This is a genomic window from Psychrosphaera algicola (genome assembly GCF_028401425.1).
Classification (GTDB): domain Bacteria; phylum Pseudomonadota; class Gammaproteobacteria; order Enterobacterales; family Alteromonadaceae; genus Psychrosphaera; species Psychrosphaera algicola.
The window spans coordinates 4,324,926-4,382,596 of record NZ_JAQOMS010000002.1; the positions used below are offsets into that span (position 1 = coordinate 4,324,926).

General features: G+C 41.3%; 53 protein-coding genes and 9 pseudogenes (2 of these 62 cut by a window edge). 41 read left to right on the top strand and 21 right to left on the bottom strand.

Going from position 1 to position 57,671, the window contains the following annotated elements; translation table 11 throughout:
• From PN838_RS27690 to PN838_RS23870, 5 genes and pseudogenes are all read right to left on the bottom strand, one after another.
• On the bottom strand, positions 1–47 hold the 5' portion of the coding sequence (locus tag PN838_RS27690) for a glycoside hydrolase family 127 protein (RefSeq protein WP_370661130.1). Its footprint begins 562 nt before the window's first position; only the first 47 of its 609 coding nucleotides appear in the window; its start codon is at positions 45–47; the stop codon falls past the left edge of the window.
• Between the two features lie 132 nt (positions 48–179).
• Positions 180–814 (bottom strand): annotated as a pseudogene (locus PN838_RS27695) (beta-L-arabinofuranosidase domain-containing protein); the annotation flags it as partial.
• Positions 766–1,422, bottom strand: a complete 657-nt coding sequence (locus PN838_RS23860) for a beta-L-arabinofuranosidase domain-containing protein (RefSeq protein ID WP_272182249.1) — start codon at positions 1,420–1,422, stop codon at positions 766–768. The pseudogene PN838_RS27695 and the gene PN838_RS23860, both read right to left, overlap by 49 nt.
• Before the next feature lie 93 nt (positions 1,423–1,515).
• Complete coding sequence (locus PN838_RS23865; protein WP_441295808.1) at positions 1,516–2,313, bottom strand: SMP-30/gluconolactonase/LRE family protein; 798 nt, start codon at positions 2,311–2,313, stop codon at positions 1,516–1,518.
• Positions 2,301–2,567, bottom strand: a complete 267-nt coding sequence (locus PN838_RS23870) for a hypothetical protein (RefSeq protein ID WP_272182251.1) — start codon at positions 2,565–2,567, stop codon at positions 2,301–2,303. The genes PN838_RS23865 and PN838_RS23870 overlap by 13 nt, the downstream gene beginning before the upstream one ends.
• 190 nt (positions 2,568–2,757) lie before the next feature.
• On the opposite strand from PN838_RS23870, the gene PN838_RS23875 reads away from it, so the two are divergent.
• The 13 genes and pseudogenes from PN838_RS23875 (at position 2,758) to PN838_RS23935 (ending at position 14,459) form a co-directional block, all read left to right on the top strand.
• Positions 2,758–3,372, top strand: coding sequence for an MFS transporter (locus PN838_RS23875; RefSeq protein WP_272182697.1), 615 nt, complete (start codon positions 2,758–2,760; stop codon positions 3,370–3,372).
• A gap of 41 nt (positions 3,373–3,413) precedes the next feature.
• Positions 3,414–4,238 carry an MFS transporter gene (locus PN838_RS23880; RefSeq protein WP_272182252.1) on the top strand — a complete coding sequence of 275 codons (825 nt, stop codon included), beginning with the start codon at positions 3,414–3,416 and terminating at the stop codon, positions 4,236–4,238.
• 11 nt (positions 4,239–4,249) lie between these two features.
• Positions 4,250–4,585, top strand: coding sequence for a 2-dehydro-3-deoxygalactonokinase (locus PN838_RS23885; protein ID WP_272182253.1), 336 nt, complete (start codon positions 4,250–4,252; stop codon positions 4,583–4,585).
• Positions 4,582–5,169, top strand: coding sequence for a 2-dehydro-3-deoxygalactonokinase (locus PN838_RS23890; protein WP_272182254.1), 588 nt, complete (start codon positions 4,582–4,584; stop codon positions 5,167–5,169). Before PN838_RS23885 ends, PN838_RS23890 begins: the two co-directional genes overlap by 4 nt.
• A 31-nt stretch (positions 5,170–5,200) precedes the next feature.
• The gene (locus tag PN838_RS23895) at positions 5,201–5,854 is read left to right on the top strand and encodes a 2-dehydro-3-deoxy-6-phosphogalactonate aldolase (protein WP_272182255.1); all 654 of its coding nucleotides are present in this window, start codon (positions 5,201–5,203) and stop codon (positions 5,852–5,854) included.
• Positions 5,855–5,994: 140 nt separating this feature from the next.
• Positions 5,995–6,753 (top strand): FadR/GntR family transcriptional regulator, encoded by a 759-nt coding sequence (locus PN838_RS23900; RefSeq protein ID WP_215964019.1) that lies wholly within the window; start codon positions 5,995–5,997, stop codon positions 6,751–6,753.
• Between the two features lie 1,474 nt (positions 6,754–8,227).
• Complete coding sequence (locus tag PN838_RS23905) at positions 8,228–8,758, top strand: hypothetical protein (protein WP_272182256.1); 531 nt, start codon at positions 8,228–8,230, stop codon at positions 8,756–8,758.
• A gap of 251 nt (positions 8,759–9,009) precedes the next feature.
• The gene (locus tag PN838_RS23910) at positions 9,010–9,606 is read left to right on the top strand and encodes a hypothetical protein (RefSeq protein WP_272182257.1); all 597 of its coding nucleotides are present in this window, start codon (positions 9,010–9,012) and stop codon (positions 9,604–9,606) included.
• A 1,041-nt stretch (positions 9,607–10,647) separates the two neighbouring features.
• Complete coding sequence (locus tag PN838_RS23915) at positions 10,648–10,992, top strand: energy transducer TonB (protein WP_272182258.1); 345 nt, start codon at positions 10,648–10,650, stop codon at positions 10,990–10,992.
• Positions 10,993–11,109: 117 nt separating this feature from the next.
• Positions 11,110–11,442 carry a hypothetical protein gene (locus PN838_RS23920; RefSeq protein WP_215964076.1) on the top strand — a complete coding sequence of 111 codons (333 nt, stop codon included), beginning with the start codon at positions 11,110–11,112 and terminating at the stop codon, positions 11,440–11,442.
• A gap of 287 nt (positions 11,443–11,729) precedes the next feature.
• Positions 11,730–12,200: a sialate O-acetylesterase gene (locus tag PN838_RS23925; RefSeq protein ID WP_272182259.1), complete on the top strand. Its 471-nt coding sequence runs from the start codon at positions 11,730–11,732 to the stop codon at positions 12,198–12,200.
• Positions 12,201–12,774: 574 nt separating this feature from the next.
• A pseudogene (locus tag PN838_RS23930) lies at positions 12,775–14,046 on the top strand (O-acetylhomoserine aminocarboxypropyltransferase/cysteine synthase family protein).
• A gap of 116 nt (positions 14,047–14,162) precedes the next feature.
• Complete coding sequence (locus PN838_RS23935; protein ID WP_272182260.1) at positions 14,163–14,459, top strand: hypothetical protein; 297 nt, start codon at positions 14,163–14,165, stop codon at positions 14,457–14,459.
• 312 nt (positions 14,460–14,771) lie between these two features.
• On the opposite strand, the gene PN838_RS23940 is transcribed toward PN838_RS23935, so the two are convergent.
• The 8 genes from PN838_RS23940 to PN838_RS23975 form a co-directional block, all read right to left on the bottom strand.
• On the bottom strand, positions 14,772–16,217 hold the full coding sequence (locus tag PN838_RS23940; RefSeq protein ID WP_272182261.1) for a dockerin type I repeat-containing protein: 1,446 nt from the start codon (positions 16,215–16,217) through the stop codon (positions 14,772–14,774).
• The gene (locus tag PN838_RS23945) at positions 16,208–16,420 is read right to left on the bottom strand and encodes a hypothetical protein (protein WP_272182262.1); all 213 of its coding nucleotides are present in this window, start codon (positions 16,418–16,420) and stop codon (positions 16,208–16,210) included. Before PN838_RS23945 ends, PN838_RS23940 begins: the two co-directional genes overlap by 10 nt.
• Positions 16,421–16,663: 243 nt before the next feature.
• On the bottom strand, positions 16,664–17,320 hold the full coding sequence (locus tag PN838_RS23950; RefSeq protein WP_272182263.1) for a hypothetical protein: 657 nt from the start codon (positions 17,318–17,320) through the stop codon (positions 16,664–16,666).
• Between the two features lie 177 nt (positions 17,321–17,497).
• On the bottom strand, positions 17,498–17,671 hold the full coding sequence (locus PN838_RS23955) for a hypothetical protein (protein WP_215964080.1): 174 nt from the start codon (positions 17,669–17,671) through the stop codon (positions 17,498–17,500).
• A gap of 459 nt (positions 17,672–18,130) precedes the next feature.
• Positions 18,131–19,414 carry an FtsX-like permease family protein gene (locus PN838_RS23960; RefSeq protein ID WP_272182264.1) on the bottom strand — a complete coding sequence of 428 codons (1,284 nt, stop codon included), beginning with the start codon at positions 19,412–19,414 and terminating at the stop codon, positions 18,131–18,133.
• A gap of 20 nt (positions 19,415–19,434) precedes the next feature.
• Positions 19,435–20,571 carry an ABC transporter permease gene (locus PN838_RS23965; protein ID WP_272182265.1) on the bottom strand — a complete coding sequence of 379 codons (1,137 nt, stop codon included), beginning with the start codon at positions 20,569–20,571 and terminating at the stop codon, positions 19,435–19,437.
• Positions 20,572–20,614: 43 nt separating this feature from the next.
• The gene (locus PN838_RS23970; RefSeq protein ID WP_272182266.1) at positions 20,615–21,298 is read right to left on the bottom strand and encodes an ABC transporter ATP-binding protein; all 684 of its coding nucleotides are present in this window, start codon (positions 21,296–21,298) and stop codon (positions 20,615–20,617) included.
• 83 nt (positions 21,299–21,381) lie between these two features.
• Positions 21,382–22,680, bottom strand: a complete 1,299-nt coding sequence (locus tag PN838_RS23975) for an efflux RND transporter periplasmic adaptor subunit (RefSeq protein WP_272182267.1) — start codon at positions 22,678–22,680, stop codon at positions 21,382–21,384.
• Positions 22,681–22,874: 194 nt separating this feature from the next.
• Between PN838_RS23975 and PN838_RS23980 the strand changes: the two genes are divergently transcribed.
• The 4 genes and pseudogenes from PN838_RS23980 to PN838_RS26735 all read left to right on the top strand — a co-directional run bounded on the left by PN838_RS23980 (position 22,875) and on the right by PN838_RS26735 (position 25,737).
• Positions 22,875–23,081: a response regulator gene (locus tag PN838_RS23980; RefSeq protein ID WP_272182268.1), complete on the top strand. Its 207-nt coding sequence runs from the start codon at positions 22,875–22,877 to the stop codon at positions 23,079–23,081.
• 1 nt (position 23,082) lies between these two features.
• A pseudogene (locus tag PN838_RS23985) lies at positions 23,083–24,033 on the top strand (sigma-54-dependent transcriptional regulator); the annotation flags it as partial.
• A 144-nt stretch (positions 24,034–24,177) separates the two neighbouring features.
• Positions 24,178–24,396: a helix-turn-helix domain-containing protein gene (locus PN838_RS23990; RefSeq protein ID WP_272182698.1), complete on the top strand. Its 219-nt coding sequence runs from the start codon at positions 24,178–24,180 to the stop codon at positions 24,394–24,396.
• Between the two features lie 1,033 nt (positions 24,397–25,429).
• Positions 25,430–25,737 (top strand): annotated as a pseudogene (locus tag PN838_RS26735) (ATP-binding protein).
• Positions 25,738–25,804: 67 nt separating this feature from the next.
• Here PN838_RS26735 and PN838_RS26740 read toward each other — a convergent pair.
• The 3 genes from PN838_RS26740 to PN838_RS26750 are packed head-to-tail and all read right to left on the bottom strand — an operon-like array spanning position 25,805 to position 27,526.
• Positions 25,805–26,533 (bottom strand): amidohydrolase, encoded by a 729-nt coding sequence (locus PN838_RS26740; protein WP_334313439.1) that lies wholly within the window; start codon positions 26,531–26,533, stop codon positions 25,805–25,807.
• Positions 26,502–27,203 (bottom strand): amidohydrolase, encoded by a 702-nt coding sequence (locus PN838_RS26745; RefSeq protein ID WP_334313440.1) that lies wholly within the window; start codon positions 27,201–27,203, stop codon positions 26,502–26,504. The genes PN838_RS26740 and PN838_RS26745 overlap by 32 nt, the downstream gene beginning before the upstream one ends.
• Before the next feature lie 17 nt (positions 27,204–27,220).
• Entirely contained in the window at positions 27,221–27,526 is a 306-nt protein-coding gene (locus tag PN838_RS26750; RefSeq protein ID WP_334313441.1) for a hypothetical protein, read from the bottom strand.
• 266 nt (positions 27,527–27,792) lie between these two features.
• Between PN838_RS26750 and nrtS the strand changes: the two genes are divergently transcribed.
• The 13 genes and pseudogenes from nrtS (at position 27,793) to PN838_RS24070 (ending at position 36,977) form a co-directional block, all read left to right on the top strand.
• Positions 27,793–27,987, top strand: coding sequence for a nitrate/nitrite transporter NrtS (gene nrtS / locus PN838_RS24005; protein ID WP_272182270.1), 195 nt, complete (start codon positions 27,793–27,795; stop codon positions 27,985–27,987).
• Between the two features lie 97 nt (positions 27,988–28,084).
• The gene (locus PN838_RS24010; RefSeq protein WP_272182271.1) at positions 28,085–28,453 is read left to right on the top strand and encodes a sulfite exporter TauE/SafE family protein; all 369 of its coding nucleotides are present in this window, start codon (positions 28,085–28,087) and stop codon (positions 28,451–28,453) included.
• Positions 28,454–28,494: 41 nt separating this feature from the next.
• Positions 28,495–28,851 (top strand): sulfite exporter TauE/SafE family protein, encoded by a 357-nt coding sequence (locus PN838_RS24015; RefSeq protein ID WP_272182272.1) that lies wholly within the window; start codon positions 28,495–28,497, stop codon positions 28,849–28,851.
• A 491-nt stretch (positions 28,852–29,342) separates the two neighbouring features.
• A pseudogene (locus PN838_RS24020) lies at positions 29,343–30,914 on the top strand (sulfatase family protein).
• Positions 30,915–30,954: 40 nt separating this feature from the next.
• Positions 30,955–31,500, top strand: a complete 546-nt coding sequence (locus PN838_RS24030; RefSeq protein WP_272182273.1) for a sulfatase-like hydrolase/transferase — start codon at positions 30,955–30,957, stop codon at positions 31,498–31,500.
• 11 nt (positions 31,501–31,511) lie between these two features.
• The gene (locus PN838_RS24035) at positions 31,512–32,435 is read left to right on the top strand and encodes a sulfatase-like hydrolase/transferase (protein WP_272182274.1); all 924 of its coding nucleotides are present in this window, start codon (positions 31,512–31,514) and stop codon (positions 32,433–32,435) included.
• Positions 32,436–32,580: 145 nt separating this feature from the next.
• Complete coding sequence (locus tag PN838_RS24040; RefSeq protein WP_215964088.1) at positions 32,581–33,603, top strand: XdhC family protein; 1,023 nt, start codon at positions 32,581–32,583, stop codon at positions 33,601–33,603.
• Between the two features lies 1 nt (position 33,604).
• A complete protein-coding gene (locus tag PN838_RS24045) occupies positions 33,605–34,285 on the top strand; it encodes a nucleotidyltransferase family protein (RefSeq protein ID WP_272182275.1) in 681 nt (226 codons plus the stop codon).
• A pseudogene (locus tag PN838_RS24050) lies at positions 34,279–34,741 on the top strand ((2Fe-2S)-binding protein). Before PN838_RS24045 ends, PN838_RS24050 begins: the two are co-directional and overlap by 7 nt.
• Positions 34,742–34,750: 9 nt before the next feature.
• The gene (locus PN838_RS24055) at positions 34,751–34,939 is read left to right on the top strand and encodes a twin-arginine translocation signal domain-containing protein (RefSeq protein WP_272182276.1); all 189 of its coding nucleotides are present in this window, start codon (positions 34,751–34,753) and stop codon (positions 34,937–34,939) included.
• Complete coding sequence (locus tag PN838_RS24060) at positions 34,900–35,652, top strand: molybdopterin cofactor-binding domain-containing protein (RefSeq protein WP_272182277.1); 753 nt, start codon at positions 34,900–34,902, stop codon at positions 35,650–35,652. The genes PN838_RS24055 and PN838_RS24060 overlap by 40 nt, the downstream gene beginning before the upstream one ends.
• A gap of 174 nt (positions 35,653–35,826) precedes the next feature.
• Positions 35,827–36,738, top strand: a complete 912-nt coding sequence (locus PN838_RS24065; RefSeq protein ID WP_272182700.1) for a molybdopterin cofactor-binding domain-containing protein — start codon at positions 35,827–35,829, stop codon at positions 36,736–36,738.
• A gap of 11 nt (positions 36,739–36,749) precedes the next feature.
• Positions 36,750–36,977: a molybdopterin cofactor-binding domain-containing protein gene (locus PN838_RS24070; protein WP_272182701.1), complete on the top strand. Its 228-nt coding sequence runs from the start codon at positions 36,750–36,752 to the stop codon at positions 36,975–36,977.
• 2,548 nt (positions 36,978–39,525) lie between these two features.
• Here the strand turns inward: PN838_RS24070 and PN838_RS24075 are convergent.
• Positions 39,526–41,420 (bottom strand): annotated as a pseudogene (locus PN838_RS24075) (BCCT family transporter).
• Between the two features lie 267 nt (positions 41,421–41,687).
• Here PN838_RS24075 and PN838_RS24080 point away from each other — a divergent pair.
• The 3 genes and pseudogenes from PN838_RS24080 (at position 41,688) to PN838_RS24090 (ending at position 46,610) form a co-directional block, all read left to right on the top strand.
• Positions 41,688–44,341 (top strand): annotated as a pseudogene (locus PN838_RS24080) (TonB-dependent receptor).
• Positions 44,342–44,529: 188 nt separating this feature from the next.
• Positions 44,530–44,808 (top strand): hypothetical protein, encoded by a 279-nt coding sequence (locus PN838_RS24085; protein WP_272182278.1) that lies wholly within the window; start codon positions 44,530–44,532, stop codon positions 44,806–44,808.
• A complete protein-coding gene (locus PN838_RS24090; RefSeq protein WP_272182279.1) occupies positions 44,799–46,610 on the top strand; it encodes a tetratricopeptide repeat-containing sulfotransferase family protein in 1,812 nt (603 codons plus the stop codon). The genes PN838_RS24085 and PN838_RS24090 overlap by 10 nt, the downstream gene beginning before the upstream one ends.
• 57 nt (positions 46,611–46,667) lie before the next feature.
• Here PN838_RS24090 and PN838_RS24095 read toward each other — a convergent pair.
• The 4 genes and pseudogenes from PN838_RS24095 to PN838_RS24110 all read right to left on the bottom strand — a co-directional run bounded on the left by PN838_RS24095 (position 46,668) and on the right by PN838_RS24110 (position 51,025).
• Positions 46,668–47,653 (bottom strand): annotated as a pseudogene (locus PN838_RS24095) (response regulator).
• A gap of 21 nt (positions 47,654–47,674) precedes the next feature.
• Positions 47,675–49,468: an ATP-binding protein gene (locus PN838_RS24100; RefSeq protein ID WP_272182280.1), complete on the bottom strand. Its 1,794-nt coding sequence runs from the start codon at positions 49,466–49,468 to the stop codon at positions 47,675–47,677.
• Positions 49,399–49,698: a PAS domain-containing protein gene (locus PN838_RS24105; protein WP_272182281.1), complete on the bottom strand. Its 300-nt coding sequence runs from the start codon at positions 49,696–49,698 to the stop codon at positions 49,399–49,401. The genes PN838_RS24100 and PN838_RS24105 overlap by 70 nt, the downstream gene beginning before the upstream one ends.
• 43 nt (positions 49,699–49,741) lie before the next feature.
• On the bottom strand, positions 49,742–51,025 hold the full coding sequence (locus tag PN838_RS24110; protein WP_272182282.1) for an MHYT domain-containing protein: 1,284 nt from the start codon (positions 51,023–51,025) through the stop codon (positions 49,742–49,744).
• Positions 51,026–51,723: 698 nt separating this feature from the next.
• On the opposite strand from PN838_RS24110, the gene PN838_RS24115 reads away from it, so the two are divergent.
• The 8 genes from PN838_RS24115 to PN838_RS24150 form a co-directional block, all read left to right on the top strand.
• Positions 51,724–52,875, top strand: a complete 1,152-nt coding sequence (locus PN838_RS24115) for a mandelate racemase/muconate lactonizing enzyme family protein (RefSeq protein ID WP_272182283.1) — start codon at positions 51,724–51,726, stop codon at positions 52,873–52,875.
• Entirely contained in the window at positions 52,872–53,336 is a 465-nt protein-coding gene (locus tag PN838_RS24120) for an aldehyde dehydrogenase family protein (RefSeq protein WP_272182284.1), read from the top strand. The genes PN838_RS24115 and PN838_RS24120 overlap by 4 nt, the downstream gene beginning before the upstream one ends.
• Positions 53,254–54,309, top strand: a complete 1,056-nt coding sequence (locus tag PN838_RS24125) for an aldehyde dehydrogenase family protein (RefSeq protein ID WP_272182285.1) — start codon at positions 53,254–53,256, stop codon at positions 54,307–54,309. Before PN838_RS24120 ends, PN838_RS24125 begins: the two co-directional genes overlap by 83 nt.
• A gap of 126 nt (positions 54,310–54,435) precedes the next feature.
• Positions 54,436–55,416 carry a sulfatase-like hydrolase/transferase gene (locus PN838_RS24130; protein ID WP_272182286.1) on the top strand — a complete coding sequence of 327 codons (981 nt, stop codon included), beginning with the start codon at positions 54,436–54,438 and terminating at the stop codon, positions 55,414–55,416.
• A 16-nt stretch (positions 55,417–55,432) separates the two neighbouring features.
• On the top strand, positions 55,433–55,633 hold the full coding sequence (locus PN838_RS24135; RefSeq protein WP_272182287.1) for a hypothetical protein: 201 nt from the start codon (positions 55,433–55,435) through the stop codon (positions 55,631–55,633).
• Positions 55,585–55,884, top strand: a complete 300-nt coding sequence (locus PN838_RS24140) for a hypothetical protein (RefSeq protein WP_272182288.1) — start codon at positions 55,585–55,587, stop codon at positions 55,882–55,884. The genes PN838_RS24135 and PN838_RS24140 overlap by 49 nt, the downstream gene beginning before the upstream one ends.
• A gap of 151 nt (positions 55,885–56,035) precedes the next feature.
• Positions 56,036–57,310 carry a TonB-dependent receptor plug domain-containing protein gene (locus PN838_RS24145; RefSeq protein ID WP_272182289.1) on the top strand — a complete coding sequence of 425 codons (1,275 nt, stop codon included), beginning with the start codon at positions 56,036–56,038 and terminating at the stop codon, positions 57,308–57,310.
• 119 nt (positions 57,311–57,429) lie between these two features.
• Positions 57,430–57,671 carry the 5' portion of a hypothetical protein gene (locus tag PN838_RS24150; RefSeq protein ID WP_272182290.1) on the top strand. 271 nt of this gene lie beyond the right edge of the window, so only the first 242 of its 513 coding nucleotides appear in the window; it begins with the start codon at positions 57,430–57,432; the stop codon falls past the right edge of the window.

Below are 57,671 nucleotides of genomic sequence, written 5' to 3' on the forward strand. Positions count from 1 at the left end.
GGGTAGTCTGTGTCTTGGCTTAACTTAATCGCTGAGCCATCTAACATGGTAGTTGCAAGGTTATTGCTGCCGTACAAGTTAACGTGTACACCATTGTCGGTTAAACTATACGCCCAACCAGATAAGTTAGAAATAGTACGAACTAAGTTTGGAGGACAACAAAAACACGCTAAATAACCTTCACGGTCTGGTGTTTCAGTAACGTCGGCGTGGGCGTCGTAGTCTCGAACGCCGTGTAACATTCTTAGTGGATTCGCATAAAAGTAGTCTTTACCTTCAATGCTTATGCCCGATAAACCACTGTTGTGCATCACCAGCTCAATGATATCGGCGTATTTTGCTTCACCATGAATACCCAACATTCTAAAGCTGAACATCGCATTACACAGGTTTGCGCATGTCTCGTTGTAAGCCGTTAGGTTTGGCATCATGTAGTCGTCGATAAACCCTTCTTCGATCATGTCACGATTAACACTCGCGCCATAATGCGTCTGGCCTACGGCACCTGTAGCATACATTTTTTCTGTGTAACACTTTCCCATAAACGATTAAGGGCTGTGATTAGTGCTTCTTCACCGGTTTCGGCAAATACATCCGCCGCACCGGCGTAGTAATACAAAGCGAGTACAGCATGGCCAACAGGGTCTGTCTCTTCACGCAGTGGCGTGCGTTCTTGCACCATGTCGCCAATAGGGTAACCGACGGTGGTTGAGTCATGCACTATGTCATATGTCCCGCGACGGTCGATAAATTTTTGGGCCAATGTTAAGTACTTTTTGTCACCCACAGTACGGTATAGCTCGACCAATCCCATGATTTGAGTTTGGTTAAAACCAAATCGGCGGTAATGTTTTGTGTCTGGAAAAAGATAGTGTAAAGCAATTCAGCATGTTTGATTGCGATGTCTAAGAAATTGCGTTGACCCGTGATCCGAAAATGGGCACAGGCACTAATAAATAAATGTCCGGTGTTATACATCTCATGGTATTTACGGTTTTCGTAACGATCAGCGTCTGGATCTAATTGGATTTGGGTTTGCAGATAACCATCGGGTTCCTGCGCTTTGGACAAAATATCAATGTACTCGTCGAGTTCGGTTAGCAGCGCAGCGTCTTTTGAAAGACCATAGGCATAGATTTTGGCTTCCATAAATTTATAGAAGTCGCCATCGTGCCAATACATGCCTTTGTGCTCACCGGTTTTTAGTCCGGCGGCAATTTTAAAATTATTAAGCGCGTGGCCGATGTCACCACACAGTACATCACCCATGTACGGGATCATAACGTCGACAGCTTTTTGGGTTTTTTCAGCCCAAAAGCCTTTAGTCCACTGACAGTCACCAAAATTAATGGCGTGTAATTTTACAAACGGGCTTTCAGAGTTTGCAACGATTGCTTTGTTATGTGCATGCAATGAAGTCATGACGTCTTCCTCATAAATTGTATTTTCACCATGTGCTTATCACTCGCCATCGGTTTAATAGATGTTAAGGGCTAAGCGTAGCAAAACTATTTGTTATTTAGTTAAATCAAAATTAATTGTTGCCAAATCGATCATAGATAAGGTGTAAGGTTTTGAATGTTTTGTGTTTCTAAAGCCTTCTTGAACCATGAGATCAAAGTTTGAAATGATCAATTTATTGTTGTAAACGATCAGATCTGCGGGTTGGTCGAGTTGGCCATTAGAGCCGTCGTTGTCCAAATATTCCGCGATAACGGACACTTGTTTATTGGTGTCAATTTTTAAAATTTGGTTTTGTGCAAAGCCCGCTAAATAAAGATTATCTTCGCTGTCAAAAGCCATCCCATCAATGCCAGACGCAGCAGGTACTTTGGCATAAATTTGTTGGCTACTAATATTTTGCTGAGCATCAAAAGTAAAACGATACACCGTACCGTCACTAATATGACCTGAGTACAAGTTGCCTTTAGAATCAAAGGCAATGCCATCGAGACTAGGTTTATTGGTCGTTGACTCGACGGTAAAGATCAGTTGTTTGTCGTTTAAGGTGTTGTTGACCATGACATTTCTGTCAGTTGCGTTAAATTGGTAAATGCCACTTGTAGGGGTTTTAGACTTAACTTTAGGTAAGTTAAGTTGGGTTGCGTATAAATAGCCGTTATGAAAACGCAGGCCATTAGGGTTAAAACCAGAGGCGATAACTTCGGTTGATATTAGGGTATCACCACGGAAGTTCATTTTTAAAATTCGACCATGTTTGGCACCGCGGGAATCTGCAATATATAAGCCGCCATCGGGTCCGTACGCGATACCCATCGGATTCGCTTTAGTCTTAAGGCTTAAACTAGGCACGGTAGCAAGGTGGTTAACAGTACCGTTTTGGGTAAGCGAAAATAACTCCCCTGCAGTTTTCGATTGGCAAAGTTAGGGCAACTCAATGTTAACGAGCCATTTGGTGCAACATCAAATGCATCTGGCGTCACGCATTGCTGTGGTAAGTTTGCAAACAAAGTTGCCGGTTGCGGCATTGCTTGACTAGTGCCACTTACTATAAGCAACGCTAATAGGGCGGTTGTTGCTTTAACAAAATTGTTGGTCAATAACATAGTTGTTGCCTAATTTGGTATTTTCGAATTTATTGGTTGTGTTCCGAATTGTTTAAACATAATATGTTTAAAATAATAGTATGTATATAGGTTTGAGTAAAATTATGGAAAAAGTCCTAATCAACGCGTCACCCAATATTCATTAATTGCTGCTTTTGGTGGTTTTGTTTTTGGTCTAGACGCTGCAAATATTTCTGGTGCGGTACGTTTTGTCAGCTCTCTATTTGAACTCGACAGTATTCAGCAGGGTACGGTTGTTGGCTGTGCTTTACTTGGCGTTATTGTTGCGTTGTTATTTACCGGCACGTTATGCGACAAGTTTGGCCGCTCTCGTGTTTTGTTAGGGATCGGCTTAACCTATTCTTTATCGTCATTGCTATCCGCTACGGCATTAAATTATGAAATGTTAATTGTGGGCCGATTTATTGGTGGGGTCGCATTTGCGTCAATTACGGTGTCGGCTATGTATATAGGTGAAATTGCACCTGCAGCCCAACGCGGTAAGTTTGTATCAATTAACCAGTTTATGATCGGCCTTGGCTTATTACTGGCCTTTATCGTCAACTACTTTTTAGTCAAGTTAATCGGTGATATTGGTTGGCTAACAAATGATAATGTTTGGCGTGTGATGTTAGGCGCAGAGCTCATCGCTAATGCAATTTGGGTCGGGTTATTGCTAACCATTCCTGAGTCGCCTCGTTGGTTAATAAAGCAGGGACGAAAAGAAGAAGCTAAAGCGGTTTTTAATCTAATTGCTCCGGCAGATCAAGTTGAAACACTTTCTGCACAAGTTGAAAAAGCCTAGAACAGGACACTAAACTCGATACGCTCGGGCAACTGAAGTCTTTGTTTAGTAAGCGAATGCGGTTTGTTTTATTTATTGCGGTGAGTTACGCCATCGTACAGGGCGCAACTGGAATGAATGCCGTATTGTTTTTTGCACCAATGGTATTTGAACAAGTGGGAATGAGTGTTGAAGATACGTTTATGCAAACCATCACGACAGGCGTTGTTGGACTATTGGCAACGTTAATTGCCATTGGTTTTGTTGAAAAACTCGGTCGACGATTTTTAACCGTAGCGGGTCTGGTTTTGGTGGTAGTTGCACATACTTCTACTTATATTGGTTTTGAACAGGCAAATTTTGTCTTTAGCGATAATGCCGTTGAAGTCCTGTCGGTAGAACTTAATCAAGAGGGCGTTGATACTGCAAAGATTGAGTCATTACGCGGTGCTACCTTTGACAACGACGTGGCATTAAAACAAAAACTCAAGGAGCTGTTTAACAAAAAAGAACTGCCTATTGTCAGTGGCCCCATTATTAATGAAACCATTCAAGGCATTAATGCACCACTTGTTTTGTTTGGCATATTTGCATTCTTAGCGGCATTTAACTTGTCCATCGGACCAATAATGTGGGTGGTATTTTCTGAGATATTTCCAAACTCCGTACGCAGTGTCGCACTGCCAGTGGCAGCTTTGGTTCAAACTATCTCGTCTTGGTCTATTCAACAATTTTTCCCGTGGCAGCTCGACAGCTTAGGGGTCGCGAGCATCTTTATGTTGTACGCCATAATCGGCGCTGTTGGCCTTGTTGTTATGTACTTTTCATTGCCTGAAACCAAAGGTAAAACTATCGAAGACATTGAACAAGAATACGCCAGAGCATAAGGGATTTTTTGATGGAAAAGGCACGAGAACAAATACATCATCTGATCATTGACTGGGGAACGACTAACTTCCGAGCGTTCGCGATGTCAGATACTGACCAGTTAATTGAAGTAAAAGAAGCGCCAATGGGACTTTTACAAGTCCCAAATAGCGAATTCGCAACAGCATTAGAAGTACTTCTTAATGATTGGTTAGACGACTATAAAAGCTTGCCAATCTATATGGCTGGCATGGTGGGCTCGATGAAAGGTTGGGTTAATGTCGACTACGCACATGCGCCGGTTTCAGCCCCAGATTTAGTAGCCAAGGCACATGTTTTTGCTTTGCCCTGGGGCCACAAGCCGTGATTATTCATGGTGTGTGTTATGGCTATTGTGATCTGCTCGACAGCAGAACAGCCGAAAAAAGCAGTCTTGATTTAACTGAAGTTGATAAATACGACGTCATGCGCGGTGAAGAAGTGCAAATTTTGGGACTCGCCGCGCAATATAGTCAGACAGAATTAACGGCAGTGTTACCCGGCACTCATTCTAAACATGCCCATGTGGTTGATGGCAAGTTAACCCAGTTTTCGAGTTATTTAACTGGCGAACTGTTTGATCTATTAATCAAACACTCATTGCTTGGTAAAGGCCTGCCATTAGATGCGTCGAGTGATCAGGCAGCGTTCATCAAAGGCGTCGACGACGGTCAAAACGGTGAGTTTAGCAATCGCATATTTCTCGCGTGGACACAACGGTTGTTTAATTCGTTAAACGAAGCACAGATCCCGGATTATTTATCAGGCATGTTAATCGGCATGGAACTTAAAAACCTACCTCAAAAACACCTCTACATCGTTGGTGGAAAAGGTCTATCAATGCGTTATCAACTCGCTGCGGAACATTTAGGTAAAACCACAACACTCGTTGCTGGTAATGATTGTTTTTAGCTGGCATGGCAATACTAATTAAGAGCATAAAATGAAACCCACTTTTGACTTAACCAAACACTTACCTTTAATCGCAATTATCCGTGGCGTCACCCCACAGGACGTCATTGAAGTTACCCAAATCCTTATTGATGAAGGGTTTACTATGATTGAAGTGCCGCTTAACAGCCCCGGTGCGATTGAAAGCATAAGCAAATTGGTACAACAATTTGGCACTAAAAACTACCTGTTAGGTGCAGGTACCGTGACCAATATGGATTTAGCGAAACAAGTTGTTGGCACAGGCGCAAACTTAGTTGTTACACCAAATTGCAATACTGATGTTATCCGCTTTTCTGCAGACGCCGGTTGTGCGGTATTTACTAGCATAGTCACGCCAACTGAAGCTTTTGCCGCATTAGACGCAGGTGCAACAGGCTTGAAGTTGTTTCCAGTTTCTATGGTCGGTCTAGACGGTTTTAAAGCATTAAACTCGGTACTACCAAAAGGCACTCGGTGTTATCCGGTGGGCGGCATTGATGCGTCGGTGGCAAGTATGAACCCTTACGTTAAAATTGGTGCCGCGGGATTTGGTTTAGGTTCCGCTTTGTATAAACCTACGATGTCGATGGCGGAGATTAGAACACAAGCCAAAGCTTTTGTAGCTCAGTACAAACTTTGTTTAAATAACATAAGCCATGCTTAATTAATTACTAAGTGAGTAAATAGGTTAGGTTATATACAATCGCAACTCACACAGGCGTTGTGTAGCAATGTTTTTGTATTATCATCGAATTAAACATGATATGTTTGAAAATCAGTTTATTAGGAAGAAACTCTGACAATATGAGTGAATTAGTATATTACGATTTAAAACGAGCCAAGAAAATGACGCCGAGTCTTTCTGTGCAAGTTGCTAGAGAGTTAGGTAGACGTATTGTTGCAGGGTCATTTGAAGCCGGAGCCTTAATAGAAGACGAAAATGCACTGGCAGATCGTTTTCAAGTGAGCCGAGTTGTTATCCGAGACGCGGTTAAAATTTTAGTCGGTAAAGGTTTACTCGACGTTCGCCGAGGCATAGGCACCAAAGTAAGACCGCGACACGAATGGATTTTACTCGACGATGACGTACTTGCTTGGCATATCACAGCAACCCCAAGACTCGAATTTATCAGCCAGTTAATGGACATTCGATTAGCGTTTGAACCAAAAGCCGCCCGTTGGGCCGCAGAACGTGCAACCGCTGAAGACATCAAAGTCATTGACGATGCTTGTCGACGAATGGAAGAAGAAACCGGTTCCCTAGAAAAGTTTGTCGTTGCTGACGCTTTATTCCACCAAGCGGTGTTACGCGCAGCTCACAACGAATTTTTAAATGCGATGGAAGGGGTTATCTACTCCGCATTGTTAGTTAGTGTTCGCATTACGAACCAAGACCCTCGCAAAAATAGTGACTCTGTCGAGTTTCACCGTGAAGTTTGTGATGCTATTTCTACCGGCGATGCCGATAAAGCTGAAAAGCTTACAGAGAAGCTTTTAAGAGACGCAATTCGTCGTTTAAAAGAGGCCTTTGGTGATAAATTTAAAGATACGCAATTGATGTAATTAATTGGGTCTTTTCTTTTCTTAAAAAAGCAAACCTTAGGTTTGCTTTTTTTAACACAATTTCATTCCAAATACCCAGAACAAAAACGTCATTCCAAAAGAGCGGAGCGATATTTGGAACCTCCTACCAAGTGCAGAGGAATTGCATAATCCGCCCTAAATTAACTCATAATTTCAGAACAAAAAACGTCATTCCAAAAGAGCGGAGCGATATTTGGAACCTCCTACCAAGTGCAGAGGAATTACATAATCCGCCTTTATTTGCCTTGCAGGCGGCTATTTCGACTGCGTCGACCTTACTTTTTCAACAGCCGCTCTTTGTTTCTAAGATCATGTAACCAAAAAGAGCCGCTTTCGGCCAAATCCCTAATCCTTATTTGATATTTATATTATCGTCGAAGACGGGATGAAAGTATGTCCATGGTTCGTCTGACGTACATCCATGTACTGACGAATTCCCTTCGTCCTTGAAGTGAACAACCATCCCTTGCAACGGCGTCCCTGCCGTTCACTTCGAGATATAAATCTCAACTAAGGGGATTTAGACGAAGGAAAATGTCGCCTGAACTTTAGGTGTATAGCCTGTTGTTTTAGTGAAAAGTCACCATTCGAAATCAACAGAAAAAACGTGATTCCAAATCAGCAGAAAAAACGTCATCCCCAAAGCTTGTAGTATGAGTCAGCCACAGCGATATTAGGGATCTCCAACCGAGTGCAGAGGAATCACATAATTCGCCCTAAATTAACTCATAATTTCAGAACAAAAAACGTCATCCCAAAAGAGCGGAGCGATATTTGGAACCTCCCACCAAGTGCAGAGGAATAACATAATTCGCCTTTATTTGCCTTGCAGGCGGCTATTTCGACTGCGTCGACCATACTGGCGCGGTGCTTGTGCCTTGCAGGCGGCTTTTCGCCTAAAGGCGAGTCACTTTTCTCAACAGCTAGAAAAGTAACCAAAAGAGCCGCTTTCGGCCAAATCCCTAATCCTTAGGTAAGATTTATATTATCGTCGAAGACGGAATGTAATTTCGTCCCTGAAAACATTCCTTGCAACGGCGTCCCTGCCGTTCACTTCGAGATATAAATCTCAACTAAGGGGATTTAGACGAAGGAAAAAGTCGCCTGAACTTTAGGTGTATAGCCTGTTGTTTTAGTGAAAAGGCACCATTCGAAATCAACAGAAAAAACGTGATTCCAAATCAGCAGAAAAACCGTCATCCCAAAAGAGCCACAGCGATATTAGGGATCTCCAACCGAATGCAGAGGAAGTTCATAATTCGATATTTAAAATAATAACAAAAGGGAGAGTAGACGAAGCGGTAGTTGGCTGAACAACAGTTAAATATTAGCAACTATGTAGGCCAACAAAATTAGTTTGTAGCAAAGGTTTGTGTAATTTGATACAAATATGATTATTGTTAAAAGAGTAAAGTTTACTTTGGTTAAGCTGTTATAGCTCTAGGAGAATTTGGTGTCTAATATCCCGACTACTGTAAGTACCATAAGCCCGTGGATTCCAGTTGTAGGTACTCTTGGAGGAGCTCTTATAGGTTTTGCTACTAGTTTTGCGACGTCGTGGTGGAATGCGAAGAAAACCGAAACTAAAGAAGCTAATAATAGAAAGCGTGAAACTCTCGAAGATATTTATAAAACATTAATTATTATCCGTTCAGATTATCAAGGAATATCAGGGATGTGCCTTAATAAAATACACCATGATATAGCAATAGTTCCCCAAAAATATGAAGGAATTGCTCCAATCATTAAAGCTGAAATGTTAATCAAACTATATGGTAAAGAGTTAAGCGATTCTTGGGATCTATTTTCAAAATTTAAATATAGTTTTGGTGAGTCCTACGCAGAAGTAATAACGACTAATTATAAAACCAAATCATTGAAAGAAAAACAGGAACTCTCAAGTAAGGTTTTGTTAAAAATTAAAAAAATGGATGATTCAATAGATGTTATGCAAACAAAAATAGTAAGTGTAATCGAGCTATAACAAGGCCATTAAGTAACGGACACATAATAGTTGGCTGTGCTCGTTTCTCGCAATTTTAGCCAACTGGTATTTAGCCGCTTAGCAAAGCGTTGAGGCCGTATAATAACTATTTTTTAACAAAAACGGCCTATTTTATGGGTTCCAAGTGCATTACCTAGTGCGAAAAAAACGCTTAGAGTTTGTTGCCGGAACTGGATTTTTCATCAATTTGGGCTGTTGGAGTAATTCTCAGCTTCGTTATGAGGTAAATAATGCTCGAAGATGTTGATGGGCAATTAGTTCAAATTAGAGCATCGGGCCTTGCTGATTTACTGAGTGTTGTTATTGAACAATTTGAATTGCATTGTCAGATGGCAAAGGAAATGTATAAGGAATTTGGTTGTATTCCTGATATTAAAATACAACAAGAAAATGGCTATGATGCAAGAAACTCAGCTATTATTTCGCAAACCTTTACGGCTATGATTATTGAGGCTTTTTATTTCGATTACTACTTTGGAAAAAATTCAAAAACCAAAGCTGAACAATGGTCTAAACAAAGCCCTATGAAGCAATTTGAGCAATTATGTGTTAATTATTTAAATCAACCTGAATTCGAATCTTTAGATTTACATATAAAATTAAAAGAACTTAATAAGGTTAGAAAACGCTGGGTGCATAATCAAAGTACTGAAATTGGAAAGTACCGTAAGGATTTAGGGTACTTGAGTGCAGATGGTTGTATTCAATTGCTCCGTGAGTTTTTTGAATTTTTTCATACCAAAGATGCTTCGTGTAAACTAGCAGAGTTTACACATTCAGTTTTGACTGAACTTCAGCTAAATACTAAAGGTTACAATGGGTTGTAATACCTCATAACACATATGAACCTTCTTCCGTCAAATAAACAAAAGGAGCTTTTTAGCTGCCGCTTGGCAGCTAATTGTATTCGTCAATCAGCAAAATAATCTACTTCGCAATGTCATTGTGACCGTTAAAATTGTTTACGGCAAACACATATAGAGGCTCTCTTATTGTACTCTCATCACTGCCTAACTCTGTCATTCCCTAGCTTGTAAAATGAGTCAGCCACTGCAATATTAAGGATCTCTAACCGAGTGCAGCGGAAGTTCATAATTCGCCCACAATATAACCCCAAATACTCGCTGTCATGCTAATCAAAATCTACTTTTAAACAGTATTCTTAATAGTAGAAGTAAAACTCAGTAATCGATTGAATCAATTTCTGAACTCGGATATCGTTTGTAGATAAATAAAATAAATTTAAAACGGGTTAATCTACAGCCTAGTTAAAGGTAATTAGCGTGATCTACACAGTCTGGCAATCAATAGTTATTCTGATTTCAATTGGAATGGTATTACTAAGTGCTTTCTGTTTTCACTCTCCGCAAAAATTAATTGATTGGATGCCAATCCTTATAAAATCAAAATTGGCAAAATATACAGATCTTTTAATTAGATTCTTGTTGGGTATTTCCCTAATTTTGTCAGCGGACACTGCTCACTTCCCTATTTTTTCGTATGTTTTGGGTATTTATCATTAGCTGCTGTGCTACTTATACTGGTCGTAGGTACTGATAAGTTGGAAGGTTTAATTAGATACTTAACAGGAGTTTTTTCTGTTGTTGCTGTGAAGTTAGTCTGTTTTTTAGTGTTTTACTTTTTGCGTTTATGATATTTAACATTGGTTAAAATTGCCAAGAAGGTTGTTAATGCAGGACAAATTACAATTGGCTTTTGCTCGTACAGCGCGAGCTTTAGCTAACAATTTTCTCCCTTTATAGGGTTGGACGTTTTGCTTGTTTGGGTCTAGCAGCGGATTATCACCTGTCAAAAATAATCATTTCAAAAAACGTCTGACAAGCTTGTAGTAAATCAAAAGGATTTTAATGAAATATTTAACTTTAGCGTCAATATCGCTCTTTTTAATTATCGGGTGTTCGTCTACGCCATTGCCAGATAGAGCAAGTGCAAGGCTGCAAGAAACCGCAAATCCAACATTTCCAAGCGATGCTGCTCGAAACGGTATTGAGGGTTTTGTGCAAATGAGTTTTGATCTCAGCACGGATGGCGAGCCAACTAATATTAAAGTTGTAAAATCCGTACCTAAACTGATTTTTGATAAAGCGGCAATTAGGGCACTTTCTAAATGGAGATACGCACCAAAAATTGTAAATGGCAAGGCAGTTATGCAAAAAGGGCTTACGGTACAATTAGATTTTAAGTTAAGTTAGTTGTATAACAAATCAGACACTAAAACGGAAAAGTAGCACTTATTTGTTTTTGGCTTTAGATGCTATTTTTACCAATGTACAGCCTCTTTTAGAGGCTTTTTATTTTAGGAGAATTCATTGGAAAGTTTACTTAGGAATATTCAATATGGGTTGATGGATTACATCGAGGGTGATGATGATCCCGATTACAATGTTGAGGATGTTGATGCGTGTATAAAGTTACTGATAGATTTTCATCATTTGGTTCAGTCTAAGGGCCGTAATCTAGATGAGGCGTTGGTGCTTGTACGTGACCTTGTTTTGGCGTTAAATGACCTGAATTTAAAGTGCGATGAGTGCCTTATTGAAACGGATCAGCGTGAGCAAATTTGTGAGTTTATTTTTAGAGTGTTGGACGATGCTAATATTCTTTTTGACGGCGATGTCACCGAAGAATGGCGGGCGTGGTAATTGCGATCTAACTCGTTTGAATCAGGCTTTTACCAAACTGAAGAACAAAACATAGCTTTGTTTTTTAGCAGGTTTGGCAATAGCTACATTTTTTTATTCACAATGTTGGGGTACAAATTTGAACAAAATACATTTTTTATTATTTGCGCTGTCACTATTATCTTTACCAAATATGGCGCAGACATATGATATTTTTATTGTTGCGGGTCAGTCTAATGCACAGGGATGGAAGGGCGATGCGGCGCAATATCCTATCGATGTAGATGGGCTGAGATCCTAACATCCCTATGTTTTATACCTTTCCAGCAAAACAAAAAGTTAACTCCAGTAATGGCAAATGGATAACTTTGGGACCGCAAGGCGGACGCTTTGAAAAAGGGCATTTTGGGCCAGAGATTAGCTTTGCCCGCCAATTAAAAACGAAGGGTTATCAACCTGCGATTTTTAAGTTTTCTAAAGGGGCTACGTCGTTGGCCAAAAGCTGGAAGAGGCCGGGTGAAAATGGCCTTACCGATAAGATGATAGCGTCATATCATAAAGCGATGAAAGCGCTAAAGGAAGACGGCCATACCGGAGTTGTGCGTGGTTTTATTTGGATCCAAGGTGAAAGTGACTCTCACGGTAAGTCGGCAGTGGCATACAGTAAAAACCTATCTGCACTCATTAAGTATGTTCGTAATGACTTAACAAACGTGCCGAATCTACCCGTAATATTAGGAATTGATGAACAGCATAAGTTTGTTAAAAAACGCCCTTAGTACTTGAGAGTCACAAATCATTTGCCGCAAAGGATCCAAACGCAATATTCACATCTATGTTAGGTCTGGAAAAAGCCGATAAAACCCATCTAACGCCAACGGCATTAATTGCTCACGGCGAGCGGTTATCGCAGGCTTATTTAACTCTGGTAGGGGATAAGAGTAAGCAGTAGTCTGGACACTATTGAGTTAAAACAAATTAAAAAAGGTGAAGTTGATTCACCTTTTTTGTGCCTAATAAAGTGAAATGAAATGAAATGAAATGCAATGGTTGAAAATTAGACTTAATTAGGTGGTGTTCAGTTATTTATAAAAACCGGGTAATAAGCCATATTAAAGAACGAATCATTCTAATTGTTGTGTGTGTGATTTGGCTTTTTGGATTTACAGTAGGGACGGGAAGGTGTCTGTTAAGTGTGTTAGAGGAAGCTTATATGCAGTTCACCTTCAATTACATTAATTGGGATTAAACTAGATTTAAACTGGCCCAGCACACCGCCAAGAAGTGTGGCTTTGGCACTTGGTATACCAACTAATGTAATACTTATTTTTATCGTCAACAGGGAAAATTTACATGAAACTAGAATCATTAGCTTTACATGAAGGATACACTTCGGAAGACACAACAAAAGCCGCAGCAGTGCCTATTTATCAAACCACATCTTTTACGTTTGATAATACGCAACACGGCGCGGACTTATTCGATCTTAAGGTGCTATGAAACATCTACACTCGGATCATGAATCCAACCACTGACGTTTTAGAAAAACGTGTTGCAGCGATGGAAGGTGGCATTGGCGCATTATGTGTCGCGTCTGGTATGGCGGCAATTACCTATGCAATACAGTGTATTTGTGAAGTTGGCGATAACATTGTGAGTACCAGCCAATTATATGGTGGTACGTATAACTTTTTTGCGCATACTTTGCCTAAACAAGGTGTTGAAGCTCGAATGGTTTCTTATGACGATTTTGACGGATTTGAGCAAGCCATCGATAAAAATACCAAAGCGGTATTTTGTGAATCTATCGGTAATCCAGCGGGCAATATCGTTGACATCAGTCGTCTTGCAGAAATTGCTCACAAACACGGTGTGCCATTAATTGTTGATAATACGGTAGCAACCCCATACCTATGTCGCCCATTTGAATTAGGAGCGGACATCGTTGTTCATTCATTAACTAAATATATCGGTGGCCATGGTACGTCAATTGGTGGTGTTATTGTTGATTCGGGCAAGTTTGACTGGGCAGCAAACAAAGAGCGTTTCCCTGTATTAAATGAACCAGATCCTTCTTACCACGATGTGGTTTACACAGAAGCATTAGGCGCAGCCGCTTATATCGGACGTTGCCGTGTGGTTCCGCTTCGAAATACCGGCGCGGCTATTTCACCAATGAATGCATTCCAAATATTACAGGGACTTGAAACACTTGGTCTACGAATGGAGCGCCATTGTGAAAACGCAGAAAAACTTGCGGCATATTTACAGCAGCACAAAAAAGTAAAATGGGTAAATTACGCAGCATTACCAGAAAGTCCTCATTTTGAAAGCTGTAAAAAGATCACAAACTCTAAGGCGTCAGGAATTATTAGCTTTGGAGTTGAAGGTGGTATTGAAGCATGTTCTCGCTTTATCGACTCACTAGAGATGATTTTACGTTTAGTTAACATTGGCGACTCTAAGTCTTTAGCGTGTCATCCTGCGTCGACAACTCACAGACAATTAAATGACGAAGAACTTGCTTCTGCTGGCGTAAGCGCTGACTTGATCAGAATTTCAGTGGGTATCGAGCACATTGACGATATCATCGCAGATGTGAGCCAAGCGTTAGATAAAGCATAGGGTTAGATAAAGCATAGCACCTTGCGATCCTACAAAATAAACTGGCTTGAAACGTGTGTTCAAGCCAGTTTTTTGTATTTGTTGTTAACTAATTAGCCGTTAAGCGAGTTATTTTTATGATCCAAATTATTGCGTTACTTTTTGCCGGCGACAAAGGTATAGAGGGGTTGAGAGAGTTTGAATCGCGCGCGATTGAGATATTACGAGAGCACCAAGGTGAGTTGATTAGTGCGTCGTTTAATGATGTTAAAGGCGCAGATGAACCCGACGAAATACATGTTATTCAATTTCCCAGTCCAGACCATTTTAACGCTTACAAAAATGACAAACGCCTAATCGCGTTAGCGTCGTTAAAAAATGCAATGGTAAACAAGATGCAGGTTTATATAACGAATCGATTCCACCAGTATTAATACGTTAAAGTAAGAATGCCGCCGTCATTAACTATTTTTGATATCCGTTCAGCTGAACGTTTTAGCGACAGGCCCTTTTAACCAAGGAGTTGTGACGTTTTTAAGTTAAGTCTCTTTTAGCGGAATAGGAGGGGTTTTAGAGCCAAGTATATCGAAAAGTTTTTAGAGTATTCATGCAAAATGGGCAAAATGGGCAAAATGGGCAGAACAGGTTAGATTGAAGTTAACCTAACGCTATACTGCCCTCAATGGGTGTGAGAATGATTAAACCTCTATCTTATGTCGCTAACATAAAGACAGAGATTTAGAGTTTTATTGTTGACGATAAATACTATAAAGCTGGCTATAGTCGAGGCGCGAAATTATGCCGTCACCATCTAAATCAGCGGAGACTAAATAGCCTTCATCGGTACTCTTTAATCCATAAACAGCAATGAAAGCGGCAATATCTGCGGAGTTTATGTCTCCATCGTTATTTATATCCCCAACTAAAGGCTCTGGCGTTTCAATTGCAATGGCAATTTCTACAGTGTTACTGCAACCGTCATTTTTAGTATAAGTACCGTAGTAAGTACCTGCTTGGGATTGATCAAGTATATCGAGGTGTATTTGGCGTATGTCGCTAGAATAACCGTCCGGTCCTGTCCAGGCCCAAGTACCGCCCCAATTAGGCTGTGGCCCTATGTCTATTGAATCACCGATAGCTAACGTTGCGGCAGATTTACTCGACCAAGAACCTGTGTTAACTCGCAAGTAAGGCGTCACTTTAGGTGGTGTACAAACATTAGTTGGGATGTAATTGGCTTCAAAAGTTGTTCTGTTAACGCACCCTTGAGGGGTTGTAAACGTCACTTCATATTGACCACCTTGTTCTTCACCAACATCAACAAATGACAGTTGTCTAACTTCCATCGCTTTAAAATCGTTTGGTCCTGTCCACTGCCATCTTCCGGTGTTCGGGGAATTAGGGCCAATTTTAAATGAATCACCATCTTTTATGTCTAAACTCGTTGATCGCGACCATGCACCGTTTAGTTGTACCCATGGAATAATCGTAGGTTCAACGCTGCAGTTGACGATAACGTGATAATCTAGGTTAGTGCTACAGCCTTGAGGGCTTGTGTACGTTGCAACATAAGTCCCCGCCATATCTGGTTTCACGTTTGTTAGCTCTGGCTGTCTTCCCGAATGACTAAAATTATTCGGACCTGACCAATGCCAGTCACCTTGAATTTGTGATTGTGGTCCAAATTTTATTGAGTCACCAGCCTCCAAAGTTGCAGTGTTTTGATCACCTACCCAGTTACTGTCATTAATTTGATAATAAGGTGTGGTAACAGGATCCGCATCACAATCAACCTTTAAGGTCGTGATGATGTCACTTGTAAAGCCACTGTAACTTGAATAAGTCGCTAGGTATTCACCAGCCATTGCTGGCGTAATATTTTCGAGTCGAACTTTTCGTTGGTCAGTGCTAAAGTTCGCAGGACCTTGCCAAGTCCACGTATTTGCAATTCGAGACTGTGGCCCAAAATCAACCGTATCGCCCTCTGTAACAGTGACATCGTCAGTTTGTACCCAGTTGCCGTCATTAACTCTAACATAAGGGGTAAGTGTATATTGAGGTTTGAGAATAAATACACTGATACTATTGGCCTTGGCGTTAGCGGTAAAATGGTCATGGGCATCAAGGTTGATTCTCGTCTCTACGCCTTCGATTTCTGTTGTTTCGCTCCAATAGGTTTGTCTTACGTCCATGCCATTTTTAGGCCAAACTCACTTATATTAAAGTCTACACTGTTGTAATCGTTGTTGGATTGGTTGATTACCCAAAGGGCCATCTCATCACCTTTTCGAAAAGCCATGGTGCTGACATCTTCAAGGTCGGTCGTTGATGAATTGACGTAAACACTGTCGACTGCGGCAGTCGCAAATTTTTTCATGATGTAATACGAACGCATCCGTCGACCATCTGAACCATTGTTAAAAAATATTGGCTTTGCAAAAACTTATTTTCTTGAATTTCATTATAGCCACGTGGCCAAAGTTCAAAAATAGCTTCACCTTTAATGCCACCCGCGTACATGCGTGTTTTTTCAAAGTAGGCATTCAACGCATTTTTAAAATCGGATTCATATAATGCTTGTCCACCGCCACCGTGACCGGATTCTTCGTTAAATGCGGGTTTTCCTACACCGTTCGCTTTAGTTGCAAAATCTTCCCAAGGTCAGTGTTTCGTTAGACCAATAGTCGTGAGAACTAAAGCCATGTATGTCATCAATAAGGTTATTGTTTTCATAGCCATTTATTAAACGATTTGCGCTTGTGAGTGACCAAGTACCGGCGTCAATAATCAGTGGCATGTTAACATTACGGGCGGCCAATTCAGATTTAAGCGTGGCAATTATAGTTTTTGCACGCCATGGTGTAATAACACCAATGTATTCTTTTGAAGTCGCGATATAGGTTAATGGAAATCCCGACTGTTCCATAAACTCAACGTAATCAGCGAGAAAAATACCGTACTTTTGGGCATTGAATGTTTTGGTTCCAACCACTGCGCCATTTTCGTAGGAATAGTCATAAATCCAAGTTGGAAGGTTATTTCGATTTCCTTGGCTGTAACCGTGGTAGTCAGACTCAAGAGTCGCGAAAAATTTCATATTGGGATTTACATTTTTGATCAATTGCATTGCTGCTAATTCATCATCGTAATAGGCCCAATTTTTTGTGCCTTCAACGATTTCTTGGTTTTTATTATATGCGATTCGCCAAGTATCGAAGGGGATGTCTTTAACCAACCAATCAATAATTTCTTCTTTATTAGCGGCGTTTTGGAGGTTTGAGCCGCTACGCTCCATATCTCCCCCATCATAGTGATGGTTTGTTTGACGTCGCTAGCGTCAACCGATATAGACTGTGCTCGCGCATGGTTGGTCGCAAATACGAGTAAACATATTGTTGCTAGACCTATCAAATTATTTTGAAAATTGCCCATCGTAATTCCTATTTATTATTGTTATTAAAATTGCTTTCAACTAGTTTTTGTATTGCTGCACCTGCTCATAACCCATTGCAATAACAAAAAATACACTAGCCCCTGTTTCTATTTTGCTGCCATTAACAACTAGGTGCTGCGATAGAGGTGTAGCCATTAGTGATAATTGGTCATTTACCAAATTCAATATGGCTGTTGTTACTAATGACAACATTGATGTAACAGTTTGAGCATCGAAAACCGTAATAATGAACACTGATATTTATAAAAGGAGTGTTGCAAATTAGGCGTGATTGAGTTGTTGTTTAATTAAACAATTTACTAGGGGCGTATTTTTTGTTTTCGATATCGACCTTAGGAGTTGGCCAGTTCAATTAACTGCTCATTTTGCGATTTGTGGTTTGTATCTTGTAATTAGTAATTAGTAATTAGTAATTAGCAATTTGTAATTTGTAACTTGTAACTTGTAACTTGTAACTTGTGAGAGTCAGGGGTTATAACGTGCTCACTAGCACGGTGTGGTAAACATCTCAAAAATTAACAACTTAATGGGCCTCACTTTAGACCCATCAAGTTGTCTTAACTGCCGTTTGATTTACGCCAATTAGTCCTGACGCAACGCATTAATCGGGTTTGCGCGGGCGACACTGGCCGCATTTGTTCCCACGGTAGCTCAGGCAATCAGTAACAGTAAGGTCCCGACCGCTAAACATATAGGGATTAACCAAAGTGGATTGATGCGGTAGGAAAAGTTTTCGAGCCAACCGATCATCGCAAATGACGCAATAGGCCACGCCACTAAGTTGGCAATTAAAACGGGTTTTGAAAACTGCCAAATTAACAGCCCGACGATATCTCGAACCCGTGCGCCCATTACTTTTCGAATGCCAATTTCTTTTGTCCGACGTTCCGTGGTAAATGCCGCTAAGCCGTATAATCCCAAACAGGCGATGAGGATGGCGAGGATAGAGAACGCTGAGAATAAGCGGGTTTGAATTCGTTCATCGTTATATTGTGCTGCCATCATACTGTCTAAAAACTGTAGGTTAATTGGCTGCATTGGCACATGTTTTTTCCAAACTTGTTCTATTTGAGTTCGCAGTTGCGCTGGGTTGTTGGTGTTAAACGAAATGCTTGCGACGTTTAATCGTTGAGGATTTAACATGTAAATCGTCGGCCGCACCCCAAATTTAATTGAACGGAAATAGATATCAGGGATCACACCGACAATCTTAAAGTGTTGCTGGCCGCGGATATTTGCCGCAACGGTTCGGCCAATGGCTTCCTGCGCCGAGTTAAATCCAAGCTTAGCTAATGCCGATTGATTTAGAACGGCACTGGCAGCGCCGGCATGTTGTCCCGTCTCGACGCTGGTGACCTCATCAGAACCAAATTTTTGGTCAAATAAACGACCGGCAATCGGTGCAACGTCATATGCTTCAAAAAAGCCGTAGTCCATATTATGCAAGTTTAAAAGTTGGCCTTGATTGCTCATTTGATTCGTTGATGCGTCGTCAGATTGACTGCTGCCAAGTAAGGTAAAAAACGAGTTGTTTTCGTTGTCTTGAGTGGGTGCTTCTGATGAAAATACCACTGACTTTATCTCAGGAAGATTCAACAATTCTTGGCGTAAACTTTCGCGTTTATCCCGAGCTCTATTAATCGCTAAAACCATTTTGTTGTCGCTGTTGTAGCCAACATCGACAGACTGAGCGAAGTGTGTTTGGGCGTAGATCACAACCGTACAAATCACTAAAGAGATAGATGCGGTAAATTGGAAAACAACCAAAAATGTTCTAAATCCTGAAGTACGTCCAGACTCCGTACTCTTATTGGATTTTAGAATATGACCGGGTAAAAACCGGGATAAGTAAACGGCTGGGTAGATGCCAGCACCAAGCCCGACAACTAGGCCGATGACAATAATGGCAATGAGTAGTGTCGGGTCACTAAACAACGCAAGTTCAAGTTCACTGTCTAATGCTTATGGTTGTATATTGGTAGAACAAGCTCGACTAAAACGAGAGCCACCAATAATGAAATAAAGACTAATGCTATTGCTTCGCCAAGAAACTGGATTGTGACCTGTTGACGGCTGGCACCGAGCACTTTTCGCATTGCCACTTCACGCGCTCGCTGACTGGCGCGGGCGGTGGCCAAATTCATAAAATTAATACAGGCAATTAACAGGATTAAGCCCGCGATTACTGAAAAGGCATTAATCATAGATGCGTCACCTAAAGGGGATAAGTCGCCTAAGTTACCCGCGTCTTTTTTGGCATGTAAATGCAAATCTTCTAGTGGCATGAGCTTATGTTTCATATTGTGGGAAACTTTTCGGCCCGGCTCTAACCCTTCAGACAACGGACTTTCATTGTCGACCCAATACGTTAACCGCTGCTGAAACTCGTCAATTGAAACGCCTTCTCGCATTTTAAAATAGGTGTACACGTTAACGCTGGTCCATGAACTTAAGCCGGGATTGTTTTCAATAATGGACGGCAAAACAAAGATCACTAAGTCGAGATTGAGATGTGTGGCTTTTGGCAAGTCTTTGATCACACCTGTAACGGTGAGCTCCGACGGCTCTGGTCCAGCACAACAAACGGTGAGTGTTTGACCAACAACGTCGGTTTTACCAAAGTACTTAATTGCCATTTCTTCGGTGATCACTAAATCCAGTGGCTTTTTAAAGGACGTTTCTTTTGAGCCATAAACAAATGGCAAGTCGAACACATTAAAAAATGCCGGGTCAACAAATGTGACTTGTTCCGCGGTTACATCCTGTTGTTGAATAACCGACGCGCCGAATTGGATCAGTCGCACACCTTGTTCTACTTCATTAGTGGCATAGTCTCGAACGGCTTCCATCATATTGCCCGCGGAGCGTACAGTTAGAAATGGCTGTGAACCTAGGTTGATATACGCAGAATGCATTCGCACCACACGTTCTGAGTTTGGCAACCATTTGTCGTAGCCGGTTTCTTCTCTGACAAATAAAGTGATCAAAATACAGCTCATTAGGCCAAGTGCTAGCCCAAGAATATTGATTGCTGAAAACATGCCGTTTTTTATAATATTGCGCCAAGCGGTCAGTAAATAATTTTTTAACATCATTCATTCCTTCTAAATTTTTGGAATTAATACCCTGTTGGCATTAACTGGCTTGTCGAATACTTTGAGTGACTACGTGGCCGTCAAATAAATTGATGGTTCGGTGTGCGTAGTCGGCGTGAGAAGGACTATGGGTGACCATTACTATGGTTGTGCCTTCTTCATTAAGTGCCTGCAGCATTTCCATGACTTCTTGGCCATGGGCGCTGTCCAAATTACCGGTTGGCTCATCGGCAAGGATCATGGATTGGTTGCCGACCACCGCACGGGCGACTGCCACACGTTGCTGTTGACCACCTGACAGTTGGCTCGGCATATGTTGTGCGCGGTGGGCAATGCCCACCTTGTCCATAACTTTGGCGACTTTTTGTTTGCGCTCGTCTGCGGGAATATTGTGATATAAAAGTGCCAGTTCGATGTTTTCTTCAACGGTAAGTTCGTCAATTAGATTAAAGCTTTGGAAGATAAAACCGATGTGGTGTTTGCGGATCTGAGACAGTTGCGCTTCGGAATAACCCGACACGTCTTCATCGTTAAAAATGTACTGGCCGTCACTGGCTTTATCTAACATGCCGATAATGCTCAATAGAGTCGACTTGCCACAGCCCGATGGCCCCATAATCGCGACAAACTCGCCTTTTTCTATATCAATGTTAACTTGATCTAATGCGACCGTTTCGACCTCGTTAGATTGGTAAATTCGAGATAAGTTTTTAAGTTGTAACATGACATTATTCCTTTTGTTTATTTGGTTTGGCTTGTGGGTTTTATCCCCCAACCACTTCAATTTGTTTGTTGTCAGACGGTAAATTAGTTGAGCTTGAGACGCTGCATGTCTTGGTAGCTAGTGTATGGGCTTGTAACCACACGTTCGCCCACTTCAAGTCCGTCTAACACTTCGATAAAGCGACTATTACGGCGTCCAAGTCGTACCGGACGTCGCACGGCCTCATTGCTGTCGGCGGTGACAACAAATATCCAATTGCCGCCTGTGTCTTGATAAAAAGCCCCATTAGGAATAAGCAGCGCTTCACTTGAATCCCCAAGGGTTAACTTGGTTTGCACTGTCTGTCCGCGACGAATACCATCGGGTTGTTGGTCGACAAACTGTAAATCAACTTCAAACTGACCATTGGTAACCTGCGGGTAAATTTTTGACACGGTGAGTTGGTAATTTTCAAACGTGGCGTGTTGATTAATGTCGACACGGCTAAGGTAAAACTCGTCAATTAACGCGGTGAGCTTAAAGTCATCCGGCGTATCGATTTGGCCTAATCGTTCGCCTTTATCAATGCTTTGACCAACTTCAAAATCAAAGCCAGACAACTTGCCATTAACGGGCGCTCTGACATTCATATTGGCTAGGTTCTGACGGGAAATGGCTAAATTGCTTTCAAGTCGCATAGCGGTGTCTTTTAAGAACACCAACTGGCTTTCCTGTAGTTTTTTATCAGACGCTTGACTCTCCAACGTCAGTGCAAGTCGCGCTTTATACCACTCTAACGTATCTGTGGTGTCGGCATAGGTCGATTTACTCACCGCACCTGTTTTCATCAGTTCATCTTCACGGCTTACTTGACGTGTAAGTAGTTTAATCTGGTAATTAATATCCACTAAGTTGCGTTTATGTTGTAACCGATTTTGTTCTAAACTCAACTCTATTGAACGCATGTTATTAAGCTGCTCCGCTACTCTGGCTTCGTTCCCTAATACACTGAGTTGTAACGAGGCATTGGATAACTCAACAATCAAGTCTCCAGCGTTTAAGGTAACCCCATCCTCGACCAAAATACGCTCTACACGGCCACCTTCAATGGCATCCAAATACACTGTTTTAGCTGGAATAACACGGGCTCTGATTGGAATGAAGTCTTCAAAAATACCTGAAGTTACAGCAGAAATAGCGATCCGTTGGCTGTCGACTTTCATTGCTTTACCGGAATTTGACGTTGACTGAAAGTAGGCAATTAAAGCGATGAACACAACTATGATACTTGCCCATTTTACTTTCTTAAGTGACGTAGATGGCTTTACTATTTTACGGTCCATTCCCGCACCTGATATTTTATCACTGGCTTTTTGCGCTGAAGGCGCTGATTGCATTGTCATATTGGGTATTCACTTAACCAAATTTGAATTCTATTAGTGGGTTACACTTCAAGTATTGTTCCAGTTTGTAACGTGTTGAAAATAATGAATTATTTGTGTTTTATAGATTTGTTCTTTTAATAAACTGTACGTTTCCGAACAGCAAGTGTACGATATCGAACATTATTAATTGATTAAACGAGTGCGTTAACCGGATGGCAGACAAGAGCCAAATTCTTATTATCGATGACGATGAAGACATTCTCGTTGCTGCAAAGCTGCTATTACGTCGACATCGTTTTGAGGTCATAACCTGTCATGAACCTGAGCAGATCCCAGAGCTGTTAAAACAAAATGAATTTCAGGTGGTAATGCTTGATATGAATTTTGGACCGGGGAAAGTTCTGGCCAAGAGGGATTAAAATGGTTGGCGACAATACGACAATTAGTCCCGGACTGTGTCGTTGTTATGATCACTGCACATGGGGGGCTTAATTTAGCCATCGAAGCGATGAAGCTAGGCGCGACAGACTTTGTGATCAAACCTTGGCAGAACGAAAAGCTGGTGGCGACCATTTCCAGCGCTGCAAACTTAGGTGAAGTACGAAGTGAAGCCAAACAACTACAGACTACTAATCAACTTTTAATCAAAGTCGCCAATCAAACCGAGCGACCACAAATATTGGGCAATTCAGCCGCGATGAAATCGGTCATGTCTATAGTTGCCCGCAGTGCGCCGACCGATGCCAATGTTCTCATTTTAGGTGAAAACGGCACAGGCAAGCAGTTAGTTGCCCGTGAATTACATTTACAAAGCGGCCGTAAAAATCGAATTTTTATGACCGTTGACCTCGGAGCGGTTTCCGAAAGCTTATTTGAAAGCGAGCTATTTGGTCATAAAAAGGTGCATTTACCGGAGCAAATGAAGACCGCATTGGCAAACTTGAAGCAGCTGAAGGCGGAACGCTATTTTTGGACGAACTTGGCAATTTACCTCTGCATTTACAGGCAAAACTATTAACTGTGTTAGAGCAACGTCAAATAACCCCGCTTGGCGCCAATAAGCCTAAAGCGTTTGACGTTAGAGTCATATGTGCCACCAATGCCAGTAAACAAACCCTACTTGATGACACGCAATTTCGACAAGATTTGCTGTTTCGGTTAAATACCGTTGAGATCACTCTGCCAGCCCTTAGAGAAAGGCCAGAAGATATTAAGCCTATCGCAGAATATTACGCGGCGTTTTATTGTAAAAAATATGGCAAGCCATTATTACCAATAACCGCCGACGTCCTTCGTGTTTTAACGGCTTATCCTTGGCCGGGTAATATCCGAGCGTTAAGACATGCTGTGGAACGAGCGGTGATATTAAGTGAATCTGCGCACCTCACGGTTGCAGATTTTCAGTTGCAATCATTACCTCAAACGCCAACTGGCTCCCCAACGATAAATACTGATATTGAAGGGCTGGTACATGGGAATGAAAACAACAACAAGTTGAGCGCAAGCCATAACTCTGTGTCTGGTGCTGAACGCGGACCAGACTTTGACGCCGTTTCAGCTAAAAATGTTGAGGATGAAATTGCCAATGGCAACAACCTTAATCTTGAGCAAATAGAAAAGCGCACAATTACTCAGGCGCTGCGTACCTATCGCTATAACATCAGTCATACAGCCAAAGCATTAGGATTAACCCGTGCCGCGCTCTATCGGAGAATGGAAAAACATGGGCTTTAAACGATTTTCAATCCTAATTGGACTGCGTACAGCGTTGATCATGCTCAATTTATTGGCGATGACGTATCTTATTTATCAACCGGGATACCATGCTGCGACAGTTATGGCCACGCTGATCCTTGTTTTGCAGTGTTATAGCATTGTTAAATTTACAACTCGCACCAACGCCGAGCTAGTTCGGTTTTTAGATGCGGCAAAACACGCCGATTATTCACAGCGTTTTGATCTGTCGGCGTTAGGAGCAGGCTTTGCCGAACTGGGAGCCGCATTCGCCGACATTTTGCAAAAATTTCAAGCGGGTCGTCAGCAGCAAGAAGAAAAACTTCGACACTTAAAAGCCGTAATCGAACATGTGCCTGTGCCATTGATAAGCATTAAACAAAATGGGCAGCTAACGATTTGGAATAATGCCGCGAGACGGCTATTTGGTAAGGCGCGGATTGTTCGTATTGAAGATTTAGACCAGTTTGGGCCTGAATTTGTATTTAACTTAACGAGCATGAAAGCTGGAGAACGCCGCTTAGTCACTTTTCAGGCCGATAATATGACTCAGCAATTGAGTGTGTCTATGACCGAGGTGATTGTCGCGCAGGGACAGGAACGATTGTTGAGTTTGCAAGACATTCAAAACGAACTGGACGCCAGTCAACTGCAAGCGTGGCAAGATCTTGTGAAAGTATTGACCCATGAAATAATGAACAGTATTACGCCTGTTGCATCTCTTGCAAAAACGGCCGTGGACTTAGTGTCCGACACAAAACAACAGGTTGGCGACCAACCAGAGATCCAATCTCACCTTGATGATATCTCAAGTGCCGTAACCACTGTAGCCCGTCGAAGTGAAGGTTTAATGAAATTTGTTGGCAGTTATCGCAAATTAACCCGCTTGCCGCCGCCGGTTAAAACGCCAATAACGATTAATGAATTGTTTTCGCAGGTTATTGAAATCGCTAGGCAAGAACAGGCTCATTGCCACTTTGAATTTATAATAGCAGTGGTGCCAGCGGCGTTAAAAGTAGAAGCCGACCGTGCCATGTTGGAACAAGTTTTAATTAACCTTGTTAAAAATGCCCAACAAGCGACACAACATGTTGAACATCCGCAGATAAACTTAAGTGCTGGTTTAAATCGTCGTGGTCATGTGGTTATCGATATTTCAGATAATGGCTTTGGAATAGACGATGAAATGAAAGCCAAAATATTCATTCCTTTTTACACCACAAAAAAGAAGGATCTGGGGTAGGTTTAGCCTTAACACGACAAGTAATGAACGCCCATGGCGGTACCGTAAAAGCATCAACAAGCGACGCTGGTGGCGCCTGTTTTAGCTTAATATTTTAATACTTTTAAATTAAAAATATCATCCAAGCAAAAAGGACGCTAAGCGTCCTTTTTAATCGTGTTTAAGTCATCGTTGGCCTACTTGAGCCGGGTTACTCGCCCTTGGCTGAAAACGCTTTTTGCCTGCTATCCAGGTTTCCAATACCTTTGTTTTCCATATGTTTTTTGCATCGATTTCAAAAATGTCTTGGTCAATTAAAATAAAGTCTGCCCACTTTCCTTTTTCTAACCCGCCCAATATTTTATCTTGATGTGCACCAAATGCCGCGTCTATGGTAAAGGCTTTTAATGCCTGAGCAACGGTTAACGATTGTTCTTTAATCCAACCACCGTGCGGTTGGTCTTCTCTGTCTTGACGAGTAATAGCAGCGTGCAAGCCAAAAAATGGATTTGCCAATTCAACCGGAAAATCTGAGCCAGCAACTACAACACTGCCTTGTTTTAAAAATGACTGCCAAGCATAAGCACCTTTTAATCGTTCCTCTCCAATTCTGTCTTTTGCCATGTTTTTGTCTGACGTAGCATGAGTAGGCTGCATTGAAGGTAAAATATCTAATTGTTTAAACCTTGGAATATCTTCTAAATTGACCACTTGTGCGTGTTCAATTCGATTTCGAAACGTTCTCGCTTCGGGCTTGGATTTATATGCAGTTTCAAACTCATCTAGTGCTATCCGGTTCGCTCTATCGCCAATGGCGTGGATATTGATTTGAAAATCGTAGTTAAAAATGGTGCTAAAAGTACGTTTAATCTCGCCGGACTCGTCACCAATAACCCGGTATTTTTGCGTCGTCATGATAAGGCGCTAACATTGCGGCTCCTCTGCTACCTAAGGCGCCGTCACCGTATATTTTTACACTGCGGATAGATAACATGTCTTTTGGATCATTCACAAAGCCGTGTTTTAACATGTCTTCTAGTTTGCTGTCGGTTGCGGCTAACATTGCGTATACACGCACTTTAAAGTTGTCGTCCGCGACTTGGTCTTTTAAAAAATGGTAACTGTCGTGGTCAATGCCGGCGTCGTGCACACTGGTAATACCGAGTTCTAAGAGGTGTTGATTAACTTTGTTAAATGCGGTCATCAACATAGTGTCGTCTTGATTAGGAATTTTCTCCGTGATTAAATTCTCGGCGTTATCAATTAAAACGCCCGTGGGTTCGCCGTCATGGTCTTTAACAATTTCCCCACCATCTGGCGATATGGTATTGCGTGTTATGCCTGCAAGTTGCATTGCTTTGGTGTTTAACCAAACAGCATGGCCATCAACCCGACTTAAGACAATAGGGCGGTCGGCTTCATATTCATCTAAGTCTTTTGCCGTTGGAAATTCTTTTGAAGGCCACAATACTTGATTCCAACCTCTGCCTAAAATCCAGTTTAATTTGGGGTTTTGTTTGGCATATTGAGCTACTTTTAATGCGGTTTTTTGTTTCGATTTAATCCCGCGAACATCAACCTGCATTAAATTGTAACCCAGACCTAAAAATGCGCATGACCGTCAATTAATCCCGGTAGCATGGTTTGTCCCTTGCCATCAATAAACACCGAATTTGGATACGATTTAAGTAGCTCCGCGTTTTTCCTTTTGTCCTTTTCACTAAACGTTTCAACAACTTTGCCATCTTCAAATACGATGGCCGAAAACTTGGTTAGCTGACCATTGTTTAAAAAGGTATAGCCTTGGATGTTATGAATTAATGTACTTTGTGCCAGTACGCTAAACGATAATGCGCTTAGGCAATACAAAACCGTTTTGTAAATTACGTTGGTGAATTTTAAAGTCATATTCAAATCTACTCGCTTTGATGAATAAACCAACGTTAATCAATTGATATTGATAACACAATGTTTGGTAATAAAAGGGCACTAATTAATCTCGAAAGAAATTAGTTAGGTTGTAAAGGCTGAAGAATTAAAATGGTTAAATTTCTTCAATGATTATCACCACTATTCATTTATACTGTTAAATATCATATGACTTAGCACTAATAAGGAACACAAGACGTGTCCAATGTACCTAGTAGTTTTATTTCATTAGCGCTTTCAAAAAAGTGGCATATTCTGCGCTAAAAGTTTCAATTTTAGTGGGTACGCTACTCGCACTGATCAATCATGGCGGTGCTTTGCTTGAAATGAATATGTCAGCTGATCGCATTATTCAAATTTTACTGACGTATTTAGTGCCATACTGTGTGTCGACCTTTTCTGCAGTAAAGGCAATTCAACAATATGAAAAAACACATTAATTAAAACCATTCTAACGTAAATTTAAAAAAGTATTAAAATCCCACAATACAGTAGATCAAGATACAGTGGCCCAAGAAACAGCGGAGTAAGACGATAATGATGGATTTTATTTTGCTTTTTATTGCGGGTTTAGTGGGAGGGATCCTAAACTCGATTGCCGGTGGGGGCAGTTTTATAACGTTCCCAGCCTTAGTGTTTGTTGGTGTAACGCCACTAATTGCCAATGCGACCAATACATTTTCTTCCTGCGCAGGTTACTTAAGTGGCGCTTATGCATTTAGAAATGAATTAACAAACCACAAGAAAGAAGTCCTATTTACCGTCTTATCCAGCGTTGGTGGCGGCGGGGTTGGGGCGTGTTTATTACTGCAAACCTCAGAATCAACTTTTCAGACCGCCATTCCTTGGTTGCTGCTTTTTGCCACCTTATTGTTTATCTTTGGCGGTAAAGCCAATCTTTTTTAAAGTCTTTTTCTAACCATAATAAATATGCGTCTCACTTCAGAATGGTCTTTTTGGCAATGGTGTTATTGGGTGTATGTATTTATGGCGGTTTTTTTAATGCGGGTTTAGGCATTGTTGTTTTAAGTTACTTAACGTTGGCAGGGCACTCAAACATCAATGTAATGAATGGTATTAAGTTAATCGTGTCTTCTTCGGTTTCTCTTGCGGCGATATTCTTATTTATATTAAACGACTCCATCGCTTGGTTCGAAGGGAGTGCAGTATTAGTCGGCACTTTAATTGGTGGTTATTTCTCCGCAGCGGTTTCGATGAAAGTACCACAACAATATGTAAGGTGGTTTGTGATATTGATGAGCTGCATCATTACCATTTATTTTTTCATCGTGACCTATGGCTGATTGTTCCATAATAAGTAGCACCGTATTTTTATTAGTCAGTCGTGAAATTTTGGTTTTAAACTCCGGTTATTATTAAAGTTTTGCTATGCACGTTTCATTTAAGCCATAACTTATATTGGTTCAGTCGGCTTGTTGGACAAACTAAATAACGCCTAATTCCTTTTCTTTCGGGCTCTTATCGCCTTGTCGTACTATTTCCGCAGTTGTTATTTCTATGCATTTGATATTTGTATTTTGACGTTTTTATGACTTGTAATTTAAACATGATATGTTTAAATAGGTATTACGATTTTTATCGAAGGTTCGGAACAACAATTAGCCGCGATGATTGAACAGGATGAACGTTACGGCAGGACGAGATAATCACGTGTTGTATTGATCCGATTTGTTCGCAGAGGTTAAGTCGACAGGTGGCCGACCGGGACGCGTGTCTATTCATCGATAATATTTAAAATAAAAATAAACTAATTTGGCGATTAGGGATAAAGATTATGTTTACTAAAATTAAAAGCGTTGCGTATTCAGCATGCTTTCTATTAACCACAACGGCGTTGGTTTCATGTTCGTTAACGTCCGCTGAAACGGTTGCTACCGGCACGAGTGTCAAGCAGGAAGATAGCAGCACTGCAACAAAGAAAAAACCAAATGTATTGGTTTTGATGTTTGATGATATGCGGTTCGATACGTTTTCGTATCGAGGTGGTCCGGTGCATACGCCTAATATCGACAACTTGGCGTCTGAGTCAACTCGTTTTGATAATGCGATGACAACAACTGGATTATGTTCTCCCTCACGTGCAGCGTTTTATACAGGCCGCTGGGGACATAAAAATGGCTTGGATGACAACGTAGAGTTGTATCATTCTCGTAAAGCTGAATTAGATCCGTCTGAAGGGGGCTTAATCAAAAGAGCGTCCGATGCGGGTTATTTAGTTGGTCATGTTGGCAAATGGCATTTAGGGGCGCGCGGTACAGAAATGCGCGGTGCTGAAATAGATTTAGGTCACGGTCATGAACCAAGAGAACGTTTTAGTCGTCCGTATACGCCCTACTCAAAGGTGACTCAAGTAGAAGGTTATTACAAAGGCAAACTAGATAAAAACGGCGAAAAGCACGAATACTGGAAAACCTTAGATGGGACTTTTGAAGACACCGAAGCTTATAAAAAAGTGGTGCATGGTAAAAAGATGCTTAAGCAGATGGCAACCGACGACCGCCCATTTTTTGGCATCGTGAGCTTTAATCAACCACATCCGGCTTATCGAGTACCAGAGCCGTTTGCGAGTATGTATGACCCTAAAAGGTGGCTGTGCTAAGGCAATCATTTAGCTAAACGCATCAACAAACCACTGGCACAGGGTGGCATTTGGTGGCCTTGGCATGATGTTGGTCATATGTCTGATGAAGACTGGCGTAAATCACGCGCATTTTATTACGGTGCGATTGCGATGGTTGACCAAATTGTTGGTGAGTTATTGCAAGCGGCGAAAGACGAAGGTATTTATGACGACTTACACATAGTTTTGCTCGGCGATCAAGGCAGTATGTTAGGCGAACATACTTTATATGACAAAGGACCGTATGCCTATGATGAGTTAATGCGTATGCCGCTGCTGATTAAAAATCCAAACATTGCACCACGAATTGTTCATCGCCAAGTCTCTTTGTTAGATGTTACGCCAACCTTATCCGAGTGGATGACGTTAGAGTCTGACGGTGATGTGGACGGACATACCTTGACGCCATTGATGCTTGAAGGTGATAAAGCGGAAGCTGGTCAACCTGACACAGCATTGTATGCCTATGAATGGTACAACGGTTCATGGTTTGGTATTCGTGCAATACGTACGCCTGAGTTTAAATTTGTTTGGAACCCAGGTGATAACATTGACGAGCTTTACGACTTAAAAAATGATCCGCTAGAGATGAACAATCTTATCAAAAACAAAAAATACGTTAAACAACGCGCGGCTATGGTGATGTTGTTAAAACAAGAACTTAAACGAGTCGACGATCCTGCATTAACTATGTTGGAACACCACGGCAAAGCGTATTTAAATTAATTCTGTATCAGCCAATTAAATACTGGCTATCGAGGACCCAATGACTAAGTATTTTTTAACGATTATGGTTTTGTTAGTGAGCGCGACGTCATGCGCTTCGCCGTCAAAAACATTAAATTCAAAAACACAAAGCAATATCAATCAAGGTGCACGCCCTAATATCCTGCTAATTTTAGCAGATGATTTGGGCTATGCCGATGTGAGCTTTAATGGTGGCACTGAAATCCCAACGCTAAGTCTTGACGCGTTAGCAAACCAAGGCGTGGTATTTGACTCAGCCTATGTCGCCCATCCATTTTGTGGACCGAGCCGCGCGGCGTTATTAACCGGTCGATACCCACATAAAATTGGTGCTCAGTTTAACTTGCCAACAACTGGTTCTACGACAGGCGTTGATGTTAATGAAGAGTTTGTGAGTAAAACCTTGCAAAAATCTGGTTATTTTACCGGGGCAATTGGTAAATGGCATTTAGGTGAAGAATCTCGTTATCATCCTAATAATCGTGGTTTCGATGAGTTTTATGGTTTTTTGGGGGCGGGCATCAATATTTCCCTGAACAATATCGTCCACGCTACGAAGCCTTAACAAAACGTGGTGTGCGTTATGTTAACGACTACATTAAACCGTTAGAACACAACGGCAAAGAAGTACGTGAAACTGAATATATAACTGATGCATTATCCCGTGAAGCGGTAAACTTTGTTGAACAAGCAGGTAAAGAAAAATCTCAACCATTTTTCCTCTACCTCGCCTACAACGCTCCACATGTGCCACTAGAAGCAAAACAAGAAGACATTGCCAAGTTTGCTCATATCAAAAATAAGAAACGTCGTATTTATGCAGCTATGGTTCATGCGGTAGACCGCGGAGTGCAGCGAGTTGTGGATGCGTTAGACGCAACCGGTCAACTTGAAAATACGTTAATTGTATTTATGAGCGATAACGGCGGGAAAACTCAACAGGGTGGCGTAAATTTGCCACTTAAAGAAGGCAAGGGCAGCGCTCATGAAGGGGGCCACAGAGTACCGATGTTTGTGTATTGGCCCAAAGGTATTGCCGCACAAAAAGACCATTATCCATATCCGGTGTCGGCACTTGATTTGTATCCAACATTTACTCAATTGGCAGGCGCTGAAATACCGACTAAAAAGTTGTTAGATGGCAAAGACCTTTTACCTGCCATATTGGCGAAAAAACCGGTACGAGCAGGTGAAAGCCTTTATGTTATGAGGCATCGTACTGCGGCAAGTGATGTTTCAGTTCGTCGTGACAATTTTAAAGCGGTTAGAACCAAAGCAACAGGTAAATGGCAGTTATATGACATAGATAAAGACATTGGTGAAAAGAACGACATCAGCAGTAAACACCCACAGTTGTTGCAGGATATGGTGACAGATATGGCCCACTGGAGTTGGAGCAATAAAGAACCACAGTGGTTTCATATCCATGAAGAAGGGCAAAAGTGGCGTGAAGCAGCGATGCCGCGACACGGTGAAACGTTTGACTTAAATTCAAAATAACATTAACTCTTTGTTTAAGTTAATGAAACCAAGTCATTAACGGTATGCTAACCACGACAAATTGTTACAATTTAAAAAAGCTCAACATTGACTGTTGGGCTTTTTTAACGGATAAAAGGTATTCTTAAGAGGCAAAGTGGTCACTATGAGTATACGTTTGGAAAAATTATTGGATGTTTGGCATTCGCAAATTGACCAGCATCAATGGATCTTAGCAACCGTTATCGAAACAGCAGGTTCGTCGTACCGCAAAACCGGTGCGATGATGTTTATCAACGATCTAGGTCAATATTATGGTTTGATCAGCGGTGGATGTTTAGAACCTGATATTATGCGTAAAGCTCGTCGTTGCTGGGACTCTGGTCAAAATCAGACGGTCTGTTATGACATGCGAGATGAAGACGACATTGGTTGGCAACTCGGCATTGGTTGCGGTGGCATGGTTAAAATTTTGCTTCAGCCAATTAACAAGGCCAATAATTTTCTTGAATTACCTCTATTAAAGCAGCAACTCTCCGAACGACAAATTAGTCATTATGCGCAAGACACAACTTCGACTTTTCCTAATAATTGGGTCGTTAAGACCGGCGAGATAACGTCAATTGTAAACTCAGCACTGTCCTCAGACGCGCTAACAAATTCAGTGATTGAACACAAATTTACCCCAGCCCCACAAATCGCAATTTTTGGCGGTGGAGTCGATGCACAGCCATTAGCGGCCATGGCAGAGGTTTTAGGTTGGCGCGTAATAATGTATGACCCACGAGTGAATTACGCCCAGCGTGACAAGTTTGTACATGCTGAACATATTGTCAGAGACAAGTTTTTAGACTTAGTCGGTCATCCGTCATTAACGCAACTCGATGCGGTGGTTATTATGACCCATAACGTCAAACTTGACGGCGAAGCATTGTTGTTAGTTCAACAATCCAGTGCCGATTTTGTTGGTTTGTTAGGGCCAAAACACCGCACTGAAAAAGTTCTAAAATCCGTAGGAATATCCGTTGAAGACTTACAGAAACCCTTGTCTAACCCAATTGGATTGGATATTGGAGGCGAATTACCAGAGTCTATCGCACTGTCTATTACCGCTGAAATACACGCAGTACTTGAGAATAAAATAGCATTTACCCAAGCTGATAAAAAGGGCTTGAAGCGTGTCGGTTGAGATGACTAAACCCTTCAACTTAAATCCGGCTATTTTGCTTTTGGCGGCTGGGCAAAGTAGACGATTTAATGGCGTCAAACAATTAAGTTTAGTCGCAACGTCGAACGGCAAAACGCCTCTTTTACAAGCTAAAATAAATACCCTTCTCCAACTGAATTTACCGCTGTTTGCGGCAATTCGCGATGACATAAAGTTAGCCAATTTTACGCCAATCAAGTTGAATGGCTCACCAAAGTTAACTTGGATTACCCCTCAGAATAGTCGTCTCGGGATGGGCCATACGATCGCTGATTCCGTAGATATTTTGCTAAAACAGCTGCCAAACTGCAGTCATATTGTAATTACACTTTGTGACCAAGTTGCTTTAGACACAGCTGCATATCAGTCATTAGTTAGATTAAGTGCACAGCAACCGGAGAAGATCATCTGTTGTGAAACTCAGGACGGACTGTCTGTCCCTGCTGTTTTTCCAAAAGCTTGGTTTTCGCAGCTTAAGCAATTAACTGGCGATAAAGGGGCAAAACATATTTTAAATAATGCAGGTGACCAAAGGCAGACTATATTGTTAAACCAAGCGATTATTGACATAGATACCAAACAAGAATTAGAAGATTGGAATAAAGCTCAAACTAACCAGTTTACGAAAGAATGTAATGCTTTAACGGGAGAAAAAGCATGTTAAATATAACGATAAATAATAAAAAGCGCACGATAGATGTGCCAGACGATATGCCGATTTTATATGTGCTCAGGGACGAACTGAGCCTGCTAGGAACCAAGTTTGGGTGCGGGTTAGGCCAATGTGGAGCATGCACCATTCATATTGATGGCCATGCTATGCGGTCGTGCATCACCCTATTTCGTATGCTGCGAATAAGTCTATTACTACCATAGAAGGACTCGACGACGATGCAAATCATCGGGTGCAAATCGCCTTAGCGAGAATTTAAGGTGCCACAATGTGGTTACTGCTAAGGTAGGTCAAATGATGTCGGCATCAGCCATGTTAGACACTATTCCAAATCCGACCGATGAAGAAATCGACCTGCATATGCAAGGCAATGTATGCAGGTGCGGGACATACGACAGGATCCGAAAAGCGATTAAACATGCGGCACAACTGCCAGCGAACAAGTAAGGATTGGTTATGTTTGACTATACAAAAATAAAAAACGGGCCGTCCTCATCTGCCGCTGAAATTGCTAATGTCAGCCGACGCAGCTTTTTGAAACAACTCGGCATTGGCACAGGTGCATTTGTACTCGCGACGGTTATGCTCATGGGTTTTCATCAATCTTGCATGCATCGCCAAGCCGCGGTGACAGTGCCAACGTAAAAGCCGATCATGCTCTTAACTTTTTTGTTGCGATAAACCCTGATGGTTCGACGTCGATTGTATGTCACCGGTGTGAAATGGGACAGGGCATAAGAACCTCTATTCCACAAATTATTGCAGATGAAATGGAAGCAGATTGGCAACAAGTGTTTGTCGTTCAGGGCAAAGCCGACAAACGTTACGGTGCGCAGGGGACTGCCGGTTCAACATCAATTCGTAATCAATTTATCGATATGCGTAAAATTGGTGCGGCCGCGAGGCAAATGTTAGAACAAGCTGCAGCGGATATGTGGGGCGTTAAACGTTCTGACGTAACCGCAGAAAACCATGTTGTTAAACATTTATTGAGTGGTAAAACACTATCATTTGGTGAGTTAGCGCAGACGGCATCTAAGTTAGATGCCCCTGATCAAAAATCAGTTAAATTGAAGTCTCCCGATCAATTTAAATTGATTGGTAAAGAAGTGAAATTATTCGACCAAGACGACATTATCGCTGGTCGCGCAACGTATGCCCAAGATATTCAATTGCTAGGGATGTTAATTGCCAGTATTGAACGTCCGCCCGTGGTTGGCAGTAAAGTGGTGTCCTTTGATGCAACCGAGGCGTTAAAAATAAAAGGTGTGGTTGAGGTTGTTCAACTTAAAGACCGCCCTTTACCGGTAAATGTTTTGCCAATATCTGGGGTTGCTGTATTAGCAACAAATACCTGAGGCTGCACATCAAGGACGCAAAGCGTTAAAAGTTGAGTGGCAGTTGAGCGAGCATAAGAGTCATGACTCCGAATCTTATTTAAAAGAGTTAGTTGAAAAAGTTCAACAACCTATGGTGAAGCAGCTCGCAAAAAAGGTGACGTTTACGGTCATAATTATGATCCAAAAAACACCATTGAAGCTGTCTACACTATGCCATATCAACATCACCAACCAATGGAAACGCCAGCAGCGACTGCGTGGGTGCAAGGGTCTGGTGCTGATAAAAAATGTGTAATTTGGGCTGGTGTACAAAATCCACAGTGGGCGCAGGGTCTTGTCGCTACAGAGCTTGGTTTCACTGGAGATAAAGCCGCTGATAGAATTGAGTTTAATATTACCTTGATGGGTGGTGCTTTTGGCCGTAAGTCAAAAGCTGACTTTGTATTAGAAGCGGTTGAGCTTTCAAACAAGGTTAAAAAGCCAGTGAAAGTAGTTTGGACTCGTGAAGACGATATTAAACATGGTTTTTATCATTCCGTGTCTGCCAACTATATGAAAGCCGAGTTGACCGACAAGCAAACCGCAGACTATTGGATCCAACGCGTAGCTTATCCACCGATTGGCTGGACATTTAACGACAAAACCAATCGACCAAATCACAGTGATTTATCAGTTGGATTTGGTGACACGCCATTTGATTTACAAAATTTGTCCCTCGAAACCCAAACGGCGGAAGGGCATGTTCGAATTGGATGGTTACGGGCTGTAGCGTGTTTGAATAACGGTTTTGCGCTTGGAAGTTTTGTTGATGAACTGGCGGTTAAATCGAATATTTCAGCGCAGAAAATGTGGATGAACTTATTGGGCTCAGACCGTCATGTTGATCCGAAACAGGATGGTTTTAAGTATACGAATTATGGTATGGGCTACGACACTCACCCACTTGATACTAAACGTTTAAAAGCCTGTTTAAACTACGTATGTGACAAAGCCAATACATCTGAAAAGCTGCCTGAAGGGCAAGGTTGGGGGTTGCGGTATTTAGAAGTTTTGGCACTTACGTATCGGCGGCAACTAAAGTCTCGGTTGAAAATAACACGTTAAAAGTATTGGAGATGCATACTGCCATTGATTGCGGCGTTGCTGTGACGCCTGACCGTGTAAAAGCACAAATGGAAGGTGCTATGGTATTTGGTTTAACCATTGGATTAATGGGAGGTATTTCGGTCAAAGATGGTGTGGTCGTTGAGTCGAATTTCCACGATTCGCTAATGACTCGAATACACCAAGCACCACCCATGTTTGCCCATATTATTGAATCTTCTCAACCTCCGGAGGCGTAGGTGAACCGGGCATTCCACCGGTGATCCCAAGTATCACTAATGCAATATTCCATGCGTGTGGGGTTAGGGTGAGAAATTTACCTGTGAATAAGCACTTAAATGTAGTTTAGGGTTTAGATAGTTACCCTGCAGGCTAAGGTTTTTGGCCTGCGGGCGGCTATCTCGACTGCGTCGACCTTAATGGCGCGGAGCTTGAAGTTTTCTTTGCCCTGCAGGCAGCTATTTCGACTGCGTCGACCTTACTTTTGCAACAGCCGCTCTTTGTTTCTAAGATCATGTAGGCAAAAAGACGGCTTTGTGGTAAATCCCTAATCCTTATTTAAGATTTATATTATCCTCGAAGACGGGATGAAAGTATGTCCATGGTTCGTCTGACGTACATCCATGTACTGACGAATTCCCTTCTTCCTTGAAGTGAAAACATTCCTTGCAACGGCGTCCCTGCCGTTCACTTCGAGATATAAATCTCAACTAAGGGGGATTTAGACGAAGGAAAATGTCGCCTGAACTTTAGGTGTGATAACTAGTTTTGAAGAAAAACGTCATCCGAACCAAACAGAAAAAACGTCATCCCAAAAGAGCCACAGCGATAATAGGGAGCTCCAACCGAGTGCAGAGAAATCACATAATTCACCCTAAATTGGCTCATAATTTCAGAACAAAAACGTCATCCCTAGCTTGTAAAATTAGTCGAGCCACAGCGATATTAGGGATCTCCAACCGAGTGCAGAGGAATGTCATAATTCACCCTGCAGGCTGCGCATTTCTTTGCCTTGCAGGCGGCTATTTCGACTGCGTCGACCTTACTTTTTGCAACAGCCCAAAAAGTAGGCAAAAGGCCGCTTTCGGCCAAATCCCTAATCCTTATTTGATATTTATATTATCGTCGAAGACGGGATGAAAGTATGTCCATATACAAGCATCCCTTGCAACGGCGTCCCTGCCGTTCACTTCGAGATATAAATCTCAACTAAGGGGGATTTAGACGAAGGAAAATGTAGCCTGAACTTTAGGTGTGATAAATCTTTGTTTTGAAGAAAAGTCGTCATCCGAACCAAACAGAAATAAGCCGTCATTCCAATTAAACAGAAAAAACGGGATTCCAAATCAGCAGAAAAAACGTCATCCCAAAAGAGCCACAGCGATATTAGGGATCTCCAACCAAGTGCAGAGGAATCACATAATTCATTTACAATTAGCTCATAATAACCAGAACAAAAAACGTTATCCCTAGCTTGTAATATGAGTCGAGCCACAGCGATATTTGGGACCTCCAACCGAGTGCAGAGGAATCACATAATTCATTTACAATTAGCTCATAATAACCAGAACAAAAAACGTCATCCTTAGCTTGTAAAATTAGTCAAGCCACAGCGATATTAGGGATCTCCAACCAAGTGCAGAGGAATCACATAATTCGCCTTGCAGGCTGCGCCTTTCTTTGCCTTGCAGGCGGCTATTTCGACTGCGTCGACCTTACTTTTTCAACAGCCAAAAAGTAGGCAAAAGGCCGCATCCAGCCAATATTCTTGGCTTACATTAAATTCAGTTTTGTCTAAAAGACGGGATGTAATTTCGTCCATGAAAACATCCCTTACTCGACATCCTGTCTCATACTTTTGAAAACTGATTTAATTTCAGGAATATTGAATGGAGGAAAAATTTCGCCTGAACTTTAGGTGTGAAAACGTGTTTTTTAGAAAAAACGTCATCCCAAAAGAGCCACAGCGATATTAGGGATCTCCAACCAAGTGCAGAGGAATCACATAATTCATTTACAATTAGCTCATAATAACCAGAACAAAAAACGTCATCCCAAAAGAGCCACAGCGATATTAGGGATCTCCAACCGAGTGCAGAGGAAGTTATAAAATCAACGACACTGACCCCACAGGTTTAGAAAAAACGGGATTCCAAATCAACAGAAAAAAACGTCATCCTAGCTTGTAATATGAGTCAAGCCACAGCGATAATAGGGATCTCCAACCGAGTGCAGAGGAATCACATAATTCATTTACAATTAGCTCATAATAACCAGAACAAAAAACGTCATCCCAAAAGAGCCACAGCGATATTAGGGATCTCCAACCGAGTGCAGAGGAAGTTATAAAATCAACGACACTGACCCCACAGGTTTAGAAAAAACGGGATTCCAAATCAGCAGAAAAAACGTCATCCTAGCTTGTAATATGAGTCAAGCCACAGCGATATTAGGGATCTCCAACCGAGTGCAGAGGAATCACATAATTCACTTACAATTAGCTCATAATAACCAGAACAAAAAACGTCATCCCAAAAGAGCCACAGCGATATTAGGGACCTCCAACCGAGTGCAGAGGAAGTTATAAAATCAACGACACTGACCCCACAGGTTTAGAAAAAACGTCATCCCTAGCTTGTAATATGAGTCAAGCCACAGCGATATTAGGGATCTCCAACCGAGTGCAGAGGAATCACATAATTCATTTACAATTAGCTCATAATAACCAGAACAAAAAAGCCCTTTCTGAAAGGGCTTTTTAGGGGATGCTTTAACTCGTAATTGACACTAACGTAACAAATGTAAAAAGTGCAGATGTTTGTGGTACTGGTCAATAATGTTGTTGATTACTGCTGTTTTTGACCACCCCATGATGTCGTAGTCTTGGCCGCCTTCACCTAAATGAACTTCGGCGCGGTAATAACTTTGTTCGTCATCATCGGCTTCTGTCACAAAGTCGGGTTGTGAATATTTTCTAGCGAGCACTCGGTAGACAAACTCTTGTTCTTCACCATGGTCGACGATCAGGCTATAGCCGTCTTCTTTGGAAATAATTACCTTGATTTGATTTTTCTTTAGCTCACTGGCGACCGATTCAAATGCTGGGGCGACTACCTTAGTTAATAAATTTATTAACGTTGGGTTTGTTGGGGAAGTCGACAATATTTTTGAGGCGCAGTTGCCAATTATCGCTACCTTCGTTATTTGACGGGGAAGGGCGGCTATTAACTGACTATCTTGTTTAAACGCCTCGACTCGTAGGGCTTTAATTAACCCGACTATTGCAATTAGCAATACAATTGAAAACGGTAAAGCCGCGGCTATTGTCATGGTTTGCAAGGCATTTAGGCCACCTGCCAGCAATAATATTGCTGCAACTACGCCTATCCCAACCGCCCAATATATTCGCTGCCACAATGGTGTTTCATTGCTGCCGTGGGAACATAACATATCAACAACCATAGCGCCTGAGTCGCAGGATGTGACAAAAAATATGACTATCATTAGCACACTAAAAAATGACAATACGGCCGACATAGGGAAGTTTTCAAGGAACACAAATAAAGCTACGGAGGAGTCTTTATTTACCATTTCACCCAAGGTAGCAACGCCTTGGTTATGCACTAAATCGATGGCACTATTACCAAATATGGTCATCCACAAAAGGGTAAACACTGTTGGAATTAACATGACCCCTAGAATAAATTCGCGAATACTTCGGCCACGGGAAATACGAGCGATAAACAAACCTACAAAAGGTGCCCAAGCTAACCACCAACCCCAATAAAATATAGTCCAGCCTCCAATCCAGTTGGTCTTTTTATAGGCGAATAAGTTAAATGTATTGTGGATTATGTCTGATAGATAATCCCCAATGTTTTGTAGATAAGCTTTTAATAAGAAAACGGTTGGACCGAGCACAAAGATCAATACCAACAAACCAACCGCTAAAATCATGTTAGCTTCTGACAGTCGTCTAATTCCTTTGTCTAAACCCGCGGACACTGACAGTACAGCGAGCGCTGTAATACCGCACATTATGATGATTTGGTTAGTCGTAGATACATCAATACCAAACAGATAGTTAAACCCAGAATTAACTTGTGATGCGCCTAGCCCTAATGATGTTGCAACACCAAAAACGGTGCTGACAACCGCAAATACATCTACCAAATGACCTATAGCCATTTATAGATACGCTCGCCAATTAATGGGTACAAAGCTGAGCGTAATGTTAAAGGCAAATTATGACGGTAACTAAAATAAGCTAAAACTAAAGCGACGATGGCATAGATTGCCTGAGCATGAAGTCCCCAATGGAAAAAAGTCATTTTCATCGCTTCACGTACTGCTTCAATCGTACCTGTTTCTGCAGTCGGAGGTGACAAATAATGCATTAATGGCTCAGCAACCCCAAAGAACATGAGTCCAATACCCATACCTGCAGCAAACAACATAGATAACCAAGTGACTAAAGAATAATCCGGCGTAGCATGATCCGGTCCAAGGCGGATGTCGCCGTATCGAGATAACCCGAGAAAGACCACGAAGAAAAAGATAAAGGCGACAGTGAGAACATAAAACCAGCTGCCATTATCGACAATACTCGATTGCATGACTGTAAATAGGTTCTGAGCTTGCTCTGGCAACAAAACAGTATAAAGTAAAAGCGCTATGATCATTGATGAAGCACTAATAAAAACCGTTCTATTTAGTTGGCTTTTTGCAGATATTGGCAAGTAAATCCCCTAATATTATTTGTATAGAAAATATAAATTCTTTAAGAATAAGCCGAAAGATAACTAATTTTTGACAAACTTACGATAAATAACAAGATAATGACGCAATTTTGTTATAAATGTCTATCATGGTTAAGTTGGATCTTAAAAAATATAGTTAGAGTTCTAATTATATGTATACAAAAATTAAAACGCCAAGGGATAAATACAATGAAACTTAATAAGCTGCATTGCGCAGTAATAACGGCAATAGCAACATCAGGCTCACTATATGCTGAAGAAGTTAAAAGAAAGAAAACGCCCAAATAGAAGTCATTCAAGTTACAGCAACAAAGCGGGTTGAATCAATTCAAAAAGTCCCTGTTACCGTTACGGCCCTCACGGGAGATAGCCTAGAGAATTTAGGTGTCTCTAATTTTGATGAATATGTTGAATTTTTGCCAAATGTTGTATTCCAAGGCACAGGCCCTAGCCAAAACGAAATTTATATCCGTGGCGCGGCAACAACACAAACAAGTATAGCGGTTTCATCGGTACAGGCACTGCAGCCGTCTGTTGCTTTTTACTTAGATGAGCAACCGGTTTCAATGCAGGGACGTAATTTAGATATTTACGCTACAGACGTTGAACGTGTCGAAGTTTTACTCAGGTCCACAGGGCACATTATTTGGTGCAAGTTCGCAGTCTGGTACGGTCCGTTTAATTACCAATAAACCAAGTCACGACGGATTTGCTGCGGGTTTTGATACCAGCACCAGTTCCACCAAAGGCGGCGATATGAGCAATTCTGTCGAAGCCTATTTTAATATGTCGCTAACCGACAAACTTGCTGTACGTGTCGCTACATACAACGACTTTCAAGGTGGCTGGATTGATAATGTACTGAATGATCCAAGCAACGGTGGTTATATTGGTAGTGCAGTTGTAATCAGCCGAGTTTCTGGCGGGGCATTAACAGACCCTGAAAACGTGCCGGTAACCGCACCAAAAAATGACACCTTAGTGCAGGACGACTTTAACACTGCAAATTATTCGGGTGCTCGATTTGGTTTATCTTACTTGTTTAGCGAAGACTGGGAATTACTAGTTCAACATACTCAGCAGTCACTCGATACTGAAGGGGTATTTGCCTACGATCCTAATCTTGATGGTGAATCATCGACAAATCGTTTTGTACCTGAAAACAACAACGATGATTTTGGTTTAACTACCTGGACTTTAGAAGGTCGCCTTGAACATCTAGACTTGGTTTATACCGGTGGTTATTTAGAGCGTGAAATCGATTCAACAATTGATTATACCGGTTATACCAATGGTGGTTCATTTGCTGCGTATTATGCATGTAACTATGCAGGCGCACCTGAAACACAAGTGTGTGTTGACCCAACTAAGTTTTATAAAGAACAAACAGACACTAATCGTTTTACTCACGAATTCCGTGTTAATACCTCTACTGAAAATCGCTGGCGCGTAACAGCGGGTGTTTTCTATGATTCACAAGAACTGTCTACAGTGGGTCAGTTCCAACTAGGTAATACAGACCTGCCTTATTTTACCAATCTACAAAGAACTTTAGCGGGCACCGACGGCATCAACACCGATGGAGGACCGTTCTCGTCTGAGATCAGTTTTGTTAATGACATCACCCACACAATTGATCAAATTGCATTATTTGGGCAACTCGAATACGACCTTACTGATACGGTTACGGCGAGTTTTGGTGCACGTTGGTATGAAATTGAAGACTCATTTAAAGGGGCAACGTCGACGGTTGACGTAAGCGGCAGATTGCAAGCCTTTGGTGACGGTAGCGACGCTGCATTAACTGAGTTTTTGGGGCCGGCGAAGCAGCAGCAATTCAAGCGGCAATTGCAAGCGGTCAGTTAGAGACAAGTTTAGTTGATAGCGATGGCACATTGACGGTCGACGATACGATTATTAAAGCATCGATAGATTGGCAAGTATCAAATGAAGTTATGGTCTTCGCATCTTATTCTGAAGGCTTTAGACCTCCAGTAACCAATCGTGTTGGCGGCGGTTTGGCGAAAAACCAAGAAGGGGCTTTTGACGGTTTCCGTATTCCGGTTTATTCAACCACAGATAGCTTGGATAATATTGAAGTCGGATTTAAGTCGACTTTGCTAAACCGTACATTGCGTTTTAATGCAACTGCGTATTACTCAAAAATATCTGATCTTCAAACCTCTCGATTTGACCCAACAAACATCAGTTTCTTAGTATTTACTGACAACGTTGGCGACGCTGAAATTAAAGGTGTTGACGGTGACTTCAGTTGGGTAGCCACTGACGATTTAGTTATTTCGGGGGCATTCAGTATGATTGACACTGAGTTAACGTCAATTAATAGTGAGCTCGAAGGTATAGCCCCGGCAAAAGGCAGTCGTTTACCATATTCAGCTGAGTTTTCTGGTAATTTGCAGGCCAAGTATTTCTACGAAATATCAAGTGTTCTTACAGGTTATGTAAACAGCTCAATAAGCTATACAGGTGAAAGACTTGCCAGTATGACGATGGACGCTTACGTACTTGAAGACGCGACTAATTTGGTCCACGGCACAGGTTCTGGCTTGAGTATTCAAAAAGAAGCGGACGTTTATTCTGGGGTAAATTACCAAGACAGCAATGGTCAAACATTTGCAGGGGGTCGTTACGTTCAAGACAGTTATGTGCTTGCAAACCTTAGCTTTGGTGTGACAAATGACGAATGGAAAGCCGAGTTTTTCATTGATAATTTAACCAATGAAAGTGCGATACTTTATGTGGATACTCAACAGTTTACGCCAAAAGTGGTTACCAATAGACCACGCAGCGTCGGCTTTAGATTTTCATATGACTTTTATTAAGGGCTAGTTAAGATTTACCGAGGTCGTTTGACCTTGATGGATCTTATGCACAATTAATAAACGTACAGTGTTAAAGTTAGCCGCTTGGTATTTGTACCAAGCGGCTTTTTATTGCTAAAGTACTGTCCAATAAAGCAAATGTTTTAATCTATGTATTAAATTTTGTAAAATTCTATGGAGCCAAGTCATTGGAAAAACCTTCTCTGCCCTCTATTGACGATCAATTAAAAGCCATTCAACAGTTGATCCAAAAGGCAAAGTTCAGCGATGCGATAACGCAAGGGACCCAGCTTCAACAGCAATTAACCGAGCCTTCCCACCAAATAGAAATGTGGTATTTGATTGGTGTCGCACAACGTTACAATAAGGACTTTTCTGCAGCTTTAACAAGCATTAAGGCGTTGTTAGCACTAGAAAAAAACACAGCCGAGCTAATCAAGAACTTGGCTATAATTACTTGGCGTTAAATGATGTAACAAAAGCAAAACACGCATTTGAAAATGCTGTAAAACTCAATCCATGTTTGGTGGCAAGCTGGCAGGAGTTGCTAGAAATTTATCGTAAGTGTCCACAGCTAAATAACATAGAACAACAAGATAAGATCCAACTTGCGGCTAATCAGTTAGCAAAACTCAAAAGTTTACCGCCGGCTTTACTTGCCGTGACTGAATTGATGCATGAAGGCAAGTTGTTAAAAGCGGAACAAATTTGTCGCCATTTTCTCCAGAACAACAAACGTCATGTTGATGGCATGTGTCTGCTTGCCGAAATTGGCATTGAACTTAAAATTTACGATGATGCTGAATTTTTGCTCGCAAGTGCTCTGGAGCTCGAACCACAGCATATCCAGGCTCGTTCCCATTACCTTAATCTGTTAATACGTTTAGGCAAATTCAAAGCCGCTGAGCAACAAGTGACAATATTACTTGAAGCACAGCCTGACAACCTCAGCTTTAATGTCGCAAAAGCTAACGTATTAACGGGATTAGGGCAAACAGACAAAGCTATCGCACTTTTTGAATTCGCAATAAAACAATCCGAAACTTTAATGAATGCAAACGCAGCGGAACGGATGCCTATAGAAAATAATCAGCAGCAAGTTGCTGGGTTTTATTTACAGCTAGGTCATGCCTTAAAAGCCAAAGGTGAGATTGACAACGCCGTTGCAGCCTATCAAAAGGCGTATCAATTGAATCCGAGTTTTGGTGATGCATTTTGGAGTTTGGCGAATACCAAAACCTACCGCTTCAATGATGACGAAATTAGTCAGATGCAGACCCAACAAACAAATAACGAATTGCCTTTGGTGGATAAAGTGCAATTGTATTTTGCGACGGGTAAAGCGTTCGAAGATAGGAAAAACTACGACCAAGCGTTTAAAGCGTACCAAGATGGTAATGCGTTGCAGCATGCACATAACGGGTTTGATATTGCTAAATTGGAACAGCAAGTAGAAGAGCAAATAAAATACTGCACCAAAGCGTTATTTGAAAACCGCGGTAATTTGGGACTAAACGCACCAGATCCGATATTTATTGTCGGTTTACCTAGGGCAGGTTCGACCTTGCTAGAGCAGATCCTAGCGTCGCACTCACAAGTGGACGGTACCATGGAATTACACAATATCCTTGGGCTCGCCGCTCGTTTACGTGGCCGAAACACCAATTCAGGTAATACAAGTCAGACAGCGGTTAGCCAATATCCTAAAAATTTAGCGGAAATAAACCCTGAATATTTTGCTCGATTTGGTCAGCAATTCATTGACGAAACACAAGTATATAGAGAGCAAGCTCCTCGGTTTATCGACAAAATGCCAAATAATTTTCTGCACTTAGGTTTAATCAAACTCATTTTGCCAAATGCCAAAATTATCGATGCAAGACGTTCGCCTATGGCCTGTTGTTTCAGTGGTTTTAAACAGTTGTTTGCCGAGGGGCAGGAGTTTAGTTATAGCCTCGATGACATAGGACGTTATTACCAAGCCTATCTAAAATTAATGAGGCATTGGCAGGACGTTATTCCAGGCTTTATTCTTACAGTTAAACATGAAGATGTTGTTGAAGATTTAGAAACTGAAGTTCGACGTATGTTGGATTTTTGCGGTTTAGAATTTGAACCTGCGTGTTTAGAGTTTCATAAAACCAAAAGAACCATCAAAACCCCAAGTTCAGAGCAAGTGCGTCAGCCAATTTACAAATCGGCAACGGAACAATGGCGTTATTTTGAGCCACATTTGGGACCTCTTAAAGCAGCACTTAATTTAAACTAACCTGTTTTGGTGAGCTGAGAACAACGACTCATTTATTCATCGAAATTAGTCTTTGTCTTAGTCTTTCCATTGCTCTTTGATTTTTATAATGTCGTCTATTTTTGAAATAAACAAGTCCACCAATTGAGGATCAAAGTGTTTGTATTTTTGAGATGTAATGAAATCTAACGCTTTTTCTATTGACTAAGGCTGTCTTTATATGGGCGAACACTCGTTAAGGCGTCAAAAACGTCCGCAAGGGCAACTATACGACCTTCTAGGGGAATTTCTTCACCCTTTAACTGGTTAGGATAACCGGTGCCATCCCATTTTTCGTGATGAGTCATAGACACTACTTTTGCCAATTCGATTAACTCTGAGTCTGAATCACCAAGTATTTCAGCACCGATTTCAGGGTGCTTTTTCATTTCTGCAAATTCTTCGTCTGTCAGTTTTCCTTACTTAAGCATGATGGCGTCGGGGATCCCAATTTTGCCAATATCATGCATTGGCGCAGCATTAAATAAATTATCGGCTTGCTCTTCGGAATAGCCATAGGCTAGAGCGACAACTTTGGCGTAATGGCTCATTCGCATGACATGCATGCCTGTTTCATTGTCTTTATATTCAGATGCACGGCCTAAACGTTGAATGACTTGCAAACGAGTACGACGGAGCTCTTCCGCATCGACCAAAGATAAGTGAGTTTTAACGCGCGCTTTAACAACTGCGGGTGTAACCGGTTTAGATATATAATCCACCGCACCAATATTCAGTCCTTTGGCTTCATCAACTGCGTCGTTTAATGCAGTCACAAAAATCACCGGGATAGACTTATACAAAGAACTTTGTTTTAAGGTTTCGCAAACCTCATAGCCTGTCATTTCTGGCATCATGACATCTAACAAGATCAGATCAGGTTTATCTTTTTCTATTAAACGCAGTGCTTCTTGGCCACTTTTTGCAAATGTCAGTTTATACATATCTTTTAGGATATTATTTAACACTTTTAAGTTTGTTGGCTCATCGTCAACGACAAGGACATTTTGTTTAGTTGGGTGCATAAATTTTACTTTTTACCATATTTAGGTTTCAGGCTTTAGCAAGCTCACAAGGGCAACAATGCGGCTTAAAGCGAGTTCAAATTCAAAGTCATTGCAAGCTGCAACTATGTCATTTATCTTTTTAGAATGCACCGACTTAATCGATAGCAAAGAATCTAATAATGGGTCATCAAACTCATTGTTTTTGACATGTTTTTCTAATTGCAGCAAGGTATTGTACAGTTCTTCATTAGCAACGGTATCATCTGCGTCACCGTTTGCTAAGTCCTGTGTTTCCTCTAGCTCTGTTGACGTTGCTCGCATTTTATTAGCACACATGCCTAATAAATCGATTTCAACTTCAATGTTGGTGACAACAGCTAGGCATTCTTTTTCCAAACGTTGACGGCTAACACGCTCTAATTCAGCAAACAATATCATTAATTTAATAAGTGCTAAATTTCCGGTTACCCCTTTATTTTTATGGGCCGTTTCTTCTACAGATAGCCAATCTTGCTGTTTCATCAGCACTTTTAGCGCTTCAATTTCGTCGTTTGATTGACCTAAAAATCGCGATATTTCACTAAATAGGACGGTTTTTGACCCCCATAACGCAATGCCTTTTTCGATATCAATTCGCAAGTCTTCAGCAGGCGCGATTTTAGTCTCTTCTGACGCAACACTCTGTAGACTTAATGCGTTGGCAATTTCTCCCATTAATTGATGCATATCAATTGGTTTGTTTGCAAATCCATCCATGCCAGCTTTTGAAGCAGACTGCTTATCCTGTGGTAAAACACTGGCCGTTAACGCAATTATAGGCAGTCGAGGTAGGTCATTTTGTTGTTCGAATTGACGTCGCTCACTCGCGGCGGTGAGGCCATCCATAATGGGCATTTGAATATCCATAAGAACAACGTCAAATTTATCACTTTGCATTTTGCTTAACGCTTCAACGCCATTTCGAGCCACTGTTATTTTATGGTTATTCCGTTTGAGAATAAGAGACAACAGATCTAGGTTTTGTTCGATGTCGTCAACAATCAGAATATTCAGTGGCGGCAATTCATTGAAGGAAACCGCCGTTGTCGCTTTTTGTATTGGCGCGATAGGAGTAAGAGGAATAGAAAATTCAAATTCAGAACCGGCATTTAGCTCACTCCGCGCGGTGATTTCTCCGCCCATTAACTCAACAAGTTGCTTACTAATGGTTGTACCTAAACCTGTACCACCGAAACGGCGGCTCATTGATTCGTCTGCTTGAGCAAACGCATCAAATATCGTTGCTAACTGTGTAGACGTCATGCCTATTCCAGAGTCTGAAATAATAAAAGTTACAATCCCTTCCGATTTTTCGTTTATATCAATGGTGACATGCCCAGCTTCCGTAAACTTAATGGCATTGCCAATTATATTAGTGAGGACTTGTCTGATCCTATCGGGCACGCCGTTGTAACAACGTTGGGTGGCTTTGTCGATGTTGAGTTTAATGTCCAAGCCTTTGTTTTGGGCCTGTAACCAAAGAGTTGAGACAACGGTGTCGACTTCTTCAACAAGTGAAAAGTCTCGATATTCTAATTGAAATTTACCTTTCTCTAATTTCGCACTGTCGAGTACATCATTTAATATATGCAGCAGGGATTTGGCGGATTGGTTAATGGTATTTAATTGTTTTCTTTGATTATTACTCAGCTCTTCGTCCAATAGAATGTCACTAAACCCTATGATTGCATTCATCGGGGTTCGGATCTCATGGCTCATGTTGGCTAAAAATGCGGCCCTAGTCGCGGCGGCTTTTTCTGCATTTTCTTTCTCAGCAATGAGTTCTGATTCCATTTTTTACGGTCGGTGATGTCCATGATAAAACCGTCAAGGTAATATTCATCAGACCCGTCAATTTTTATTGCCCGGCCATAACCTAACATCCACTTTGTATTATTTTCTCGGTCAATTAATCTAAATTCAAGTTGATAACCCTTGGGGCTTCGTAAGTCTGTAGCGGTAATATTGCCGATATCTTCTGGATGTACAAAGTCGCTTAAACTGCGTTTTGGGTTGGGTAACAAAAAATCTTTTGCTGGGTAACCAACAATATTTTCAATTTCATCATTAATAAAAACGTTTGGCCAACCTTAGTAAATCTAAACAACGATAGGCAATGCCAGGGATATTGGTCACCAAGGATCGTAATTGGGATTCACTTTCCCGTAACTGGTTTTCCATTTTTTGACGTTCGCGTAAATCTGAAATAAACGCGACAAACATATTTTCGTCATTAAGTTCGACATGGCCAATTCCCAAACGCACTGGGATTTTTTCGCCATTTTTTGTTAATGCTTCAACTTCGCGACCTGAGCCTATTATTTTCGCTTCCCGTGTCTTCAAATAATTTTCGATGTATTGGTCATGTTGAGCTTGATGAGGCGAAGGCACAAGCATCTTAACGTTTTGGCCAATAACCTCTTCTGGTTGCCAGCCCAATAAATCAGTTACAGCTGTATTGATACTGATAACAGTCCCAACTGAATCGATAGTAATAATACCATCTATCGCAGTGTTCATTGTCGCTATCAGTCGTCGTTCGTTGTTAATCGCTGCCTTTGACTTATCTCTATAGCGAAATATTAAATTGGCCCCGAGAACGAGAAAAATAATCGTTAAGGTAATTGTGGTAATTACCATCGCCAAGAATATCGATATGTCATTAGTTTGTTTCGACAGTTCTATTCCTGGAGGCATAGCGAAACGCGCAGCAGCCATACCTGTGTAATGCATTCCAGATATTGCGCCACCCATGACGACACTTGAAATGAGTATTTTTATATTGTTATTTATCCAAGCGACTTTTTGGGTTTTTAACCCAAAACTAATCCATAAAGACAAAATTGCTAAACTAACGGCAACTAATATAGAGACACCGAACATTACAAGGTTGTATCGTAACAACGGCGCCATTTCCATTGCGGCCATTCCAACATAATGCATGGTCCCAATCCCAGCGCCGACTAAAACCCCACCTAATATTAACTGGGTAAATTTAATTTGGTCACGAGTAATAATATTTAGCGCTATCCACGATGCAATGATGGAAGGTAAAACAGAAATTGCAGTAAGTTGTACGTTATATGTCACATTGGTACACAATTCTAGAGCCAACATACCAAGGAAGTGCATAGACCAAACGCCACCGCCTAACGCGATGCTGCCAACACAAAGGGAAATGTGTTTTCGAATCGGCGATTTATATGCCGCTTGTGATGCAACTTGAAATCCCATAAAAGAAGCAAAAATAGCAATAGCGACCGATAGAGTTACTAGCCACGGGTTATACAAAGAACTAACAAATAAATTGTAGCTGTCGTATTGGAAAAGCTCTGCGATTGTATTTTTCATTTTTAATACTGCTATTTAATGAGTTAGTTACTGATCGATATTTTTAAACATCTTTGAGACGCAAATTTAACATCTTAAAGGCGTATTTAAAATACACTGATTCCTTATGATTTTTAGGAGCCGTTTTAATTTAATAATGCCCCAATAGGTTTGTTATCAAACAATTTTAATTGAAGTAACTCAATATGAAACAAGGGCGTTTGAAAAGCACGTAAATAAAAATTAGAAATCCAAGCACACCATAACGAGTTTAATCTTCTTCCGCTGTGTTAACCAAATTAATATTGAATGCGAAGCGATATATAGCCTGTAGGCACCTTAGCTATGAAGTCATAGAAGTCAGAACGTTAGCTCGTTTAAATTAATGTCTAATGCCTGTGGCCGTGCTGTTAATACGTTGTGGTTGTTTCTTGTCGCTCTGCCTACTCACTTTCTCGTATTCCGCTCAGGAGCAGCGACTCGAGAATGATGTGCCTGATCCGGCGTCTCTTTATTTCAAAATGTATCTTAGATCCTTGTAGAAGGATCTTTTTGTTCTAATAACAACATTGATAAAGTATTGCAAATATAAACATCATATGTTTATATTAATCCCATAATGAATTAAGTATCTATTAGAACGATGATTGGAAGGCATTAGGTTGTCTTCCCGGTGCTTCAAAATATTGAAGTCAGTCTAGTAAGCAGGTTGAGTAATAATGAAAATAGAATGTATTAAAACCCACCACGTACGTTGCGAATTAAAGGAACCATTTGGTTTCTCACAGTGGTTTTATAATCAACGTAATGTGTTGATTATTGAAGTTATTACCGACACTGGTATTTCAGGATGGGGTGAATGTTATGGGCCTGCCGAAGTTATCCAAGGCGCTGTAGAAAAGTTTTATGCTCCACGAATACTAGGTTTTGACGCATTGTCGACGGACATGATTTGGCATTACATGTGGCGTTCATCACTCGATTTTGCCCGTGGCGGCGTTATGACAGCAGCCATGTCTGGTATCGATATGGCATTGTGGGATTTAAAAGGAAAGGCTCTTGGTCAAAGTGTTAGTCAACTGATGGGCGGCGCTCAACGAGATAAAGTGTCTTGTTATGCAACCGGTATGTATTTTCAAGATTTACCTGAATCAATGTTGTTACCTGTTTTGGTAGAAGAAGCGATTACCTACGCTGAGCAAGGATTTAAGGCGATGAAGATCAAGGTTGGAAAAAACCTAGATTTTGACAAAAAGCTTATCGTTGCCATGCGCGAAGCTTTGCCAAATACAATTTTAGCCGCGGATTCGAATCATGCTTATGATTTACCGGAAGCCATTAAAATAGCACGTTTGCTAGACGCCAATGACTATGTATGGTTTGAAGAACCATTGTCGCCAGAGCATCCAGAGTTATTTAAGAAGTTGCATGAAAAAGCCGATTTAGCCATTGCTACAGGTGAGTGTGAGCAGACTCGTTTTGGTTTCCAAAAGTTAATTCAGTCGGGCGGTGTTCAGTTAGTGCAAGCAGACTTAGCGTATTGTGGAGGTCCAAGTGAGGCTCTCAAAATTCGTGCTATTGCTTCAGCCAACGGACTTAATATGATCCCACATGTATGGGGAACTCAGTTAAACTTAGCTGCAGCAACACACTTTTTGGCAACAGCGTATCCAGAACCAGGACGTAAAGAAGAGCAGCAATTACTGCTAGAATACGACCGTACGGAAAACCCATTGCGTGACAATCTTTATAAAGTGGAAGTTCAGGTTATTGAGGGCGAAGCAATTGTACCAACAGGTCCAGGTTTAGGTGTTGAAATCGACACTGATGCATTAAAAGAATTTGATATTAAAGCGACGGAAACAAAATGAGCGAACAAGCATACAAAATGTTAATTAATGGCCAATTGGTTGAGTCTGACTCAACGTTTGATGTCATTAACCCTGCAACTGAAGAAGTTGTTGGCCGTGTACCTGACATCACATCGGCACAAATTGAAGATTGTTTAACAAGCGCCAAGCAAGGTTTAGATACGTGGTCGAAAACCTCATTAGCTCAGCGTGCGAAGCTTATCCGTGCATATGCGGATTTGCTAGAGCAACATAAACAAGAAATCATCGCTATCTTGATTTCAGAAACTGGCAAACCAATGGACAATGCTGAATATGATTTCGGTATGTTGACGACCTGTTTGCGCTATTTTGTCGAAGAAGCACATCGCATTGACCAACCCGTTATTATTGACCCAGATGGACGTTTCCATCATTACATTCAGCGCCAAGGCGTTAGGTGTTGTTGTTGGTTATCTTGCTTGGAATTTTCCATTGCTTAACTTTGGTTACAAACTCGGGCCATCATTGGCTGCTGGCTGTTCTGCAATAATTAAACCTTCTCAAGTAACACCATTAGCGACCTTAAAGTGCGCGGAGTTGGCTGCTCAAGTTGGCTTTCCAGCAGGTGTTATAAACGTTATCACTAGTAATAATTACGATATTACTAATCCGCTATTAACAAGCAATATAACGTCTTTATTTACCATGATTGGCTCGACCAATGCGGGTGTTAAGGCGATGCAAATGGCCTGCACCAGTGTCAAGCATTTCTCAGTTGAACTCGGTGGTAATGCGCCGGTAATTGTTTACGACGATGCAGAACTTGAAAAAGCAGTTAACAACATTGTTGATTTAAAATTTGGTAATAGCGGCCAAGTATGCGTTTCACCCAATCGCTGTTTTGTGCACGAATCGGTTTACCCTAAGTTCATTGAACTTGCTAAGGCGAGAGCTGAAAGTTTGACGTTAACCGCAGGCGACGGGGAAGGGCGTTTAATGGGACCGGTAATCAACAAGCGTGAGCAAGACCGTATTTTAGGTGTTATCAACGATGCGATTGCCTCAGGTGCCAAATTAGTGACCGGCGGCAAAGTACCCGCAGACAAACCGGTTGGCTATTACATCGAACCTACTATTTTAGCAGATGCAAATTTAGCGATGACAGCAACATCGTGCGAGATATTTGGTCCGGTTCTACCTGTTATTTCATTTAGTGATGCAGATGACGTAATTGCGCTAGCCAATGATTGTGAGTTTGGTTTGTCGGCCTATGTATTTACGACTAATTTGAAACGCGCGATGCAAGCAGCTGAACAGTTGGAGGCTGGGAGCGTTTGTATTAACGAAGCTCATTATTCTGTGCAATTACCCCATGGTGGCTTAAAGCAAAGTGGTGTAGGTAAAGACTGTTCGAAATATAGCTTGGAAGAATACTTGTCGAATAAACGTGTGTCGATATTAGTAAACGATTAGAGCAGCTTTATTGTAATCGCTTTTATATTTGATTAATTAGAAGAATCCCTGTTGTTTTTGGGTTGGCGACACTTCGGTGTCCCGCCCAATTTTTTAGGGTAGAACTGACATAGGTAGGTTTTTATAATGAAAACGTTGATGTTCGTCATATTTTTAATGTCCTTGTCTGCAATGTCAGACGCGGCAGCTAACAAACCGGTTAACGGTAATAAGAAGCAACCTAACATCGTCGTCTTGTTTGCTGACGACGCCGGATACGGAGATTTTGGTTTTCATGGCAGTAAAGTCATGATCACGCCCAACTTAGATCAATTAGCAACACAAGGTGTACGTTTCGCCCAAGGTTATGTATCCGACCCAACTTGTGGTCCATCGCGTGCAGGCTTGATGACAGGTCGTTATCAACAACGTTTTGGATTTGAAGAAAACAATGTACCTGGTTACATGAGCGCAAATTCAGCTAATGACGGCCGTAATATGGGGGTTCCTGTTGATCAAAAAACCATTGGTAACTACTTAAAAGAACAAGGTTATGCGACAGCATATTATGGCAAATGGCACTTAGGTGGCGACGACAAATTCCATCCGCTAAATCGAGGATTTGACGAATTTTATGGTTTCCGAGGTGGAGCGCGTTCTTATTTCGCTTATTCAAAAGCGCCACCAAGTGAGTTAGACCTGATGGAACGTAACTTCGCTATTATGGGTGAACATGAAGGTTATTTAACAGATGTATTGGCAGCCGAAGCCATCGACTTTATGGAACGTAAAGTCAAAGAAGATAAACCATTTTTAGCTTTTGTTGCCTTTAACGCGGTTCATACGCCTATGGATGCAACACCTGAGGACTTAGCTAAATTTCCGCAGCTTGAAGGTAAACGTAAAACGGTAGCGGCGATGACGTTAGCACTTGATAGAGCTTCTGGACAGATCATGGACAAGCTCAAGTCGTTAGGAATTGACGACAATACAATTGTGGTATTTACCAATGACAATGGCGGGCCTACAGACCGCAACGCATCAGACAACTTCCCATTAAGTGGTACTAAATCTAACCATTTAGAAGGCGGGGTGCGAGTGCCATTTTTAATGAAGTGGTCATGGTAAAATAGAACCCGCTAGTGTGTATCCTTACCCGGTAAGTTTGCTTGACCTACTGCCAACATTTTACGCTGCTGCAGGCGGCAACGTTCAGCAAATTGAAAAAACTGATGGCGTTGACTTAGTCCCTTATTTAAATGGCAAAAATACAAATCGTCCTCATGAGGTTTTGTTTTGGAAAAAGATGTTCGTGGCACAGTTAGAATTGGTGATTGGAAGTTGATGCGATTTCCTGACCGCCCGGCACAACTTTATAACATCGCAGAAGACGAGCAAGAATTGACAGATGTGGCTGCTAAATATCCTGATCTAGTAAAGGATATGTTCAAAACCCTTTTTGAATGGGAGTCAGGTTTGGAAAGACCGCGTTGGTTATTACAACGCAAATTTGAAAACTATGATATCGACCGAATGGACCAATATCATAATAAAGATACAAAGCTAAATAAAAACAACAACATAAAACTTCATTAATAACAACTCGTCAGGTTGGCGTTACGTTTTTACGTTTAAAACACTGGTCTGACCATATAATGAAGTCTTTAATAACATAAATAAATTTATTAGTGTTATGTAAGCAGTATCAACAGGCACTTAGAACTATAATAAAATAGTGGAGAACCACATGAAAACCAACTACAAGCTCAATTCGATATCTGCTGCTGTACTGGGAGTGCTGTTAAGCAATCCAGTCTATGCTGCTGAGCCTGAGGATAAAAACGCAGATGACGATATTGAAGTCATTGAAGTAAAAGGCTTTAGAGGCAGTTTACAAAAAGCCGTTAACGCCAAACGTTTTTCTGACAATGTTTCTGATTCAATTCATGCAGAAGATGTTGGTAAATCTACCGACCAAAACATCGCTGATGCACTTTCTCGAGTGACGGGGATCTCGGTTATAGAGGAAGACGGCGAAGGTACTCGAATTTCAATTCGAGGCACATCGCCTTCAATGAACCAAATTTCGATGAATGGGGTTGCCATTACCAGTGGTAACTCAGGTAACGAAGGTGAGATTGCTTCGCAATCTGTCGATTTAAGCTCATTTTCTTCTGACATTCTATCTTCAATCGATGTTGTTAAAACATCGTCTGCTGAGCAAGATGAAGGTTCTCTGGGTGCTAATGTTGTATTGCGCACAATTAAGCCACTGTCGTTAAATGAACCTCGCCGTATGGTAAACGTTGAAGGTCGTTATAATGAATTTTCTGGCAAATATGATGGCCGAGTGACGACCAGTTTTGCTGATAAATTTGCTGATGATACATTTGGTGTGATTTTCACAGTGTCTGCTGACCAACAACAAACTCGTAACGATAGTACGCGCACAAGTTGGGTTGAAGGCGGTGTAGGCATTTCTGATCTATATGCGAACTCAGGACGCATTGCCCGGGATACAAATGGCAAAGCAATTCGTGTACTTGGTTTTCAAACCGATTCAAGTGGTGCATATGTGCTTAACGAAGCCGGTGACCGTGTTCTTAATGATATATCGACGTTAGTCGATTACGATCCGGCAACTCAAACGGTAATTTCAGAGGGTGAATACAACGTCCTTGCTCGTAACAATACCGACATCTCTGTTGCTTCAAATATTCGTGAACGTATTTCAGCAACTGCGGGTTTTGAATGGGAACCTACGGATTCAACAAATATCCAATTGGACTTAACCAAAACCAAGCAAACGGTTGAAACGGATTACCACAACTTTAGAATGAATTTTGCTCCTCGTACTGGTATTTCAGGAAATGATCCCGTTTTAGATTGGAATACAGTTAATGTTGAAACACAAACGTTAGAACGCTCTTATAGTCGACTTTCAAGTGGTTTTTTAACCGTTCTCAAGGCACGCGTGAACTTGAAACTGATGTTTTTTCATTTACAGTTGAACAAGATTTAACAGACAATTTGCGCATGCAATTTAATGTTGGTTTTTCTGAAACTGTTGAAGGAACAGATGACTTTATTAGTTTATCTACAGCAACCTAGGGCACACTAGGTAACAGTTCTGTTGATGAAATGCCAGCAGACATTATTGAGCCGATTGGTTACAACTGTTTAGCAGCTGAATGTGACTTTGACATTAGCTCTTCATTAGCGGTAATTGACCCATATGACGGCAGCCTGACTTCGGCTCCGAGTCGTTTTAGTTTATTAGATTTAAATGCCAACCATTTAGGTGGCCTAACGTTTAGAAACAATGAACAAACAGATACGAATAAATCGTTAAAACTCGATTTCCAATGGGAGCTCGATTTCGA

What these genes read in the sequence shown, in the direction of transcription:
- PN838_RS23860 (WP_272182249.1), bottom strand. Translation starts at nt 1,422, where the DNA reads ATGACTTCATTGCATGCACATAACAAAGCAATCGTTGCAAACTCTGAA.
- PN838_RS23870 (WP_272182251.1), bottom strand. Translation starts at nt 2,567, where the DNA reads ATGTTATTGACCAACAATTTTGTTAAAGCAACAACCGCCCTATTAGCG.
- PN838_RS23885 (WP_272182253.1), top strand. Translation starts at nt 4,250, where the DNA reads ATGGAAAAGGCACGAGAACAAATACATCATCTGATCATTGACTGGGGA.
- PN838_RS23895 (WP_272182255.1), top strand. Translation starts at nt 5,201, where the DNA reads ATGAAACCCACTTTTGACTTAACCAAACACTTACCTTTAATCGCAATT.
- PN838_RS23900 (WP_215964019.1), top strand. Translation starts at nt 5,995, where the DNA reads ATGAGTGAATTAGTATATTACGATTTAAAACGAGCCAAGAAAATGACG.
- PN838_RS23910 (WP_272182257.1), top strand. Translation starts at nt 9,010, where the DNA reads ATGCTCGAAGATGTTGATGGGCAATTAGTTCAAATTAGAGCATCGGGC.
- PN838_RS23915 (WP_272182258.1), top strand. Translation starts at nt 10,648, where the DNA reads ATGAAATATTTAACTTTAGCGTCAATATCGCTCTTTTTAATTATCGGG.
- PN838_RS23925 (WP_272182259.1), top strand. Translation starts at nt 11,730, where the DNA reads ATGTTTTATACCTTTCCAGCAAAACAAAAAGTTAACTCCAGTAATGGC.
- PN838_RS23935 (WP_272182260.1), top strand. Translation starts at nt 14,163, where the DNA reads ATGATCCAAATTATTGCGTTACTTTTTGCCGGCGACAAAGGTATAGAG.
- PN838_RS23940 (WP_272182261.1), bottom strand. Translation starts at nt 16,217, where the DNA reads ATGGACGTAAGACAAACCTATTGGAGCGAAACAACAGAAATCGAAGGC.
- PN838_RS23945 (WP_272182262.1), bottom strand. Translation starts at nt 16,420, where the DNA reads ATGCGTTCGTATTACATCATGAAAAAATTTGCGACTGCCGCAGTCGAC.
- PN838_RS23950 (WP_272182263.1), bottom strand. Translation starts at nt 17,320, where the DNA reads ATGGAGCGTAGCGGCTCAAACCTCCAAAACGCCGCTAATAAAGAAGAA.
- PN838_RS23955 (WP_215964080.1), bottom strand. Translation starts at nt 17,671, where the DNA reads ATGTTGTCATTAGTAACAACAGCCATATTGAATTTGGTAAATGACCAA.
- PN838_RS23965 (WP_272182265.1), bottom strand. Translation starts at nt 20,571, where the DNA reads ATGTTAAAAAATTATTTACTGACCGCTTGGCGCAATATTATAAAAAAC.
- PN838_RS23970 (WP_272182266.1), bottom strand. Translation starts at nt 21,298, where the DNA reads ATGTTACAACTTAAAAACTTATCTCGAATTTACCAATCTAACGAGGTC.
- PN838_RS23975 (WP_272182267.1), bottom strand. Translation starts at nt 22,680, where the DNA reads ATGACAATGCAATCAGCGCCTTCAGCGCAAAAAGCCAGTGATAAAATA.
- PN838_RS23980 (WP_272182268.1), top strand. Translation starts at nt 22,875, where the DNA reads ATGGCAGACAAGAGCCAAATTCTTATTATCGATGACGATGAAGACATT.
- PN838_RS26740 (WP_334313439.1), bottom strand. Translation starts at nt 26,533, where the DNA reads ATGACGACGCAAAAATACCGGGTTATTGGTGACGAGTCCGGCGAGATT.
- PN838_RS26745 (WP_334313440.1), bottom strand. Translation starts at nt 27,203, where the DNA reads ATGCAGGTTGATGTTCGCGGGATTAAATCGAAACAAAAAACCGCATTA.
- PN838_RS26750 (WP_334313441.1), bottom strand. Translation starts at nt 27,526, where the DNA reads ATGACTTTAAAATTCACCAACGTAATTTACAAAACGGTTTTGTATTGC.
- PN838_RS24010 (WP_272182271.1), top strand. Translation starts at nt 28,085, where the DNA reads ATGATGGATTTTATTTTGCTTTTTATTGCGGGTTTAGTGGGAGGGATC.
- PN838_RS24015 (WP_272182272.1), top strand. Translation starts at nt 28,495, where the DNA reads ATGGTCTTTTTGGCAATGGTGTTATTGGGTGTATGTATTTATGGCGGT.
- PN838_RS24030 (WP_272182273.1), top strand. Translation starts at nt 30,955, where the DNA reads ATGACTAAGTATTTTTTAACGATTATGGTTTTGTTAGTGAGCGCGACG.
- PN838_RS24040 (WP_215964088.1), top strand. Translation starts at nt 32,581, where the DNA reads ATGAGTATACGTTTGGAAAAATTATTGGATGTTTGGCATTCGCAAATT.
- PN838_RS24045 (WP_272182275.1), top strand. Translation starts at nt 33,605, where the DNA reads ATGACTAAACCCTTCAACTTAAATCCGGCTATTTTGCTTTTGGCGGCT.
- PN838_RS24055 (WP_272182276.1), top strand. Translation starts at nt 34,751, where the DNA reads ATGTTTGACTATACAAAAATAAAAAACGGGCCGTCCTCATCTGCCGCT.
- PN838_RS24070 (WP_272182701.1), top strand. Translation starts at nt 36,750, where the DNA reads ATGCATACTGCCATTGATTGCGGCGTTGCTGTGACGCCTGACCGTGTA.
- PN838_RS24100 (WP_272182280.1), bottom strand. Translation starts at nt 49,468, where the DNA reads ATGGAATCAGAACTCATTGCTGAGAAAGAAAATGCAGAAAAAGCCGCC.
- PN838_RS24110 (WP_272182282.1), bottom strand. Translation starts at nt 51,025, where the DNA reads ATGAAAAATACAATCGCAGAGCTTTTCCAATACGACAGCTACAATTTA.
- PN838_RS24115 (WP_272182283.1), top strand. Translation starts at nt 51,724, where the DNA reads ATGAAAATAGAATGTATTAAAACCCACCACGTACGTTGCGAATTAAAG.
- PN838_RS24120 (WP_272182284.1), top strand. Translation starts at nt 52,872, where the DNA reads ATGAGCGAACAAGCATACAAAATGTTAATTAATGGCCAATTGGTTGAG.
- PN838_RS24125 (WP_272182285.1), top strand. Translation starts at nt 53,254, where the DNA reads ATGGACGTTTCCATCATTACATTCAGCGCCAAGGCGTTAGGTGTTGTT.
- PN838_RS24130 (WP_272182286.1), top strand. Translation starts at nt 54,436, where the DNA reads ATGAAAACGTTGATGTTCGTCATATTTTTAATGTCCTTGTCTGCAATG.
- PN838_RS24145 (WP_272182289.1), top strand. Translation starts at nt 56,036, where the DNA reads ATGAAAACCAACTACAAGCTCAATTCGATATCTGCTGCTGTACTGGGA.